The sequence below is a fragment of the Kribbella sp. NPDC020701 genome (genome assembly GCF_055562215.1).
Genome location: NZ_JBVHFT010000001.1, coordinates 170,178 through 227,848 on the forward strand (window position 1 = coordinate 170,178; position 57,671 = coordinate 227,848).

49 protein-coding genes and 1 pseudogene (2 of these 50 cut by a window edge) are annotated in these 57,671 nt (G+C 68.6%); 37 read left to right on the plus strand and 13 right to left on the minus strand.

All coding sequences use genetic code 11. The features are described 5' to 3' along the window. Together ACZ3HV_RS00785 and ACZ3HV_RS00790 are read right to left on the minus strand one after the other, a co-directional pair. Window positions 1-579: the 5' end (the start) of a DUF58 domain-containing protein gene (locus ACZ3HV_RS00785; protein WP_360365708.1), read on the minus strand. Its footprint begins 708 nt before the window's first position; the window shows 579 of its 1,287 coding nt (coding positions 1-579); the start codon lies at window positions 577-579; the stop codon falls past the left edge of the window. A gap of 3 nt (window positions 580-582) precedes the next feature. Continuing rightward, window positions 583-1,488, minus strand: coding sequence for an AAA family ATPase (locus tag ACZ3HV_RS00790; protein ID WP_465680419.1), 906 nt, complete (start codon window positions 1,486-1,488; stop codon window positions 583-585). Window positions 1,489-2,083: 595 nt separating this feature from the next. Between ACZ3HV_RS00790 and mraZ the strand changes: the two genes are divergently transcribed. From mraZ to ACZ3HV_RS00885, 19 genes and pseudogenes are all read left to right on the plus strand, one after another. Next, window positions 2,084-2,515: a division/cell wall cluster transcriptional repressor MraZ gene (gene mraZ, locus ACZ3HV_RS00795; RefSeq protein WP_131351384.1), complete on the plus strand. Its 432-nt coding sequence runs from the start codon at window positions 2,084-2,086 to the stop codon at window positions 2,513-2,515. 247 nt (window positions 2,516-2,762) lie between these two features. Then, window positions 2,763-3,728: a 16S rRNA (cytosine(1402)-N(4))-methyltransferase RsmH gene (gene rsmH / locus ACZ3HV_RS00800; RefSeq protein ID WP_465679623.1), complete on the plus strand. Its 966-nt coding sequence runs from the start codon at window positions 2,763-2,765 to the stop codon at window positions 3,726-3,728. Next, window positions 3,728-4,390 carry a cell division protein FtsL gene (gene ftsL / locus ACZ3HV_RS00805; RefSeq protein WP_465679625.1) on the plus strand — a complete coding sequence of 221 codons (663 nt, stop codon included), beginning with the start codon at window positions 3,728-3,730 and terminating at the stop codon, window positions 4,388-4,390. Before rsmH ends, ftsL begins: the two co-directional genes overlap by 1 nt. A gap of 376 nt (window positions 4,391-4,766) precedes the next feature. Continuing rightward, window positions 4,767-6,566 (plus strand): peptidoglycan D,D-transpeptidase FtsI family protein, encoded by a 1,800-nt coding sequence (locus ACZ3HV_RS00810; protein WP_465679626.1) that lies wholly within the window; start codon window positions 4,767-4,769, stop codon window positions 6,564-6,566. A gap of 50 nt (window positions 6,567-6,616) precedes the next feature. After that, a complete protein-coding gene (locus ACZ3HV_RS00815) occupies window positions 6,617-8,143 on the plus strand; it encodes a UDP-N-acetylmuramoyl-L-alanyl-D-glutamate--2,6-diaminopimelate ligase (RefSeq protein WP_465679627.1) in 1,527 nt (508 codons plus the stop codon). Beyond that, window positions 8,140-9,534 carry a UDP-N-acetylmuramoyl-tripeptide--D-alanyl-D-alanine ligase gene (locus ACZ3HV_RS00820; protein WP_465679628.1) on the plus strand — a complete coding sequence of 465 codons (1,395 nt, stop codon included), beginning with the start codon at window positions 8,140-8,142 and terminating at the stop codon, window positions 9,532-9,534. The genes ACZ3HV_RS00815 and ACZ3HV_RS00820 overlap by 4 nt, the downstream gene beginning before the upstream one ends. Next, window positions 9,531-10,607, plus strand: coding sequence for a phospho-N-acetylmuramoyl-pentapeptide-transferase (gene mraY, locus ACZ3HV_RS00825; RefSeq protein WP_360365696.1), 1,077 nt, complete (start codon window positions 9,531-9,533; stop codon window positions 10,605-10,607). The genes ACZ3HV_RS00820 and mraY overlap by 4 nt, the downstream gene beginning before the upstream one ends. After that, window positions 10,592-12,040, plus strand: a complete 1,449-nt coding sequence (gene murD / locus ACZ3HV_RS00830) for a UDP-N-acetylmuramoyl-L-alanine--D-glutamate ligase (RefSeq protein ID WP_465679629.1) — start codon at window positions 10,592-10,594, stop codon at window positions 12,038-12,040. Before mraY ends, murD begins: the two co-directional genes overlap by 16 nt. Window positions 12,041-12,054: 14 nt before the next feature. Next, on the plus strand, window positions 12,055-13,299 hold the full coding sequence (gene ftsW, locus ACZ3HV_RS00835) for a putative lipid II flippase FtsW (RefSeq protein ID WP_465679630.1): 1,245 nt from the start codon (window positions 12,055-12,057) through the stop codon (window positions 13,297-13,299). 26 nt (window positions 13,300-13,325) lie between these two features. After that, window positions 13,326-14,414, plus strand: a complete 1,089-nt coding sequence (murG, locus tag ACZ3HV_RS00840) for an undecaprenyldiphospho-muramoylpentapeptide beta-N-acetylglucosaminyltransferase (RefSeq protein WP_465679631.1) — start codon at window positions 13,326-13,328, stop codon at window positions 14,412-14,414. Then, window positions 14,411-15,871, plus strand: coding sequence for a UDP-N-acetylmuramate--L-alanine ligase (gene murC / locus ACZ3HV_RS00845; RefSeq protein WP_465679633.1), 1,461 nt, complete (start codon window positions 14,411-14,413; stop codon window positions 15,869-15,871). The genes murG and murC overlap by 4 nt, the downstream gene beginning before the upstream one ends. An 18-nt stretch (window positions 15,872-15,889) precedes the next feature. Continuing rightward, on the plus strand, window positions 15,890-16,630 hold the full coding sequence (locus ACZ3HV_RS00850) for a cell division protein FtsQ/DivIB (protein WP_360365687.1): 741 nt from the start codon (window positions 15,890-15,892) through the stop codon (window positions 16,628-16,630). Window positions 16,631-16,821: 191 nt separating this feature from the next. After that, window positions 16,822-18,114: pseudogene (gene ftsZ / locus ACZ3HV_RS00855) on the plus strand (cell division protein FtsZ); the annotation flags it as partial. 329 nt (window positions 18,115-18,443) lie between these two features. Beyond that, window positions 18,444-19,433, plus strand: coding sequence for a S41 family peptidase (locus tag ACZ3HV_RS00860; RefSeq protein ID WP_465679634.1), 990 nt, complete (start codon window positions 18,444-18,446; stop codon window positions 19,431-19,433). Window positions 19,434-19,475: 42 nt separating this feature from the next. Then, on the plus strand, window positions 19,476-20,207 hold the full coding sequence (locus tag ACZ3HV_RS00865; RefSeq protein WP_465679636.1) for a purine nucleoside phosphorylase YfiH/LACC1 family protein: 732 nt from the start codon (window positions 19,476-19,478) through the stop codon (window positions 20,205-20,207). Next, window positions 20,204-20,917 carry a YggS family pyridoxal phosphate-dependent enzyme gene (locus ACZ3HV_RS00870; RefSeq protein ID WP_465679637.1) on the plus strand — a complete coding sequence of 238 codons (714 nt, stop codon included), beginning with the start codon at window positions 20,204-20,206 and terminating at the stop codon, window positions 20,915-20,917. The genes ACZ3HV_RS00865 and ACZ3HV_RS00870 overlap by 4 nt, the downstream gene beginning before the upstream one ends. 71 nt (window positions 20,918-20,988) lie before the next feature. Next, window positions 20,989-21,555 (plus strand): cell division protein SepF, encoded by a 567-nt coding sequence (locus ACZ3HV_RS00875; RefSeq protein WP_360365680.1) that lies wholly within the window; start codon window positions 20,989-20,991, stop codon window positions 21,553-21,555. A gap of 39 nt (window positions 21,556-21,594) precedes the next feature. Continuing rightward, on the plus strand, window positions 21,595-21,900 hold the full coding sequence (locus ACZ3HV_RS00880) for a YggT family protein (RefSeq protein WP_360365678.1): 306 nt from the start codon (window positions 21,595-21,597) through the stop codon (window positions 21,898-21,900). A 173-nt stretch (window positions 21,901-22,073) separates the two neighbouring features. After that, window positions 22,074-22,832: a DivIVA domain-containing protein gene (locus ACZ3HV_RS00885; protein WP_328521776.1), complete on the plus strand. Its 759-nt coding sequence runs from the start codon at window positions 22,074-22,076 to the stop codon at window positions 22,830-22,832. Window positions 22,833-23,180: 348 nt separating this feature from the next. Here ACZ3HV_RS00885 and ileS read toward each other — a convergent pair whose 3' ends face one another. Then, window positions 23,181-26,333 (minus strand): isoleucine--tRNA ligase, encoded by a 3,153-nt coding sequence (gene ileS / locus ACZ3HV_RS00890; RefSeq protein ID WP_465679639.1) that lies wholly within the window; start codon window positions 26,331-26,333, stop codon window positions 23,181-23,183. A gap of 529 nt (window positions 26,334-26,862) precedes the next feature. Between ileS and ACZ3HV_RS00895 the strand changes: the two genes are divergently transcribed. From ACZ3HV_RS00895 to ACZ3HV_RS00905, 3 genes are read left to right on the plus strand one after another with little or no spacing between them, the layout of a single operon-like run. Continuing rightward, window positions 26,863-27,549, plus strand: coding sequence for a TraR/DksA family transcriptional regulator (locus ACZ3HV_RS00895; protein WP_465679640.1), 687 nt, complete (start codon window positions 26,863-26,865; stop codon window positions 27,547-27,549). Between the two features lie 23 nt (window positions 27,550-27,572). Then, window positions 27,573-28,154, plus strand: coding sequence for a signal peptidase II (gene lspA, locus ACZ3HV_RS00900; protein ID WP_465679641.1), 582 nt, complete (start codon window positions 27,573-27,575; stop codon window positions 28,152-28,154). Between the two features lie 14 nt (window positions 28,155-28,168). Continuing rightward, window positions 28,169-29,077 (plus strand): RluA family pseudouridine synthase, encoded by a 909-nt coding sequence (locus ACZ3HV_RS00905; protein ID WP_465680421.1) that lies wholly within the window; start codon window positions 28,169-28,171, stop codon window positions 29,075-29,077. Between the two features lie 12 nt (window positions 29,078-29,089). Here the strand turns inward: ACZ3HV_RS00905 and ACZ3HV_RS00910 are convergent, their stop codons facing one another. Then, window positions 29,090-29,893: an alpha/beta hydrolase gene (locus ACZ3HV_RS00910; protein WP_465679643.1), complete on the minus strand. Its 804-nt coding sequence runs from the start codon at window positions 29,891-29,893 to the stop codon at window positions 29,090-29,092. 59 nt (window positions 29,894-29,952) lie between these two features. Between ACZ3HV_RS00910 and ACZ3HV_RS00915 the strand changes: the two genes are divergently transcribed. The 6 genes from ACZ3HV_RS00915 to ACZ3HV_RS00940 all read left to right on the plus strand — a co-directional run bounded on the left by ACZ3HV_RS00915 (window position 29,953) and on the right by ACZ3HV_RS00940 (window position 40,912). Further along, complete coding sequence (locus ACZ3HV_RS00915; RefSeq protein ID WP_465679644.1) at window positions 29,953-32,283, plus strand: ATP-binding protein; 2,331 nt, start codon at window positions 29,953-29,955, stop codon at window positions 32,281-32,283. A 93-nt stretch (window positions 32,284-32,376) separates the two neighbouring features. Beyond that, window positions 32,377-34,065 (plus strand): glycoside hydrolase family 13 protein, encoded by a 1,689-nt coding sequence (locus tag ACZ3HV_RS00920; RefSeq protein WP_465679645.1) that lies wholly within the window; start codon window positions 32,377-32,379, stop codon window positions 34,063-34,065. Window positions 34,066-34,339: 274 nt separating this feature from the next. Next, window positions 34,340-37,888: a DNA polymerase III subunit alpha gene (gene dnaE, locus ACZ3HV_RS00925; protein ID WP_465679647.1), complete on the plus strand. Its 3,549-nt coding sequence runs from the start codon at window positions 34,340-34,342 to the stop codon at window positions 37,886-37,888. Window positions 37,889-37,921: 33 nt separating this feature from the next. Further along, window positions 37,922-38,542 carry a hypothetical protein gene (locus ACZ3HV_RS00930; RefSeq protein ID WP_465679648.1) on the plus strand — a complete coding sequence of 207 codons (621 nt, stop codon included), beginning with the start codon at window positions 37,922-37,924 and terminating at the stop codon, window positions 38,540-38,542. Window positions 38,543-38,590: 48 nt separating this feature from the next. Next, window positions 38,591-40,453 (plus strand): DUF3352 domain-containing protein, encoded by a 1,863-nt coding sequence (locus ACZ3HV_RS00935; RefSeq protein ID WP_465679650.1) that lies wholly within the window; start codon window positions 38,591-38,593, stop codon window positions 40,451-40,453. Between the two features lie 87 nt (window positions 40,454-40,540). Beyond that, window positions 40,541-40,912, plus strand: coding sequence for a VOC family protein (locus ACZ3HV_RS00940; protein ID WP_465679651.1), 372 nt, complete (start codon window positions 40,541-40,543; stop codon window positions 40,910-40,912). On the opposite strand, the gene ACZ3HV_RS00945 is transcribed toward ACZ3HV_RS00940, so the two are convergent. Together ACZ3HV_RS00945 and ACZ3HV_RS00950 are read right to left on the minus strand one after the other, a co-directional pair. Further along, window positions 40,903-41,646 (minus strand): SDR family oxidoreductase, encoded by a 744-nt coding sequence (locus ACZ3HV_RS00945; RefSeq protein ID WP_465680422.1) that lies wholly within the window; start codon window positions 41,644-41,646, stop codon window positions 40,903-40,905. The two genes, ACZ3HV_RS00940 and ACZ3HV_RS00945, sit on opposite strands and share 10 nt — an antisense overlap. A 40-nt stretch (window positions 41,647-41,686) precedes the next feature. Then, window positions 41,687-42,406: an SDR family oxidoreductase gene (locus ACZ3HV_RS00950; RefSeq protein WP_465679652.1), complete on the minus strand. Its 720-nt coding sequence runs from the start codon at window positions 42,404-42,406 to the stop codon at window positions 41,687-41,689. Between the two features lie 101 nt (window positions 42,407-42,507). Between ACZ3HV_RS00950 and ACZ3HV_RS00955 the strand changes: the two genes are divergently transcribed. Together ACZ3HV_RS00955 and ACZ3HV_RS00960 are read left to right on the plus strand one after the other, a co-directional pair. Continuing rightward, complete coding sequence (locus ACZ3HV_RS00955) at window positions 42,508-43,407, plus strand: LysR family transcriptional regulator (RefSeq protein WP_465679653.1); 900 nt, start codon at window positions 42,508-42,510, stop codon at window positions 43,405-43,407. Further along, on the plus strand, window positions 43,404-44,555 hold the full coding sequence (locus tag ACZ3HV_RS00960) for a serine hydrolase domain-containing protein (RefSeq protein WP_465679655.1): 1,152 nt from the start codon (window positions 43,404-43,406) through the stop codon (window positions 44,553-44,555). Before ACZ3HV_RS00955 ends, ACZ3HV_RS00960 begins: the two co-directional genes overlap by 4 nt. Before the next feature lies 1 nt (window position 44,556). Here ACZ3HV_RS00960 and ACZ3HV_RS00965 read toward each other — a convergent pair whose 3' ends face one another. From ACZ3HV_RS00965 to ACZ3HV_RS00980, 4 genes are all read right to left on the minus strand, one after another. Beyond that, on the minus strand, window positions 44,557-45,132 hold the full coding sequence (locus tag ACZ3HV_RS00965) for a dihydrofolate reductase family protein (protein WP_465679656.1): 576 nt from the start codon (window positions 45,130-45,132) through the stop codon (window positions 44,557-44,559). An 81-nt stretch (window positions 45,133-45,213) separates the two neighbouring features. Then, window positions 45,214-47,052, minus strand: a complete 1,839-nt coding sequence (gene recQ / locus ACZ3HV_RS00970) for a DNA helicase RecQ (protein ID WP_465679657.1) — start codon at window positions 47,050-47,052, stop codon at window positions 45,214-45,216. 58 nt (window positions 47,053-47,110) lie between these two features. Next, window positions 47,111-47,539, minus strand: a complete 429-nt coding sequence (locus ACZ3HV_RS00975; RefSeq protein ID WP_465679659.1) for a VOC family protein — start codon at window positions 47,537-47,539, stop codon at window positions 47,111-47,113. Next, window positions 47,536-48,375, minus strand: coding sequence for an AraC family transcriptional regulator (locus ACZ3HV_RS00980; protein WP_465679660.1), 840 nt, complete (start codon window positions 48,373-48,375; stop codon window positions 47,536-47,538). The genes ACZ3HV_RS00975 and ACZ3HV_RS00980 overlap by 4 nt, the downstream gene beginning before the upstream one ends. Window positions 48,376-48,495: 120 nt before the next feature. On the opposite strand from ACZ3HV_RS00980, the gene ilvD reads away from it, so the two are divergent. Then, a complete protein-coding gene (ilvD, locus tag ACZ3HV_RS00985; RefSeq protein ID WP_465679662.1) occupies window positions 48,496-50,346 on the plus strand; it encodes a dihydroxy-acid dehydratase in 1,851 nt (616 codons plus the stop codon). On the opposite strand, the gene ACZ3HV_RS00990 is transcribed toward ilvD, so the two are convergent. Genes ACZ3HV_RS00990 through ACZ3HV_RS01000 form a run of 3 tightly spaced genes read right to left on the minus strand, consistent with a single transcriptional unit; the run spans window position 50,343 to window position 51,594 of the window. Next, entirely contained in the window at window positions 50,343-50,645 is a 303-nt protein-coding gene (locus tag ACZ3HV_RS00990) for a type II toxin-antitoxin system PemK/MazF family toxin (RefSeq protein ID WP_360365635.1), read from the minus strand. The two genes, ilvD and ACZ3HV_RS00990, sit on opposite strands and share 4 nt — an antisense overlap. Then, a complete protein-coding gene (locus ACZ3HV_RS00995; RefSeq protein ID WP_465679663.1) occupies window positions 50,645-50,881 on the minus strand; it encodes a ribbon-helix-helix domain-containing protein in 237 nt (78 codons plus the stop codon). Before ACZ3HV_RS00995 ends, ACZ3HV_RS00990 begins: the two co-directional genes overlap by 1 nt. Window positions 50,882-50,922: 41 nt before the next feature. Further along, window positions 50,923-51,594, minus strand: coding sequence for an LON peptidase substrate-binding domain-containing protein (locus ACZ3HV_RS01000; protein ID WP_465679665.1), 672 nt, complete (start codon window positions 51,592-51,594; stop codon window positions 50,923-50,925). 112 nt (window positions 51,595-51,706) lie between these two features. Here ACZ3HV_RS01000 and hisD point away from each other — a divergent pair, with 112 nt between their 5' ends. From hisD to ACZ3HV_RS01030, 6 genes are all read left to right on the plus strand, one after another. Then, window positions 51,707-53,032: a histidinol dehydrogenase gene (gene hisD, locus ACZ3HV_RS01005; protein WP_465679666.1), complete on the plus strand. Its 1,326-nt coding sequence runs from the start codon at window positions 51,707-51,709 to the stop codon at window positions 53,030-53,032. After that, window positions 53,032-54,156, plus strand: a complete 1,125-nt coding sequence (locus ACZ3HV_RS01010) for a histidinol-phosphate transaminase (RefSeq protein WP_465679667.1) — start codon at window positions 53,032-53,034, stop codon at window positions 54,154-54,156. Before hisD ends, ACZ3HV_RS01010 begins: the two co-directional genes overlap by 1 nt. Before the next feature lie 72 nt (window positions 54,157-54,228). Further along, a complete protein-coding gene (gene hisB, locus ACZ3HV_RS01015) occupies window positions 54,229-54,828 on the plus strand; it encodes an imidazoleglycerol-phosphate dehydratase HisB (protein WP_360365625.1) in 600 nt (199 codons plus the stop codon). After that, window positions 54,825-55,466, plus strand: a complete 642-nt coding sequence (hisH, locus tag ACZ3HV_RS01020; RefSeq protein ID WP_465679669.1) for an imidazole glycerol phosphate synthase subunit HisH — start codon at window positions 54,825-54,827, stop codon at window positions 55,464-55,466. Before hisB ends, hisH begins: the two co-directional genes overlap by 4 nt. Before the next feature lie 88 nt (window positions 55,467-55,554). Next, complete coding sequence (locus tag ACZ3HV_RS01025; protein ID WP_465679670.1) at window positions 55,555-56,961, plus strand: glutamate decarboxylase; 1,407 nt, start codon at window positions 55,555-55,557, stop codon at window positions 56,959-56,961. Window positions 56,962-56,982: 21 nt separating this feature from the next. Further along, window positions 56,983-57,671, plus strand: the 5' portion of a protein-coding gene (locus tag ACZ3HV_RS01030; protein ID WP_465679671.1) for a DUF2254 domain-containing protein. 619 nt of this gene lie beyond the right edge of the window; only the first 689 of its 1,308 coding nucleotides appear in the window; it begins with the start codon at window positions 56,983-56,985; the stop codon falls past the right edge of the window.

Below are 57,671 nucleotides of genomic sequence, written 5' to 3' on the forward strand. Positions count from 1 at the left end.
GGACGCGATCGCCCGTGGCCGGTTCTCGCCCGAGCCGGCCCGGTCCGCACCCAGCCGGATCTCGGGCAGCCGGTAGACCCGCGGCGTGACCAGCAGGTGCTGGCTGCGGGTGAACGTCCGGCTGGTCTCCACCAGGCCGAACGGATCGGCCACGGTCAGCATCAGCGGCCCGACCTGGAAGAGTCCGCGAACATCGGACTTGACCGGGTAGGTGACGGTACGACGCCAGTTCGGGCTGACCCGATCCACCACGAACCGCGGCCGGTGTCCCAGGACATAAGGAATCCGGTCCTCGAGCAGCAGCAGCCCGGCCGGCATCCGGCCCTGGTTGCTCAGGGCAAGCTCTACGGTCGCCTGCGTCCCGACCGGGACCTGGTCCGGCGCGAGGCTACGGCGTACCTGCAGGCGCAGCCGGGTCCGGCCGACGACGAGTGCTGCGACGACCGGCAACGCCACCAGGAGAATGCCGACCCGCAACAGATCCTTCTGACCGAGCAGAAGCGCGCACAGCGAGGCAGTGATGCCGGCCGCGACGAACGCCCGCCCCCTGGTGGTCAGCCCGCGCAGTGCCTGCCGCATGTCTCAGTCCCGACGCGAGCGGGGCAGCGGCACGCTGGCCACCAGCCCGGAGACGATGTCGGCTGACCCGCGCCCACCGAGATGCGCCTCAGCCGCCGGGAGCACCCGGTGTGCCAGCACCGGCACCGCGAGCTCCTGGATGTCGTCCGGCAGGACGAACTCCCGGGAGTCGAGCGCCGCGGCCGCGCGGGCCGCCCGGACCAGGTGCAGTGTCGATCGCGGGCTGGCTCCGAGCCGGAGCTCCTGCGACCGGCGGGTCGCGCCGACCAGTGCGACGGCGTACTCCTTGACCGACTCCGACACGTGCACCGACTGCACTGTCTTCACCAGACGCAGGATCTGCTGACCGTCGGTGACGGGCTGCAACGTGAGCAGCGGATCGTCGGCGGCGTGCCCGTCGAGCATCCGCAGCTCGGCGGCCGGCTCCGGGTAGCCCATCGAGACGCGGGCCATGAAGCGGTCGCGCTGCGCCTCGGGCAGCGGGTAGGTGCCTTCCATCTCGATCGGGTTCTGGGTCGCGATGACCATGAACGGCGTCTCGAGCTGGTACGTCGTGGTGTCGACGGTGACCTGGCGTTCTTCCATCGACTCCAGCAGCGCGGCCTGGGTCTTCGGCGAGGCGCGGTTGATCTCGTCACCGACGACGATGTTCGCGAACACCGCGCCGGGCTTGAACTCGAAGTCGCGGATCTCCTGGTTGAAGACCGAGACGCCGGTGATGTCCGACGGCAGCAGGTCGGGCGTGAACTGGATCCGTCGCACTGTGCAGTCGATCGACTTCGCGAGCGCCTTGGCCAGCATCGTCTTGCCGACGCCGGGCACGTCCTCGATCAGCAAGTGCCCCTCGGCCAGCAGCACGGTGATGGCGACCTCGACTACGTCGGATTTGCCCTCGATCACCTGCTCCATCGCCCGGCGGACCCGGCCCGCCACCTCGGACAGCTCGTCGAAGTCCCCGGCTCCTGCCAGCGCCGAGCTGGTCGCGGTGCTGCTCACCCTGAGTCCTCCCCATTCATTGACGGCCGACACATTGTCACCCGCTGTAGGGGTCGGGCCTAGACCAGCGGGGGTTTCGTTACCTGGTGTTTCGGTGTTCATCGGCACACGCCCTCACGGCGGGGGTCGGTCTCTGTGGTCGAGATCTGGCGTCCCTCCAAGCGTACGGGCGGAAAAAGCAGTGCGCGGGGCATACGACGTACCTGCCGCCCAGAAGGTTCACGGACAGTCTGCCCGGAAGGTTCACCGGCATACCGCGTGGAGCGCAGTGGAGGAATCCGGGTGGAGGGAAGTGGAGGAGACCCGGTGGAGCGAAGTGGAGGAGATTCAAGCGGTTGACCCGGCAGCGACACGCGGGGGAGCCGCGCCGGAATCAGGCGGCGCGGGTAATGGATGGGGCGGAAGTTGGTTGACGGTGGTGGAAAGTGGAGTAAGGTGGAGCGCAGTGGAACGGAAGTGGTGGAAACAGCTCGCCTGAGACGGAGAGTCCGCAACGGGGAGGTGGAGCGTGTTCCTCGGAACTCACTTCCCCAAGCTCGACGACAAAGGACGGCTGTTCCTGCCGGCGAAGTTCCGGGACGAACTGGCTGACGGCCTGGTGATCACGCGTGGACAGGAGCGGTCGCTGTCCGTGTGGCCCGAGCGCGAGTTCGTCCAGCTGACCGAGCAGTTGAAGCAGGCGCCGATCACCAACAAGGGTGCGCGGGACTACCTGCGGATGCTGTTCGCCGGAGCCTCGAACGAGGTGCCGGACAAGCAGGGCCGGGTCACCATCCCACCGATGCTGCGCGATTACGCGGGACTTGATCGCGACTGTGTCGTCATCGGGGCGATGAACAGGGTGGAGATCTGGAACACGGAGAACTGGAACAGGTACTCCCAGGAGCAGGAGCAGGCGTTCGCCGACCTCTCCGAGGAGGTACTGCCCGGCATCTTCTGAACCTGAACAGTGAGCAAGCGGCTTCGCGAGCACACCGGCCGTCCGGTGAGATCACGGGTCCGACTTCCGACCTCACGGCTTGGCGCCACTTCCCCGGCGCCAAGACACCGAGGTACTTCCCCGGAAGGCGTACCCGCGATCTGACCGGACGGAGTCGTCTCCGGCCGCGGCACTGACAGGCAGCACCGCAACACCGAAGAACCTGCGGGGGCAGGGTCGCTCCCGTGGCGACGGGAAAGGGTCGAGGATGGACGCTGCGGAGCGGCATGTGCCGGTGATGCTGGAGCGCGTGGTCGCGCTGCTGGCGCCGGCGCTCGCGCATCCCGGTGCGGTCCTCGTCGACGCGACCCTCGGTCTGGGTGGTCACTCCGAGGCCTTCCTGCGCCAGTTCCCGCAGGCTCGCCTGATCGGGCTCGACCGTGACCCGGCCGCCCTGCGGCTGGCCGGTGAGCGGCTGGCGCCGTACGAGCAGCGGATCACGCTCGTGCACGCGGTGTACGACGAACTCCCGCGCGTGCTGGACGAGCTCGACGTCCCCGCGATCGACGGGATCCTGTTCGACCTGGGTGTCTCCTCGATGCAGCTGGACGAGGCCGAGCGTGGTTTCGCCTACGCGCAGGACGCGCCGCTGGACATGCGGATGGACAGCACCGGCCCGACCACCGCGGCCGACATCGTCAATACCTACAGCGCGGCCGACCTGGCCCGGATCCTGTTCCAGTACGGCGAGGAGAAGTTCGCCCGGCGGATCGCGGACCGGATCGTGCGCGAGCGTGAGATCGAGCCGTTCACGAACAGCGCGCGACTGTCCGAGCTGGTCCGCAACGCGATCCCGCAGGCGGCCCGCCGGACCGGCGGACACCCGGCGAAGCGGACCTTCCAGGCGCTGCGGATCGAGGTGAACGGAGAGCTCGACGTACTGCGTCGTGCGCTGCCGGCCGCGATCGAGGCGCTGGCCCTGCACGGCCGGATCGTGGTGATGAGCTACCACTCGCTCGAGGACCGGATCACCAAGCAGACGCTGGCGACCGGCACCAAGACCGACGTACCGGACGACCTGCCGGTGATTCCGGCCGGGCACGAGCCGTACCTGAAGTTGCTGACCCGGGGTGCCGAGCGGCCGACCGAGGAGGAGACCGCGGCGAACCCGCGCGCAGCCTCCGCACGCGTGCGGGCAGCGGAACGGATCCGGGAGAAAGGGCTGGTGGCCTGATGAGTACTGTCTTCAGCCCGCAGAAGGCGCGGGTCACGCCGGCCGCTCCGGCCAAGAAGTCGGAACCGAAGCTCAGGGTGGTCTACGGTGCGCCGTTCCGGCCGCCGCGGATGCCGTTCGTCATCTTCGTGGTGTCGCTGCTGGCGGCCGGCCTGGTCGGCCTGCTGCTGCTCAACACGGAGCTGCAGCGCGGGACGTTCGAGGTCACCAACCTGAGCAACCAGGCCGACCAGCTACGCGATCAGCAGGAAGGTCTGGAGAAGCAGGTCCGCACGCTCGAGTCGCCGCAGAACCTGGCGGACCGGGCGTTGCGGATGGGCATGGTGCCGAACCCGAACCCGGTGTTCCTGCGGCTGTCCGACGGGCGCGTGCTCGGCGTACCGGCCGAAGGCAAGGCCGGCACGGGTACGGCGATGTTCGGTCCCGGTACGCCGACCGGCACCGCGACCAAGCCGCCGTTGGTCAAGCCGCCGGTCGTGAAGCCGCCGGTCGTGAAGCCGCCGGTGGTGAAGCCGCCGGTGGTGAAGCCGCCCGCGGGCACGGTGAAGCCGGGGACGGCGACAGCACGCACAGGGACGACGGGCACCAAGCCGCCCGTGACGACGAACAAGCCGCGCGCCGGTACGACGGGGGCGCAGGGCACCACGACCACTGGGGGATGATCGAATGACGGACCGACGGGGAGACGAGCCGCCACGCAAGCGTGGCAGTGCACCACGCCGGGGCACCCCGCCCCGCAAGGCTCCGCCCCGTCCGTCCGCCACTACCGACAGCACCCGGAACACCCCGCAGCGTCCCGAGACCACCCGCGAGAGACTCCTCCGCCAGGCCCGCGAGGCTGAGCAGAACGCGGCCCCGCGTCGCCCCGTGAAGAAGGCTGCACCCAGCCAGCCCAGGAAGCGACCTGCTACTGGTACGGCGGCACCGCGCAAGCAAGCGCCTGCCAAGAAGACTGCCAAGCGGCCGGTCAAGAAGGGTGCGCCGCCGCGGAAGCGCCCCCCGCAGAACAGGCCGCAGCCACGGCCGAAGAAGCGGAAGGTGCGGAAGCCTCCGCGGATGTTGCGGTTGGGGCGGCCGGCGTTGCGGTTGCGGATGACGTTCGGGGTGATGGCGTTCGTGCTGTCGCTGTTCGCCGGGCGGCTGGTGCTGCTGCAGGGCGTGGACCCGGACAGCTACGCGCAGGCCGCGACCAAGGAGAACACCAAGCCGTTCATCCTGCACGCGTCCCGAGGCACGATCGAGGATCGGAACGGCGTCCAGCTGGCCGTGTCCGAGGACGCTGTGGCGATCACCGCCGACCCGACCCAGACCAAGCCGGTGGCCGAGCAGTTGGCGTCGATCCTCGCGCCGAAGGTGACGAGTACGACGTACAGCAGACTGCTCGCCGCGATGAGCGGAACCGGCCGCTTCGCCGTCCTCGCGCACCAGGTGAGCCCGCAGGCCTGGAACGAGATCGAGGCCGAGATCAAGACCCGCAACGCCGCGATCATCGAGGAGAACAAGAGCAAGCCGGAGGAGCAGGACGCCCCGCTGCTGGCCGGTCTCTACACCGAGGACGACCCGATCCGCAGCCACCCCAACGGCAGTGTCGCCTCGACCGTCGTCGGCGTGGTCGGTGCCGATGGCAAGGGCCTGTCCGGGCTCGAGTACGGCCTGAACGACAAGCTGTCCGGCCAGGACGGCAAGGCGATGTACGAGGTCGACGCCAAGGGCAACAAGATCCCGAACGCGAACCACACGGTCGAGGAGCCGAAGCCCGGCGTCAGCGTGCAGCTGACCCTGGACACCGACCTGCAGTTCTGCGCGGAGAAGCGGATCGAGGAGGCGGTCAAGCAGTACAAGGCCAGCGGCGGCACGGTGGTCGTGCAGGACGTGAAGTCCGGCGAGATCCTGGCGATGGCCAACTACCCGACCTTCGACCCGAACAAGAAGTACACGTCGGCCGACCTGAACAACCCGGCGCTGGAGCGTACCTACGAGCCGGGCAGTGTGCAGAAGGTGGTCACGATGGCCGCCCTCGCCGACGCCGGCCTGATCGACCTGAACACCAAGCTCCGGGTGCCGGGCAGCATCGAGGTGCAGCGGCGGACGATCAAGGACCACTGGGACCACGGCCCGCTGAACCTGACCATCGCCGGCGTGGTCGCGAAGTCGTCCAACGTCGGCACGATCATGGCCGCGCAGCAGATGCGGATCCCGCAGTTCGTGAAGTACCTGCACGACTTCGGCTTCGGCGAGCCGACCGGGCTGGGCTTCCCGGGTGAGAGCAAGGGCTTGATGCAGCCGGGTGACGAGTGGCCCGAGCTGACCCGGTCGAACGTCGCGTTCGGTCAGGGCCTGTCGGTGAACGCCGTCCAGATGACCGCCGCGGTGAACGCGGTCGCCAACGGCGGCATCTACGTCCCGCCGAAGCTGGTCCGCAACTACATCGACGCGAACGGGACGGTCATCCCGAACCAGACCGCGGCGCCGCACCGGGTGGTCAGCGAGAAGGCCGCCAAGGAGGTCGCCACGATGATGGAGGCGGTGACCGCGAAGAAGGGCACCGCGCCGCAGGCCGCGATCGAGGGCTACCTGGTGGCCGGCAAGACCGGGACCGCGCAGCAGGTCGACCCGAAGACCGGCAAGTACGGCAAGTGGGCGACTTCTTTCGCCGGATTTGCGCCGGCCGACAACCCACGGTTCGTTACGTACGTCGTACTGCACGACCCGACAGGTGCTCGGGGTGGTGGTTTCCAGGGAGGACCGGTGTTCCGGGACGTGATGAGCTACGCGCTGCAGAAGTACGTCGTACCGCCGACGGGAGCCAAGCAGCCCGACGTACCCGTCACCTGGTGACGCAGGGTCAGGTAGGAGTCACGGTGTCCGGAGCGGTAGCCTCAGGGCCCGTGTCCACCCCTACTGCCGCAGGCGGCGCCGTCGCAGCGATCAGGCCACGGCACGTCGTGCCGGTGAGCCTCTCCGACGTCGCCCGGATGGCCGCAGCAGCGGTCCCAGCGGGTCCGCGTGTCGACGTCACCGGCGTCTCACTCGACTCCCGCTCTGTCCTCCCTGGCGACCTGTACGCCGCTCTCCCCGGTGCCGTCACGCATGGCGCTGAGTACGCCGCGACTGCACACCAGTCCGGCGCGGTCGCCGTACTGACCGACCCGACCGGCCAGGAGCGGGCTGCGGCAACCGGTCTCCCGGTGCTCGTGGTCGACAAGCCGCGCGACGTGCTCGGTGCGGTCGCGGCCCGGATCTACGGCGAGCCGACCAGTGAGCTGCGGCTGCTCGGGATCACCGGCACCAACGGCAAGACCACGACCTGCTTCCTGCTGGACTCGGTGTTGCGGGAGGTCGGTCGGACGGCGTTGATCGGGACGATCGAGACCCGGATCGGCGACGAGGTCGTGAAGAGCGTCCGGACCACTCCGGAGGCCACCGACCTGCAGGCGCTGTTCGCGGTGATGCGCGAGCAGTCGGTCGCGTGGTGCGCGATGGAGGTGTCCAGTCACGCGCTGGCGATGGGCCGGGTCGACGGGGCCCGGTTCGCGGTGGCCGGGTTCACCAACCTGACGCAGGACCACCTGGACTTCCACCACACGTTCGAGGAGTACTTCGCGGCGAAGGCCTCACTGTTCACCCCGGAGCGGTGTGATGTCGCGGTGGTGATGATCGATGACGAGTACGGACGCCGCCTCGCCGCGCAGACCGTCGTACCGCTCGTCACCGCCTCCACCAAGGGTGACGCCGACTGGACGGTCGCGAACCGGCATGAGTCCGAGCACGGTACGACCGTGCTGGACATCCAGGGGCCGAACGAATGGCTGACCGTGGAGATCGCGTTGCCCGGTGACTTCAACGTGGCGAACGCGCTGCTCGCGACTGTGATGCTGCGGCAGCTCGACGTACCCGCCGAGGCGATCGCGACCGGGCTGCGGACCGCGACCGTACCGGGCCGGATGGAGACGTTCACCCGTCAGGACGGTCTGGCGGTGATCGTCGACTACGCGCACACCCCGGACGCGGTCGAGCTGGCGCTGCGGGCCGCTCGGGGTGCGACCAAGGGCAGGCTGTTCGCTATCGTCGGGTGCGGTGGTGACCGCGATCCCGGCAAGCGGCCGGCGATGGGTGCCGCGGCGGCCCGGACGGCGGACGTCGTGATCGTCACCGACGACAACCCGCGCAGCGAGGACCCGGCCACCATCCGCGCGGCCGCCCTCGAAGGCGCGCGGCAGGCGTTGCCCGGTGTCGACCTGCACGAGATCGGCGACCGCCGGCAGGCCATCGCGACCGCGATCGAGCTGGCCGGTCCGGGCGACACCGTCGTCGTACTCGGCAAGGGACATGAGACAGGCCAGGACGTCGGCGGTGTGATCCACCCGTTCGACGATCGCCAAACCGTGCGTGAGCTGTTGGAGGCAGACCGGTGATCCCTGTCAGTTGCGGCGAGATCGCCGACGCTGTGAACGGCGAGCTCACGGGGGTCGCCCCGTCGGCCGTCGTGGACGGCGCGGTGGTGATCGACTCGCGAGCCGCCGGCCCCGGTGGGCTGTTCGTCGCCCTGCCGGGCGAGAACGTCGACGGGCACGACTACGTCGGTACGGCGACCGCCGCGGGGGTCACGGTGTCACTGACGGCCCGGCCGGTCGAGGGCAGCCCGTGCATCGTCGTCGCGGACCCACAGGCCGCGCTCGGAGCGCTGGCCCGGTTGGTGGTCGGTCGCCTTCCCGACCTGACCGTGATCGCCCTGACCGGATCGTCCGGCAAGACCAGTACCAAGGACCTGATCGGGCAGCTGATCCGCTCTTACGGCGAGACCGTGGTGCCGGAGGGCTCGTTCAACAACGAGATCGGGCACCCCCTCACCGCGCTGCAGGCGACGGAGCGCACGAAGTACCTCGTCGCCGAGATGGGCGCGCGGCACCAGGGTGACATCACCTACCTGGCCGGGATCACGCCGCCGAAGATCGGGCTGGTGCTGAATATCGGTACGTCACACATCGGCGAGTTCGGGTCCCAGGACAACATCGCGGTCGCCAAGGGCGAGATGATCGAGGCTGTGACCGCCGGCGGCACCGCATTGCTCAACGCCGACGACCATCGCGTTGCCGCGATGCGGAGCCGGACGAAGGAACGGGTGCTGACCTTCGGCGAGGCTCCTGAGGCCGACATCCGGGCCGAGGGCGTGAAGCTCGACGCCGAAGGGCAGCCCGCCTTCACCCTGCGCATCGGTGACTTCAGCGGCGACATCCAGCTGCAGTTCATCGGCGAGCACTACGTGTCGAACGCGCTGGCCGCCGCTGCTGTCGGGGCGGCGATCGGTATGACTCCCGAGCAGCTCGCGGAAGGCCTCAACGCCGCCACGCGAGTGTCCGCGGCGCGGATGGAGCTGACCGAGCGCGCGGACGGCGTGACGATCATCAACGACGCCTTCAACGCCAACCCGGACTCGACGCGCGCCGCGCTGAAGGCACTGGTCGCGATCGGCCGGTCGCGCGGGGCGCGGACCTGGGCTGTGCTGGGCGAGATGCTCGAGCTGGGCGATGCGTCGGCCGACGAGCACGACGCGATCGGGCGGCTCGTGGTGCGACTCGACGTCAACCGGCTGCTCGTGGTCGGACCGGGAGCGAAACCCATTCATCTCGGTGCCTCGCTGGAGGGCTCCTGGGGCAACGAGTCGGCCTATGTCGGCAGCATCCCGGAAGCGCTCGAGCTGCTGCGCTCCGAGCTGCGCGCGGGTGACGTCGTACTGGTGAAGTCGTCGAAGGGGTCGAAGCTCCGTAGCCTTGCGGACGCGCTGATCGAGGAGGGCGTGCAGTGATCTCGATCCTGTTCGCCGGCGCCGTCTCGATGGTGCTGACCCTGATCGGCACCCGCTGGGCGATCACCCTGCTCGCCAAGCGTGGCTACGGCCAGGAGATCCGCGACGACGGCCCGACCTCGCACCACACCAAACGCGGTACGCCGACCATGGGCGGCACCGTGTTCATCATCGCGACCATCGTCGGCTACTTCGCGGCGAAGCTGTACACGACGAGCGCGCCGACCGCCTCGGCGCTGCTGGTGCTGTTCCTGTTCGCCGGGATGGGCGCGGTCGGCTTCCTGGACGACTTCATCAAGATCTTCCGGCAGCGCAGCCTCGGTCTGCGCAGCAAGGCGAAGCTGGCCGGGCAGACCATGGTCGCGGTGGTGTTCGCCGTACTGGCGCTGCAGTTCCCCGACGAACGTGGGCAGCGGCCGGCCTCGCCGTTCATCTCGTTCATCCGCGACATCGGCTGGCTGGAACTGCCGACGATCCTCGTGGTGATCTGGATCCTGCTGCTGATCGCCGGCATGTCGAACGGCGTCAACCTCGCCGACGGCCTGGACGGTCTGGCCACCGGCGCGTCGATGATGGTGTTCGGCGCCTACACCCTGATCTGCATCTGGCAGTTCAACCAGAGCTGCGCGACCGTTCCGACCGCCAAGTGTTACGAGGTCCGCGACCCGCACGATCTGGCCGTGGTGGCGGCCGCATTGACCGGTGCGTTGTTCGGCTTCCTGTGGTGGAACGCGTCGCCGGCCAAGATCTTCATGGGTGACACCGGTTCGCTGTCGCTGGGCGGCGCGCTGTCCGGCATGGCCGTGATGACCCGGACCGAGTTGCTGGTGCTGCTGCTGGGCGGCCTGTTCGTCATCATCACCGCCTCGGTCATCCTGCAGGTCAGCTACTTCAAGCTCACCAAGCGCACCACCGGGATCGGTAAACGGATCTTCCGGATGGCGCCGTTGCAGCACCACTTCGAGATGCTCGGCTGGGAACAGGTGAACGTGGTGATCCGCTTCTGGATCATCCAGGGCCTGTGCGTGGTGATCGGTCTCGGGATCTTCTATGCAGAGTGGGTGGCCGGATGAGTCTAGACACACGCACCTCGGACGGCTGGGCGACGACGCGGTTCGTCGTTCTGGGCTTCGGTACGGCGGGTTACGCGTGCGCCGACTCGCTGCTGCAGGCCGGTGCCGAGCACCTGATCGTCCTGGACGACCGGGACAACGAGGCGCTCCGCGAGAAGGCGCAGATCCTGGAGGTCCTCGGCGCCACCGTCACCCTTGGTCCGGGCAGCACGGCGGAACTCCCCAAGGAAGTCGATGTCGTCGTGACGTCGCCCGGCGTACCGCCGCATGCGCCGCTGCTGGCCCAGGCGGCCGAGCGGGACGTGCCGATCTGGAGTGAGATCGAGCTGGCCTGGCGGCTGCGCGACCCGGCCAACGCCGCGCCGTGGCTGTGCATCACCGGCACCAACGGCAAGACCACGACCGTGCAGATGCTGACCGCGATCCTGACCGCGGCCGGTCACCGGGCCGTTGCCGCAGGCAACGTCGGGTTGCCGTTGCTCGAAGTGGTGATGGACCCCGAGCCGTACGACGTGATCGCGGTCGAGCTGTCCAGCTACCAGCTGCACTTCACGCACTCGATGTCCGCGCACGCGGCCGCCGTACTGAACCTCGCACCGGACCATGTCGACTGGCACGGCTCGATGGAGGCGTACGCCAAGGACAAGGGCCGTATCTACGAGAACTGCCAGGTCGCCTGCGTCTACAACGTGGCCGACCCGGCGACCGAGCAACTGGTGCTGGACGCGGACGTGATCGAGGGCTGCCGCGCGATCGGCTTCACCCTCGGTACGCCGGGTCCGTCGATGGTCGGCCTGGTGGACGAGTTGCTGGTCGACCGGGCGTTCGTCGAGCAGCGCGCGACCTCCGCGCTGGAGCTCGCGACGATCGACGATGTCACGCCGCCGGCGCCGCACAACGTGGCGAACGCGTTGGCCGCGGCCGCGCTGGCCCGGGCGTTCGGCGTACCGGCGACGGCGGTCCGGGACGGGCTGCGCGGGTTCCGGCCGGACAAGCACCGGATCGCGCAGGTCGCGGAGGTTGCCGGGGTCAACTATGTCGACGACTCGAAGGCGACCAACCCGCATGCGGCGCAGGCTTCGCTGCTCGCGTACGAGCACGTGGTGTGGATCGCCGGCGGCCAGGCCAAGGGTGCGACGTTCGACGAGCTGGTGATCGCGGCGCGCGAACGGTTGCGGGCCGTCGTCCTGCTCGGTCAGGACAAGGCTGTCATCGCCGAAGCACTCGAGCGACACGCACCGGATGTCCCGAGGATCGTGATCGAGTCAACGGACACTGGAGCCATGGAGATCGTGGTGGGGGAGGCGGCGAAGTTGGCACAGGCAGGTGACACCGTGCTGCTCGCGCCCGGCTGCGCATCCTGGGACATGTTCGCCAACTACGGAGCCCGCGGGGACGCCTTCGCCGAAGCCGTGCAGCGGCTCGCGAACTGATCCGGGGTGATCGCGTGACGTCGATCGCTGACCAGCCGGACCAGAAGAAGGCCGATGACCGGGCCTGGCTCGTGGCCATCCGGGAGATCCTCGACCGGCCGTTGACGTCGTACCACATCTTGCTCGGGGCAACCGGTCTGCTGCTGGTGCTCGGGCTGCTGATGGTGCTGTCGGCGTCCAGCGTGCTGTCGCTGCGCGCGAACGGGAACAGCTACACGATCTTCATCCGCCAGCTGATCTGGGTCGGCGTCGGGCTGCCGATGGCCTACGTCGCGTCCCGGATGACACCGCGGCACTTCCGCATGCTGTCGTACGTCGCTCTGCTCGGCTCGGTGTTCCTGCTCGTGATGACGTACGTCCCGGGACTCGGCGTCGGCGTGAACGGCAACACCAACTGGCTGAACCTCGGTGGACCGCTGCAGATCCAGCCGAGTGAGTTCGCCAAGCTGGCGCTGGTGATGTGGTGCGCGGATCTGTACGCGCGCAAGGAGAAGCTGCTCACCCAGTGGAAGCACCTGCTGGTCCCGATGGTGCCGGTGTGCGGTCTGGTGATCGCCCTGGTGGTCGGCCAGCACGACCTCGGTACGGCGCTCGTCCTGATGGCCGTCATGATCGGCATGATCTGGATCGTCGGCGCACCGACGCGGCTGTTCATCGCGACCATCGGTGTGGTCGGTGCGATCGCGTCGTACTTCGTCAACGCGGAGAAGTACCGGATGGAGCGGGTGACGTCGTTCCTGGACCCGTTCCAGGACCCGACCGCGGTCGGCTGGCAGGCGTATCACTCGTTCTACGCACTGTCGACCGGCGGCTGGTGGGGCGTCGGGATCGGCAACAGCCGGCAGAAGTGGGGCAACCTGCCGGAGGCGCACACCGACTTCATCTTCTCCGTGATCGGTGAGGAGCTCGGCCTGGTCGGCTCGCTCACCGTGCTCGCCCTGTTCCTCACGCTGGCCTACGCCGGGGTGCGGATCGCGACGCGGAACACCGAGCCGTTCGTCCGCTACGCGGCGGCCGGGATCACGATCTGGATCATGGCGCAGACCCTGGTCAACCTGGGTGCCGTGATCGGACTGCTACCCATCGTGGGTATCCCGCTCCCGCTTTTGTCGTACGGTGGTTCCGCATTGCTGCCGACGCTGATCGCGATCGGCATGCTGCTGTCCTTCGCGAAGGCCGAACCCGGCGCGCGGGCCGCCTTGAAGGAGACCAGGCGGCCACGTTTCGGGTGGTTGCCGTCGCGGCGAACGAACGACTGAGACAACCCGCGGGAGCGTTGAAAGCTGTGCCCAGCATCGTCCTGGCCGGTGGCGGTAGCGCCGGCCACACCTCACCCCTGATCGCAACCGCCGACGCCTTGCGCCGGCTCGACCCGACCGTCGAGATCCTCGCGCTCGGCACCGAGCGCGGCCTCGAGACCCGGGTCGTCCCGGAGGCCGGTTACCGCCTCGAACTGATCCCGCCGGTGCCGCTGCCGCGCAAGCCCACGCCGGCGCTGTTCGCCGTACCGGGCAAGATGCTCGCCTCGGTGAGCGCGGCCCGCCGGGTCCTGGACGAGGCCAAGGCCGATGTCCTGGTCGGCTTCGGGGGCTACGTCTCGACCCCCGCGTACGTCGCCGCCTGGCGCAAGAAGACCCCGATCGTCGTGCACGAGGGCAACGCCGTGCCGGGGATCGCGAACAAGTTCGCCGCCCGCTACTGCACGCAGCACGTCAAGACGTCGTTCCCCGGCACGGAACTGCCGCACGCCGAGTACGTCGGCCTGCCGATCCGGCGCGCCATCTCCCAGCTGGACCGGGCCGCGCTGCGGGCCGAGGCGCGGCAGTTCTTCGGGCTGGACCCGAACGCGCCGACGCTGATGGTGACCGGCGGTTCGCAGGGTGCGCAGCGACTGAACGAGGCGATCGCGGGCTCGGCCGCCGACCTGCAGGCGGCCGGGATCCAGGTGCTGCACGTGATCGGGCCGAAGAACACCCTCGAGGTCCCGTCGACCGGCCCGCTGCCGTACGTGGTGCTGAACTACGTGGACCGGATGGACCTCGCGTACGCCGCCGCCGACCTCGTCGTGTGCCGGTCGGGTGCGAACACCGTGACCGAGGTGTCGGGCGTCGGCCTGCCGGCGATCTACGTTCCGCTGCCACACGGTAACGGTGAGCAAGCCCTGAACGCCAAGCCGGTGGTGGATGCGGGCGGCGGCCTGCTGGTGGACAACGCGACGGTGACCGCTGACTGGGTTCGGGCGAATGTTCCGCAACTTCTGCTCGACTCCGCGCGTCTGACAGCCATGTCCACAGCAGCGAAGGGCTTGATCCGGACCGACGCCGACGAGCGATTGGCGCGGATCATCCTGGATGTGGTGAGGTCTGCTTCGTGATCGTCACCGCTCCTGACACGACGCTGCCCGCGGAGAAGCTGGGCAAGGTCCACTTCGTCGGTATCGGCGGCGCCGGCATGTCCGGCATCGCCAGGATCATGGCGTCCCGTGGCATCGAGGTGTCCGGTTCCGACGCCAAGGACGGCAAGGTGCTGGCCGCGCTGCGCGCGCTCGGTGCCACTTGCTGGGTCGGTCACGCCGCAGAGCATGTCGCCGATGTCGACACCGTGGTGGTGTCGACCGCGATCCGCGAGACGAACCCCGAGGTGGTCGCTGCCCGGGCCGCCGGGATCCCGATCCTGCCGCGGGCCGCCGCGCTCGCCTCGGTGATGGTCGGCCGCCGCACGCTCGCGGTAGCCGGTACCCACGGCAAGACCACCACGACCTCGATGCTGACCGTGGCACTGCAGCACTGTGCGGTCGATCCGTCGTACGCGATCGGCGGCAACCTGAACGAGTCGGGCTCGAACGCCCACGACGGCACCGGTGACCTGTTCGTCGCCGAGGCGGACGAGTCGGACAAGTCGTTCCTGACCTACACGCCCGAGGTGTCGATCGTCACATCGGTCGAGCCGGATCACCTGGACAACTACGGCGACGAGGCCAGCTACCGGCTCGCCTTCGAGCAGTTCTGCGACCGGGTGATCCCGAACGGCTTCATGGTGATGTGCTTCGACGATGCCGGGGCGCGGAAGCTGGCCGAGTTCGCTCGCGCGCGCGGTATCGACGTACGGACGTACGGCGAGTCGGAGGACGCGGACCTGCGGGTCACCGAGATCACCGCGACCGGGGCGACGCAGTCGTTCGTACCGGTGTACCGCGGGCGCAAGCTGCCGATGGTGCAGCTGCAGCAGGCGGGTAAGCACAACGCGCTGAACGCGTCGGCGGCGTTGACCGTCGGGCTCGGGCTCGGGTTCTCGGCGGCCGATCTGGCCGAGGGGCTGGCGTCGTTCACCGGCACCGGGCGGCGGTTCGAGTTCAAGGGGCTCGAGGACGGCGTGCGGGTGTTCGACTCGTACGCCCACCACCCGACCGAGCTGGCCGTGGACCTGACGGCGGCGCGGCAGGTCGCGGGGGAGGGGCGCGTGATCGCGTGCTTCCAGCCGCACCTGTTCAGCCGGACCAGGATCTTCGCCACCCAGTTCTCCGATGCGCTCGCGCTGGCCGACGAGGTCGTCGTGATGGACGTGTTCGCCGCCCGGGAGGACCCCGAGCCGGGTGTGACCGGTGCCCTGATCGCCAACCACGTGCCGCTGAAGCCTGAGCAGGTGCGGTTCGAGCCGTCGTGGTCCGCCGTACCGCAACTGGTCGCGGACCTGGCCGAGTCGGGCGACCTGGTGGTGACGCTGGGCGCCGGTGACGTGACCCTGATCGGCCCGGAAGTCGTTGGTTTGCTGGCCGAACGCGCCGCCGCCCGCGAGTCTGCGCAAGAGGCCCTCGCTCCTGTGGTGGAGTAAAAGGGTGGGGTTGACTGAATGAGCCAGAGCGCTGATCTGGCTCGGGCACAGCAGCGGTTCGCGCGCCGGCAACGGCTGGTGCGCTGGCGGAGTTGGCTTCCGTGGGCGATCGGCGGCGCGCTGGCCGTGCTGGCCGGGCTGATCGTCTGGCTGTTCTACTACTCGTCCGCGTTCGCGGTGGCCGGGGTCCGGGTGAGCGGTGCGGATACGGTGCCGGTGGCAACGATCGAGCAGGAGGCGGCGGCGCCGGTGGGTACTCCGCTGGCGAAGGTCGACCTGCGTTCGATCGCGGACCGGGTCCGGACCATTCCGGCGGTCGCGGACGCGCAGGTGACCCGCGCCTGGCCGAACAAGATCGTGATCGTGGTTACCGAGCGGGTACCGGTGGTCGTGGTCACCGACGGCTCGCGGTTCGAGCTGGTGGACGCGACCGGTACGACGTTCAAGACGGTGCCCGACCGGCCGGCCGGGCTACCGGAGGCCAAGGTGTCCGGCACCCGGCGCGACGTCACGGTCCGGTCGCTGGTGACGGTTTCGGCGGCGCTGCCGGACACGTTGCGGGCGCAGGTGAGCTCGATCTCGGCACTGTCGCCGGACTCGATCACCCTCAACCTGTCGTCCGGGGTGAAGGTCGTTTGGGGCAGTTCCGATGACAGCGAGCGCAAGGCGGAGGTACTCAGCGTGCTGATGAAGCGCCAGGCGAAGGTGTACGACGTCTCGGCGCCCGATCTCCCTGTCACCAAAGGGGAAAAGCGATGACGGATCACATCACGGGAGTGTGCGGCGAGGCGCGTGGACATCGCCCGAACCGGTCCCGTAGCGTGCGGCGTAATCTAAAGTTGACATAACTCTAAGCATCCACTTGAGGTTCAGTCTTTTCGCTGGAACTTTTCGCTGGAACAGGGGCCAACCGGCCACAACGGGAACAGAACGAGGCGAGAGGCGCGGACGTGGCGGCACCGCAGAACTACCTGGCACTCATCAAGGTCGTCGGCATCGGCGGAGGCGGCGTGAACGCCGTCAACCGGATGATCGAGCACGGTCTGAAGGGCGTTGAGTTCATCGCCATCAACACCGACGCGCAGGCGCTGCTGATGAGCGACGCGGACGTCAAGCTCGACATCGGCCGGGAGGAGACCCGCGGCCTCGGCGCCGGCGCGAACCCGGCGATCGGGCAGAAGGCCGCCGAGGACCACGCGGAGGAGATCGAGGAGGCGCTCAAGGGCGCCGACATGGTCTTCGTCACCGCGGGCGAGGGTGGCGGCACCGGCACCGGTGGCGCGCCGGTGGTGTCGCGGATCGCGCGCTCGCTCGGTGCGCTGACCATCGGTGTGGTGACCCGGCCGTTCTCGTTCGAGGGCAAGCGCCGTGCGACCCAGGCGGAGGACGGTATCGCCGCCCTCCGTGAGGAAGTCGACACCCTGATCGTCATCCCGAATGACCGCCTGCTGACCATCTCCGACCGCGCGGTGTCCGTGCTGGACGCGTTCAAGCAGGCCGACCAGGTGCTGCTGCAAGGTGTGTCCGGTATCACCGACCTGATCACCACGCCGGGTCTGATCAACGTGGACTTCGCCGACGTCAAGGCGGTCATGTCGAACGCCGGCTCGGCGCTGATGGGCATCGGCTCGTCCCGCGGCGAGGACCGCGCCGTGGCGGCGGCCGAGGCGGCCATCTCGTCTCCGTTGCTTGAGGCAAGTATCGAGGGTGCGCACGGCGTGCTGCTGTCGATCGCGGGCGGTTCCGACCTGGGCCTGTTCGAGATCAACGAGGCGGCCCAGCTGGTCTCGGAGTCCGCGCACACCGACGCGAACATCATCTTCGGCGCGGTCATCGACGACGCCCTCGGCGACGAGGTGCGGGTCACCGTGATCGCGGCCGGCTTCGACGGCGGGATGCCGAAGCGGCGCGAGCAGGCGATGAACCAGGCCCGCCCGCAGACGTCCCGGCCGGCCCAGCAGTCGTACTCGGCGCCGGCGTCGACCGCCCCGGCGGGAACCCAGAACGGCCAGCAGGCCGGCCAGCCCGCGACCGGTCAGCCGCCCGTGGGTCAGCCTGCCGACGGCCAGTTCGCTGCCGGCGCAACCCAGTCCGCGAGTGGTCAGCCCGGCGCCGGCCAGGCCATCGGTAGTCAGCCGGGTGCCGCGGCCGGTCAGTCCTCGAACGGGCAGGCAGGGCCCGGACAGTTCACGAACCCGCCGACGCCGACCGACGACACCGTTCCGGTGCCGGCGTCGACGGAGGGCCGTCCGGGTGCGGGGACGACCAACTCGGCCCGGCCGCAGCCCGGCGACCCGGTCCGCACGGTCCAGTCGGGCCAGCAGTCGACGCAGCCGGCACCGCACACGCCGGCCTCACCGACCGCGCCGGCCACCCAGCACTCCTGGCCCACGAACGGCCCGAGCAGCGCGGGTTCGAACGGCGGCTCGGCCTCCGGGTCCAACCCGTCGACCGGCTCCACCCCGACCCGCCCGCCCCGCAAGCCCGAGCCCGAAGAAGACCTCGACATCCCCGACTTCCTCAAGTAGCTAATTCGGGCACGACGGGCCATGGCGGTGCTTCACTGACCGCCATGCGTAAAGACGAGATCGCTGCAGTCATCGACCAGGTCGCCTCGCTGGTCCGGACCCACTATGTGTTCCCCGAGGTCGGTGCGTCGGTCGCCGACCGGCTGACCGCGGCCGGGTCGGACGGCCGGTACGACGACGTGACCGAGCCGGTGGAGCTGGCCGAACGCATCACCGCCGATCTCCAGGTCGGCAACGAGGACAAGCACCTGCGGCTGCTGTACCACATTGACGAACTGTTCGACGAGGGCGCCGACCCGGTCGCCGAGGAGGCGGCCTGGGTCCGGCGGGTCGAGCTGAACGCGGCCGGGATGGCGCGAGCGGAGCGGCTGGCCGGCAATGTCGGCGTACTCGAGATCCGGCCGACGCTCTTCGAGCCGAAGCACGCGGGAGCCGCGGCGGCCGGGGCGATGGCGATGCTGTGGGCGACCGACGCGTTGCTGCTGGATCTGCGCGGTTGCCGAGGTGGTTCGCCGGACATGGTCGCGCTGCTGTGCAGCTACCTGTTCGAGGACGAGCCGGTCCACCTGAACGACCTTGTCACGCCGTCCGCCGGGACAGTCCGCCAGTACTGGACTGTGCCGCAGCTGGTCGGCCCCCGGTTCGGCGGCAGCAAACCGATCTGGGTGCTGACGTCGGCGACCACCTTCTCGGCGGCGGAGGAGCTGACCTACAACCTGCAGCAGCTCAAGCGCGCTGTCGTGGTCGGTGAACGCACGCGGGGTGGTGCCCATCCGCGCGAAGGATTCACAGTCCACCCGCACCTCGAAGCCACCGTTCCGATCCAACGGGCGGTCAATCCGGTGTCCGGGACGAACTGGGAGGGCACCGGGATCACGCCTGATCTGGAGGTGGCGGCCGAGGCCGCGTTCGCGGTGGCCTACGGTCACGCGCTGGATCACGTCGTCGGCCTGGGGGACGGCGACGGGCGCCGCGAAGTCGCCGAGGAGGCGCAGACGGCGCTCGCCGGGCTGCGCGCGACTCCCACCAGCTGAGCCGGTCCGGCCTGAGCTGACCCGGCTGGATAGCCTTCAGGTGTGTTCGGCTACGACGAGGTTCTCGAGGATGTCCGCTTCGCCTTCACCGATCGCTTCGGGGGGACGAGCAAGGCGCCGTACGGCGAACTGAACCTCGGCGGAGCCGGTGAGGATCCCGCGTTGATCGGCGAGAACTTCCGCCGCATCGGCGCCGCCTTCGGAGTCCCGCCCGAGGCCGTCGTCCGGGTCAGCCAGGTCCATGGCCGCGACGTTCATGTGGTCGCCCCCGGCGACGAGCTGCCGCTCGCTCCGACACCGACCGCGGACGCGATCGTCACCACCCGGTCCGACATCGTGCTGGCGGTTCGGGCCGCCGACTGCCTGCCCGTCCTGCTGGCCGACCCGGTGAACGGCGTCATCGGTGCCGCACACTCCGGACGGCCGGGGATGTACCTCGGTGTCGTGCCGGCAACCGTCGAAGCGATGCGTGACCTCGGCGCCACCCGGATCACCGCTGTCCTCGGGCCGTACGCCTGCGGCAAGTGCTACGAGGTGCCGGAGCAGATGCGGGCCGAGATCGTCGAGCGCGTGCCCGCGTCGTACTCCGAGACGAGTTGGGGGACGCCGGCGCTGGACGTGGCCGCCGGGGTGACGGCACAACTCGCCGAGCTGGGGGTCGAGGTGATCGATCGGACCGCCTGCACGATCGAGTCGGACAGCCTCTACTCCTATCGGCGCGAAGGCAAGGTCAGTGGCCGGCAGGCCGGGCTGATCAAGCTGGCCGCGGGATGAGCGCACGCGAGGAGGAGCTGCGGGCGAATCTGCGGCTGGTCCGGGAGCGGATCGAGAAGGCCTGTCAGGCGGCCGGGAGGGCTCCGGACGAGGTCACCCTTGTCGCGATCACCAAAACCTTCCCAGTCAGCGACGTACGGGCACTGGCGGCCCTCGGGGTTCACGACGTCGGCGAGAACCGTGAGCAGGAACTCAAGGCGAAGGCGCCGGACTGCCCGGAGCTCACCTGGCACTTCGTCGGTCAGCTGCAGTCGAAGAAGGCTCGCTCGGTGGTCCGCTCCGCGGCGGTCGTGCATTCGGTCGACCGGTCGTCACTGGTCGCCGCGCTGTCCAAGGCCGCGGTCGCGGAGGAGAAGACGCTTCGCTGCCTTCTCCAGGTGAGCCTCGCGTCGTATGGATCCACGGATGCCGCGACCGGCGCCGCACGCGGTGGTGTCGAGCCGGACGCCGTACTGGAGCTGGCCGCAGACGTTGCCGCGGCGGACGGGCTCGAGCTCGGCGGGGTGATGGCGGTGGCACCGCTCGGATCGGACCCCGGCGAAGCCTTCGCCGGCCTGCACGACGTAGCCTCCCGACTACGCTCCGAACACCCCGGCGCCGACTGGATCTCGGCCGGAATGACCGGTGATCTGGAGGCGGCGATCAGGCACGGGGCGACACACGTGCGGCTCGGGCGCGCCTTACTCGGTACGCGTCCTCCACTCGGTTAGTGTCGACATCGAGCGGGTTTTGCTTCCTGCTCACCGTTGTCGTCGAAACCGGATCGAGGGGTCGGAGGGCCATGAGCGGCGCGCTGCGCAAGATGGGTGTCTACCTCGGCTTGGTCGAGGACGGGGAGCGCTACAACGCGCGGTACGACGACGAGTACGACGACTACGAAGAGTTCGACGACGAAGCCGTCGACGGGGAGTCCCACGAGCCCGAGCCGGTGCCCGCCGGCCGGGAGAGTCGCGAGACCCGTGAATCGCGCACCGAGTCGTCGACGAACTCAGGTCGCGAGGAGCAGGGCGCGACGGTCAGCAAGTTTCCAGATCGACGTGGTGTCGCACCGTCACCGGAGGTTACCGAGTTGGCCCGCATCACCACCGTGCACCCGCGCAGCTACAACGAGGCGCGAGTCATCGGTGAGCACTTCCGCGACGGGACGCCCGTCATCATGAACCTGACCGAGATGGACCACGCCGACGCCAAGCGGCTGGTCGACTTCGCCGCCGGGCTGATCTTCTGCTGCCGTGGATCGATCGAACGGATCACCACCAAGGTCTTCCTGGTCTGCCCGCCGAACGTGACTGTCGCCGCCGAGGAGAAGGAGAAGATCGCCGCGGACGGGTTCTACAACCAGAGCTGATCGCTCTGCCTTCCGCTGTCTTCTACACTCTTTGACGACATGGTTGCTCTAGCGCTCGTCCTCAGTGTTCTCAGCTGGGTGCTGCTCGCCTTCTTCCTCGTGCTGGTGGCGCGGTTCGTGCTCAGTCTGATCGTCATGTTCGCGCCGCAGTGGCACCCGAAGGGGCCGTTGCTGCTCTTCTTCGAGATGATCTACTCGATCACCGATCCGTTCCTGCGGCCGCTGCGCCGCATCCTGCCCCCGATCGGGGCCGGCGGGGTGCGGATCGACCTGTCCATGCTGATGCTCTTCGTGATCGTGTCGGTGGCGATGTCCATCAACTCGACCGCTTTGCGCTCACTGTGAGGGTGAGGACGTCACGAACCGGGTAGGTAGAGTCAGTCTCGAAATGGGGAACTCCGGGCGTTGTCGCCCGCCCGGATTCCGTTCTAAGACAACGAAGCGATAACGTGATCTACTGAGTCGCCGAGGTGAAGGCCACGGGGACTCCGCCAAGACACAGACAAACGAGGTGAAAGATGCCGCTGACGCCGGATGACGTCCGCTCGAAGCAATTCACGCCCGTCCGACTACGGGAGGGCTACGACGTCACTGAGGTCGACTCCTTCCTCGACGAGGTCGAAGCCGAGCTCGAGCGACTTCTCGCCGAGAACGAGGAGCTGCGGGCCAAGCTCGCGGCGGCTCAGCGCGCGGGTGCCGGTCAGGAACGGCCGGTCGACCAGACCGCCGCGCTGCCGCCCGTCGTGCAGCAGCCGAAGCCCCCGGTCGTGGTCGAGAAGCCGGAAGAGAAGCCGCCCGTGGTGCCCGCTGTAGCGGCCGCGGGGGCTGCTGCGGCAGCAGGTACCGTCGGGGACGCTTCCAGCTCCGCCGTGCGGCTGCTGGAGATGGCCACCAAGCACTCCGACGACCTGGTCCAGGAGGCGAAGGACACCGCCGACAAGATCATCGGCGAGGCCCGCGCCAAGGCCGAGCGGCTGGAGAACGAGGCTCGCGGCAAGGCCGACCGGATGACCGGCGAGGCCCGTGCCCGCGCCGAGAAGCTGGACGGCGAGATCGCCGAGCGCCGCGCTCAGATGCTGGGCACGCTGGAGAAGCAGAAGGGCCAGCTGGAGCGCACGATCGACGACCTGCACGCCTACGAGCGCGAGTACCGCAGCCGGCTGAAGACGTACTTCACCGAGCAGCTCAAGGCGCTGGGCAACGGCGACGACACGCTCAGCCCGCGGAACGGGTTCCGTCCCGAGGCCCGCGCGCAGGCGCACGGTCACGGCGTCTAAACCTCTGACAAGAGGCGGTGCTTTCCGGCGGCACCGCCTCTTCGTCATGTCCGGACCCTTTTGACACACCGTCCGGATGTGGTGACACGGTGTCAAAGACAGGGGGGAGCGTCCCGGTACGGCTCCCACACTCGTTGCCGGGTCGCCGCATCGCCGACCCACTCCGCGTGCCAGTCCGCGACAGCGACCTCGTGACCGGCCTCGAAGTCGGTTGTCGATCTGGAGAAGCGCGGCTATCTCAGCCGCCGGCCGGATCCCGCCGATGCACGCGCCCGGCAGGTGGCGCTGACCGCCCGCTCGGCGCGAGCCCGGCATTGCGGGCTCGCGCCGTACGACCGCCGCGCTGACTCAGACTCGAGTCAGCCAGTAGGTCAGCTGCAGGTCCTCTTCGGTGCCGGTGGCAACGTCGGCGGACTCCGACGGCGCCGACTGGGTCAGCTCGACGGCCAGGACCTCGCGGGCGATCTCGTCGGCGTGCTTGCCCAGGGCATCGGTCAGTTCGGTATCGGTCGAGGTGAGCCAGACCTTGATCCGGTCCGACACCTCGAGGCCGGCATTCTTCCGGACCTCCTGCAGCGTCCGGACCACCTCGCGGGCCAGGCCGGCCTGCTTGAGCTCCGGCGTGACCTCGAGGTCGAGAGCAACGGTCTCGCCCTGCTCGTTCACCACCGACCAGCCTTCCTTCGGCCGCTCGGACAGCAGGACCTCCGCCTCACCGACCTCGACCTCCGAACCGTCGACGACGACCGTAGCCGTCCCCGACGCCTTCAGCGAGGCGGCCAGGGCTCCGGCGTCGGCCGCGGCGATGGCGGCGGCAACCACCGGGGTCTGCTTGGCGAACCGCTTGCCGAGCTCGCGGAAGTTGCCCTTCGCAGAGAACTCGACCAGATCCGCACCTGCCGAGGACAGCGGTTCCACCGAGCCCACGTTGAGTTCGTCGGCGATCTCCCGCAGCAGTTCCGGCGACAGGTCCGCGATCGCGGCCGACCCGACGAGTGCCCGGGACAGCGGCTGGCGGGTGCGCACCTTCGCCTCCGCGCGCGCCGACCGGCCGAGCTCGACGACACGCCGGGCCATCGACACGTGCTGCGCGAGTACGTCGTCGATCAGCGTCTCGTCGTACGTCGGGAACGCGCTGAGGTGAACCGACTCCGGCAGGCCGGGCGTGACCGGGCGGAACACGTCCTGCCAGACGCGCTCGGTGACGAACGGCATCAGCGGCGCCATCACCCGGGTCAGCACGTCGAGCGTCTCGTGCAGCGTCGCCAGCGCGCCGGCGTCACCGGACCAGAACCGGCGGCGGGACCGCCGTACGTACCAGTTCGAGAGCACGTCGACGAACGAGTTGACCAGCAGGCCGAGCCGCTGCGTGTCGTAGGCGGCGTACGCCTCGTCGGTGTCCCGGACCAGCCGGTGCGTCTCGCTGACCAGCCAGCGGTCCAGCACCGAGCGATCCGCGACCGCGGGGGCGTCGGTGGGTGACCAGTCGGCCAGCCGTGCGTACAGGACGTGGAACGCGACCGTGTTCCAGTAGGTGAGCAGCACCTTCCGGACGATCTCGTTCAGCACGTTCGGGCCGATGCCACGCGCCTTCCACGGTGAGCCCGACGCGGCCATGAACCAGCGCACCGCGTCCGCGCTGTGGTCGTCCATCAGCGGGATCGGCTCGAGGATGTTGCCCAGGTGCTTGGACATCTTCCGGCCGTCCTCGGCCAGGATGTGCCCGAGGCAGACGACGTTGCGGTACGACGACTCGTCGAAGACCAGCGTGCCGATCGCCATCAGCGTGTAGAACCAGCCACGGGTCTGGTCGATCGCCTCGGAGATGAAGTCGGCCGGGTACGTCTGCTCGAACTTCTCCTTCGACCCCTCCGCCCACGGGTAGCCCCACTGCGCGAACGGCATCGCGCCCGAGTCGTACCAGGCGTCGATGACCTCGGGCACGCGGCGAGCCTCGCCACCACAGGTCGGGCAGGCGAAGGTGATGTCGTCGACGTACGGCCGGTGCGGGTCGGTCTCGCTCAGGTCCCGTCCGGCCAGGTCACCGAGCTCGGCCAGCGAACCCACGCAGACCTGGTGGTCGTCCTCGCATCGCCAGATCGGCAGCGGCGTACCCCAGTAGCGCGAGCGCGAGACGGCCCAGTCGATGTTGTTGCGCAGCCAGTCGCCGTACCGGCCCCACTTGACCGAGTCCGGATACCAGTTGGTCTTCTCGTTCTCCCGGAGCAGGGCGTCCTTCACCTGCGTGGTGCGGATGTACCAGGACGGGAGGGCGTAGTACATGACCGGGGTGTGGCAGCGCCAGCAGTGCGGGTACGGGTGCTCGTACGGCACGTGCCGGAACAGGACGCCGCGGGCCTGGAGGTCCTTGACCAGGTCCTCGTCGGCCTTCTTGAAGAACTGCCCGCCGACCAGCGGCACGTCGGCGGCGAAGTGACCGTCTGAGTCCACCGGGTTCACCACCGGCAGGTTGTACGCGCGGCCCACCGCGAGGTCGTCCGCACCGAACGCGGGGGACTGGTGCACCAGACCGGTGCCGTCCTCGGTGGTGACGTAGTCCGCGAGTACGACGTAGTGCGCCGGCTCGGTGAACTCCACCAGCTCGAACGGCCGCTGGTAGGTCCACCGCTCCATCTCGCGACCGCCGTACTGACCGGTCACCGTCCAGCCCTCGCCGAGCCTGTCCAGTAGCGGCTCCGCCACCACCAGGGACTCGTTGCCGTCGGTGGCGACGACGTACTGGACATCCGGGTGCACTGCGACCGCGGTGTTTGAAACGAGTGTCCAAGGAGTCGTGGTCCAGACCAGGAGCGACGCCTGACCGGCCAACGGGCCTGACGTCAGCGGGAAGCGCACGTACACCGAGGGGTCGACGACCGTCTCGTAGCCCTGGGCGAGCTCGTGGTCGGACAGTCCGGTGCCACAGCGCGGGCAGTACGGCGTGATGCGGTAGTCCTCGACCAGCAGTCCCTTGTCGTGGACCTGCTTGAGCGACCACCAGACGGACTGGACGTACTCCGGGTCCATGGTCCGGTACGGGCGCTCGAGGTCCACCCAGTAGCCCATCCGGACCGTGAGCTCGTTGAACGCGTCCACGTGCCGCAGCACCGACGCACGGCACTTGGCGTTGAACTCGGCGATGCCGTACGCCTCGATGTCGTTCTTGCCGTTGAAGCCGAGCTCCTTCTCCACCGCGACCTCGACGGGCAGGCCATGGCAGTCCCAGCCGGCCTTGCGCTCGACCCAGAAGCCCTTCATGGTCCGGTAGCGCGGGAAGACGTCCTTGAAGACGCGCGCCTCGATGTGGTGGGTGCCGGGCATGCCGTTCGCGGTCGGCGGGCCCTCGAAGAACGTCCACGGCTGCCCGCCGGCGGACTGCTCGAGGCTCTTGGTGAACGTGTCGTGCTCGTCCCAGAGGGTGAGCACCTCCCGCTCGAGCGCAGGGAAGTCGACCTGGGCAGGAACCTGCCGCCAGGGAGTGTTCGGGCTCTGTGCCGCCATCTTCCGTCGTCCTTCGTCGCCAGTGACCTGCTGACGAGGGACGAAGCACCGGACACATTTGCCCGTTACCGCGCGGTACCACCCTCCTTGGTGACCCTGAGTACGGTCACCCACTTCCTTCTCGCGTCGCTGCCGGTTCTAATAGGTCCTTGCGGACTGTTCTTCCGGCGGCTCCGGGGTGATGGCCCCATCAAAGCCTTGCGGATCGCGGTTGTCAGTGTACGGCGTCGTACCAGGCAACTACGAATCGTTAATCGCTGGTCAGCCGGGACAGCCAGGGACGAGAATCTGCCGGAACACGCGGTTGCCGGCGAAGGGGGAGGAAAGATGGCTGGTCGACTGAAACGTTGGGGTGACTCAACGTAGCCACTGAGACGTGGCTGTGACGCGCGGAACATCGAGTGGCCTTGAAGAACCGACTACCGTATGTCCACGGTCTGCGCGTCGGACTGGCACGTGGGAACCACGTGGCCTACTGTCTTGCGACCAGTCCGCTTCAGTCTCCGACTAAGGCAGGGGGTAGCTGACCATGGCTTCATCGGCTCCCAAGAAGACCGCCCCCCAACGCACCACCGCGGCCAAGAAGAGTGCCGCGAAGAAGACGACCGAGCCGGCCGCGACCACGGCCCGCAAGAAGGCTCCGGCGAAGACCTCGCCGGCCACCAAGACTCCCGCGGCGAAGAAGACTTCGAAGACCACCGCGGCGAAGGCTCCGGCCAAGAAGACCCCTGCCAAGCAAGCGACAACGAAGAGGGTGGCCATGAAGACGAACGAGAACAGGACCTCGGCAACGGCGCCGGCCAAGTCCGCAGCACACAAGGCAGAGACCCTCACGGTGAAGTCCGGCGAGACCCCGTGGACGGCGGCCGAGCTGGCCGAGCTCCGCGGCGAGCTCGAAGCCGACGTGGTGCACCTGAAGAAGGAGATCCACGACGCCGAGCAGGAGATCGTCGGCCTGCTCCGCGACGGCGGTGACGGCGCGGGGAACGACCAGGCCGACGTCGGCTCCACCACGCTCGAGCGCGACCACGAGATGTCGCTGGCGAACAACGCCCGGGACATGCTCGAACAGATCGAGCGCGCGCTGGCCAAGATCGAGGACGGTACCTACGGCGTCTGCGAGAGCTGCGGCAACGCGATCGGCAAGGGTCGGTTGCAGGCGTTCCCGCGTGCGACACTGTGCGTGTCATGCAAAGAACGCGAAGAACGCCGCTGAACGGTCCAGCTTCGTCCCGTCAGGTGGGGGACGCGGAGTCACCGGAACCGGCCGACCTCGAGTCGGCCGGTTCTCCGTCGTCTCCGGACCCCGGCGGCGGTGCGCCGACGACGAGGTCCTGGAAGTGGATGCTGCTGTTCGGCGGCGTCGGGTTGCTGATCCTGTTCCTCGATCAGCTGACCAAGGCGCTGGCGCTGCAGCATCTGACGCCGGGTGAGCCGGTGAACGTGATCGGGAGCCTGCTGAAGTTCAACCTGATCCGGAACTCGGGCGCCGCGTTCAGCCTGGGGAGTGGGTACACGCCCTACATCAGCGCGGTGCAGATCACCGTCGCGATCGGCGTCATCTACCTGTCTCGCAAGCTCGGGTCGGCCGGGTGGGCGGTCGCGTTCGGGCTCCTGTTCGGCGGCGCGGTCGGCAACATCATCGACCGGGTCTTCCGCGAGCCGTCGCCGTTCCACGGGCACGTGGTCGACTTCCTGCAGACCCCGCACTGGGCGATCTTCAACATCGCGGACATGGCGGTCACGTCGGCCGCGATCCTGCTGGTGATCCAGACGCTGCGCGGAATCAAGCTCGACGGGACCCGGGAGCAGCGCAAGTGAGCTCGCGGACCGTGATGGTGCCGGACGGGCTGGCCGGCGAGCGGCTGGACGCGGCGCTGTCCCGCCTGTTCGGCGTGTCCCGGACCAAGGCCGCCGAGCTGATCGAGTCCGGCCTGGTCCAGGTCGACGGTGCCCCGGCACCCAAGTCGTCCCGGGTCGCGGCCGGCGTCCTGCTCGACGTCGAGCTACCACCTCCGCCAGGCGAAGTGACCGTCGTACCGGAGACGGTGGACAACCTGCGGATCGTGTACGACGACGACGAGATCATCGTGGTCGACAAACCGGTCGGCGTGGCCGCGCACCCGTCTCCCGGGTGGACCGGCCCGACCGTGATCGGCCACCTGGCCGGCGCGGGCTTCACCATCTCCACCAGTGGCGCCGCCGAGCGCAAGGGCATCGTGCACCGGCTCGACGTCGGCACCTCCGGGCTGATGGTGGTCGCGAAGACGGAGTACGCGTACACGGTGCTCAAGCGCGCCTTCAAGGAGCGCACGGTCAAGAAGATCTACCACGCGCTGGTGCAGGGTCACCCCGACCCGTTCACCGGCACCGTGGACGCCCCGATCGACCGGCACCCGCATCACGACTACAAGTTCGGCGTCGTCGCGGGCGGCAAGCCGAGCGTGACGCACTACGAGACGCTCGAGGCGTTCAGGTACGCCACCCTGCTCGAGATCACCCTCGAGACCGGAAGGACGCACCAGATCCGCGTCCACATGTCCGCGATCGGGCACCCGTGCTGCGGCGACCTCACGTACGGCGCCGACCCGGTCCTCGCCGAGCGGCTCCAGCTCACCCGCCAGTGGCTCCACGCCATGCGTCTGGGCTTCACCCACCCCGGCACGGGCGAGTACGTCGAGTTCACCTCGGAGTACCCCGACGACCTCGACCACGCATTGGACCTCCTCGTCGACGCCCAATGAACGCGAATTGGGTCAGAGCTGATCGGCAAGCCTGACGACAGCCGCAACCACCTGCGCGCCGTCTACCAGCACCGGATCGTTGTGGTCGGCTCCTGGGATCTCGACAAGGTCCTTCAGCGTGGTGGCTGACTGGGCGACGTCGCGACTCTGGTCGGGTGGTACGACGGAGTCGGCGCTGCCGTAGATCACGGTGACTGGCGCCTTCACGTTGGCCAGCTGCTTGGTGAGTGGGAACTCGTCGCGAAGGAGCAGCCGGACCGGGAGGAACGGGTAGTGGGCTTGTCCCACTGACGCCAGGTCGACGAACGGTGACCGCAGTACCAGCCCACCCGGTGCGATCTCGGTCGCCAGTTTGGTGACGACCGCCGCGCCGAGGCTCTCGCCGAAGTACACGATGCGCTCCGCCGGTACACCGACCTCCTCGACCAGATAGCGCTGTGCCGCGCGCACGTCCCGAGCCAGCCCTTCCTCGCTAGGACTGCCCTCGTTGCCGCCGTAGCCGCGGTAGTCGAACAGCAACACCATCAGCCCCTCAGCAGCCAGCGCGTGCGCGAGAGGTGCCCGTCCCTCGCGGTTGCCTCCGTTGCCATTGGCGACCAGTACGGCGATGCCGCGATCGGAACCCCGAGCCGGCACCAGCCATCCGCCCAGCTGAAGGCTGTCACTCGTCTGCAGCACCACGTCCTTGCCGCCGACCGTGGCAGCAGACGCCACAGCTGCTGTCTCGGGCAGGTAAATCAGCTGCCGCTGGAAACCCCAAAGGGCCGTCAGCAACAGCAGAGCCACGGCTGCCACGATCATCGCGATGCGCACCACTCCATCAGTGTGGCGCCTCGAGCCGGTCTCAAGCAGGCGGATCGGGCCTAGGCTGAGGCATGGCTGAGTCGAAGCCTGCGGCGACGACTCGTGGGCGGCTTCCAGCTGAGCTGACGAGTTTCGTGGGGCGGCGTCGTGCGCTGGCGGACACGAGGCGGTTGCTGTCGAGCAGCCGTCTGCTGACGCTGACCGGCGTCGGGGGAGTCGGCAAGACCCGGCTGGTGCTGCGGATGGCGACAGAGGTACGCCGGACGTTCCCCGACGGAGTCTGGTTCGTAGAACTCGGCGCCTTGCAGGAACCCGCTTTGCTCGGGCACACGCTGGCCGGAGCGCTCGAGCTGAGCCAGGTGTCGGCCAACCCGACGGCCGACCTCGCCGAGTACCTGGAGGACAAGCACCTGCTCCTGGTGCTCGACAACTGTGAGCAGCTGGCAGAGGCGTGCGCCGTACTGGTGAGCAAGCTGCTGGCGGCGGCACCCCAGCTCCGGATCCTGGTCACGAGCCGGCATGTGCTCGGCGTCGAGGGCGAGCAGGTCCTGTCGGTTCCACCGTTGTCAACGCCGCCGGTGGAGGTGCTGGCCGCCGATGCCGATCAGTACGAGTCGTTGGTTCTCTTCGCGGACCGGGTCCGTGCGGTGGTGCCGGAGTTCGTGATCGACGAGACCAACCGGGCCCAGGTGATCGAGGTGTGCCGGCGGCTGGACGGCATACCGCTGGCCCTCGAGTTGGCGGCGGTCTGGATGCGGACGTTGTCGTTGGCGCAGATCATCGACCGGCTTGAGGATCGCTTCAAGTTGCTGACCGGCGGAAGGCCGGCGCGTCCGGCCAGGCAGCAGGCGCTGGATACCGCGATCGGCTGGAGCTACGACCTGTGCTCGCCGGCCGAGCGGTTGCTGTGGGAGCGGTTGTCGGTCTTCGCCGGCGGGTTCGACCTGGAGGGAGTGGAGGAGGTCTGCTCGGGCGACGGTGTCGAGCGGGAGGATGTGCTCGGCCTCGTCGCCGGCTTGGTGAACAAGTCGATCATCAGCCGCACGATGGCCACCACCCACACGGTCGCCTGGTACGACATGCTTGGGACCATCTGTCACTACGGCGGCCGGCAGCTCGCCGAGGACGGCCGGACCCGTGAGTTCCGCCTCCGGCACCGCGACTATTACCGGACGCTCGTGGCCCGCTGGGAGGCGGACTCCTTCAGCCCGCGGCAGGCCGACTGGTACATCCGGCTGCGGCGCGAGCACGAGAACCTCCGGGTCGCCCTCGACTTCTGTCTGGCCGAGCCGGGCGAAGGCGCCGCCGCGCTGGAGATCGCGGCGCCGATCTGGAACTTCTGGTTCGCCGGATTCCTCCGCGAGGGGCTTCGCTACCTCAGCCGGGCGATCGACGCCGCGCCGGAGCAGACCCCGACCAGGGCGAAGGGAATCTGGGCCGGTGCCTATCTCGCCATGTTCCTGGGGGAGGCCGAGCAGTCGACCCGGCTGCTGGCCGAGTGCGCGGAACTCGCCGAGCGGTACGACGACGAGCGGCTGCGGTCCCGGATCGCCGAGGTTCAGGGGCAGGCGCTGATCTATCAAGGTGAGCTCGCCAGTGCCGTCGCCCGGCTGGAGAGTGGCCTGGCCGGCTACCGCGCGGTCCAGGACCGGTTGGGCGAGTTCGACATGCTGATCTTGTTGTCCGCGGCAACCTTCTTCCTCGGCGATCCGCGGGTGGACGACTTCAGCCGGGCGGCGTACGAACTGGCCGACGGTCAGGGTGCGGCGTCGTCCAAGGCGTATGCGCTGTGGGGGCGCGCCCTCGTGCTGTGGCGCGATCACGACCAGTTCGAGGACGCGACCCGCTCGTTCCGTACGGCGATCCGGCTGTGGCAACCGCTGAACGACCGAACCGGCATCGGGTTCTGCGTCCAGGGCCTGTCCTGGTGTGCCGGCTCGGCGACGCCCGACGAGGGTGCGGCCCGGCTGATGGGTGCGTCGCGGGCGGTGTGGCGGTCAAGCGGTGCACATGTCGACGAGACGACGCCGTACAGCCAGTTCGACGACCAGGCCGAGCAGCGCATCCGGGCTGTGATCGGCGACGCGACGTTCGACCAGGCGTTCGCGCAGGGAGCGGCGTACTCGTTCGAGCAGGCGGTCTCGCTCGCTCTGGGGGAGGAGACCGAACGTGACGGGGCTCCGAAGCCGGGAATGGCCGGGCGGCTGACGCGGCGTGAGCACGAGATCGCGGGGCTGATCGGCGAGGGCCTGAGCAACCGGGAGATCGCCGCCCGCCTGGTCATTTCGCAGCGCACCGCCGAGACCCACGTCGAGCACATCCTCAGCAAACTCGGCTTCAGTTCTCGCGCTCAGGTGGCCCGCTGGGTCGCCGAGCACCCCGATCGCCAGGTACCTAGGTAGCCAAATCCGTAAGTGTCCCGATGTCTGCGGGCCGCCGGAGCGGGATCGTTGCTGACAACGTTGTCCCCCTCCTACGTTGCCGAGGTACCCCTCATGCCCGCCGAACCGAGCTGCCCTCCCCTGCCCGGCAGCACCAGCGACTGGTGGCGGAACGCAGTCATCTACCAGGTCTATGTCCGCAGCTTCGCCGACTCCGACGGTGACGGCATCGGCGACCTCGACGGCGTCCGGGCCCGGTTGCCCTACCTGCGCAGCCTCGGCGTCGACGGCCTGTGGCTGAACCCGTTCTACCCGTCACCGCAGCACGATCACGGGTACGACGTGTCCGACTACCGCGGTGTCCATCCGGAGTACGGGACGCTCGAGTCCTTCGACCGGCTGATCCGGGACGCCCACTGGCTCGACCTCAAGGTGATCATCGACGTCGTACCGAACCACTGCTCGATCGAGCACCCCTGGTTCGTCGAGGCGCTCGCGGCCGGCCCGGGCAGTCCGGAGCGGGCCCGCTTCCACTTCGCCGACGGGCAGGGCGAGTACGGCGAGTTGCCGCCGAACAACTGGCGGTCGATCTTCGGTGGGTCCGCCTGGCAGCGGGTCCCGGCCCGACCGGGTGGTGGGGAAGGGACCGAGCGCAGCCAGTGGTACCTGCACACGTTCGCCGCCGAGCAGCCGGACTTCAACTGGCGGCACCCGGACGTCTCGTCGTACTTCGAGGACGTCCTGCGCTTCTGGCTCGACCGCGGCGTGGACGGGCTGCGGATCGACGTCGCGCACGGGCTGCACAAGGCCGACGGCCTGCCGGATCACGAGCACGCCGACCACGACGAGCTCACCGGCGACCCGGTCAACCCGCACGCGTGGAACCAGCCCGAGGTGCACGAGGTGTGGCGCAGTTGGCGAGCGATCGCGGAGGAGTACACGCGGCGGACCGGCCGCGAGCGGGTCCTGGTCGGCGAGGTCGGCCTGCTGGACACCGAGCAGCTCGCGCAGTATCAGCGTCCGGACGAACTGCACCAGACCTTCTACTTCGAGTTCCTCCGCGCCGAGTGGGACGACGAGGCGCTGTACGACGTGATCGACCGGGGGCTCGGGACGATCGCCGGGTCCGGATCATCGGTCGCCTGGGTGCTGAACAACCACGACATGCCGAGGTCCGTCACCCGGTATGCCGGCGGAGCACCGGGCGCCGGACCCGGCGATCTCGACCTCGGCCTCGCCCGGGCACGTGCCGCGGCGCTGCTGATGCTCGCGCTGCCGGGATCGTCGTACCTCTATCAAGGTGAGGAGCTGGGGCTTCCGGAGGTGACCGATCTGCCCGAGCATCTGCTGACCGATCCGATGTTCCACCGCAGTGGCGGCGTCCGACGCGGGCGGGACGGTTGTCGGGTACCGCTACCTTGGAGAGCAGCACACGACACCTTCGGGTTCTCACCGAGCGGCACACCGGGTACGACGTGGCTACCGCAACCGGACTGGTTCGCGGAGCACGCGGCGGACCAGTTGCTGGTCAGTGGAGACTCGATGCTGCATCTCTATCGCGAGGCGCTGGCACTGCGGCACCGGATACCGGCGCTCACCTCCGGCGACCTCCGATGGCTGCCGACAGAGCCCGGCGTACTCGCGTTCACGCGAGGCGACGGATTCGTCTGCGTCGTCAACTGCTTGCCGCGACCGGTGTGCAATCCGGTCGATGGCGCCCTGCTGATCGCCAGCGACCCGGAAGCCGGCGACAAACTACCCCCGAACAGTGCCGTCTGGATCCTCCCGCCAGACGGTACGTAAGCCGGCTGGCCTGGCGTCTCTGAGACCCCTGCTCGGCGCCAGGCCGGCCGCTCCATCCTCCCGAATTCCTCCGGCTGGGAAGGATGGAGCGCCTGCCCCGCCGGCCAACTGCCGCGGTCGGCGGGGCAGTGCCAACTGGTGTGGATCTGGTGTGGTCCACGCCCGCATATCGGGCAGCCGACGGCGTACCCGGTGAGCCGGTGAAGAACTGTCGGCGGGCCCGATTAAGCTGCTGCAGTCCACCTCACTCACGCCCCGGGAGGTCTGCGCAGACATGGCGTCCAGCGACAGTTTCGTGCACCTGCACGTGCACACCGAGTACTCCATGCTGGACGGCGCCGCGCGGATCGACGAGTTGTTCAAAACCGCCCAGGAGATGGGCATGCCGGCCATCGCCACCACCGACCACGGCTACGTGTTCGGGGCGTACGAGTTCTGGAAGACCGCGAAGAAGTACGACGTCAAGCCGATCATCGGCGTGGAGGCGTACCTCACCCCGCACACCCACCGCAGCGAGCGGAAGCGGGTCAAGTGGGGCGACGCGAACTCGGGCCGCGACGACGTCTCCGGCTCGGGTGCCTACACCCACATGACGCTGCTGGCGAAGAACACCTCCGGCATGCACAACCTGTTCAAGATGAGCTCGCTGGCCAGCCTCGAGGGCTACTACTTCAAGCCCCGGATGGACCGCGACCTGCTGAACACCTACGGCCAGGGCCTGATCGCGACCACCGGCTGCCCGTCCGGCGAGGTGCAGACCCGGCTCCGCCTCGGGCAGTACAAGGAGGCCGTCGAGGCCGCCGCGGAGTTCCGCGACATCTTCGGCAAGGAGAACTTCTACTGCGAGCTGATGGACCACGGCCTCGGCATCGAGCGGGACATCCAGAAGGACCTGCTGAAGCTGGCGCGTGAGCTCGACCTCCCGCTGGTCGCGACCAACGACCTGCACTACACCAGGCCCGAGGACTCGACCGCGCACGCCGCGCTGCTGTGCGTCCAGTCCGGCTCGACCCTGTCCGACCCGAACCGGTTCAAGTTCGACGCGAACGAGTTCTACGTCAAGACCGCGGCCGAGATGCGCGAGGTGTGGAAGGAACTGCCGGAGGCGTGTGACAACACGCTGCTGATCGCCGAGCAGTGCGACGTCAGCTTCACCGAGGGCGAGGGCCGGTTCATGCCGCGCTTCCCCTGCCCCGACGGTCACAACGAGGAATCCTGGTTCGTCGCCGAGGTCGAGACCGGTCTGCACAAGCGGTATCCCGACGGCGTCCCGGACCAGGTCCGCAAGCAGGCGGAGTACGAGATCGAGGTCATCACCTCGAAGGGGTACGCCGGCTACTTCCTGGTCGTCGCGGACTTCATCAACTGGGCCAAGGAGCACGGCATCCGGGTCGGTCCGGGCCGTGGTTCCGGTGCCGGTTCGATGTGTGCGTACGCGATGCGGATCACCGACCTGGACCCGCTCCAGCACGGCCTGATCTTCGAGCGCTTCCTGAACCCGGAGCGGATGTCGATGCCCGACTTCGACATCGACTTCGACGACCGCCGCCGCCCCGAGGTGATCCGGTACGTCACCGAGAAGTACGGCGACGACCGGGTCGCGATGATCGTCACCTACGGCACCATCAAGGCCAAGCAGGCGATCAAGGACGCCGGCCGGGTGCTGGACTACCCGTTCGCGATGGGGGACCGGATCACCAAGGCGATGCCGCCCGCGGTGATGGGCAAGGACGTGCCGCTGTCCGGGATCTTCGACCCGCAGCACAAGCGGTACTCCGAGGCCGGCGAGTTCCGCCAGCTGTACGAGTCGGACCAGGACGTGCGCAAGATCGTCGACACCGCCCGCGGCCTGGAGAACCTGAAGCGCCAGTGGGGTGTGCACGCGGCCGGCGTGATCATGTCCTCGGAGCCGCTGATCGAGCTGATCCCGATCATGCGCCGCGAGCAGGACGGCCAGGTCATCACCCAGTTCGACTACCCGAGCTGCGAGACGCTCGGCCTGGTCAAGATGGACTTCCTGGGCCTGCGCAACCTGACGATCATGGACGACGCGGTCAAGAACGTCGAGGCCAGCCGCGGCATCTCGCTGGACCTGGACGAGCTGGCCAAGAGCCTGGACGACGGCCCGACCTTCGAGCTGCTCGGGCGAGGCGACACGCTCGGCGTGTTCCAGTTCGACGGCGGCCCGATGCGGGCGCTGCTGCGGCTGATGAAGCCGGACAACTTCGAGGACATCTCCGCGGTCGGCGCGCTGTACCGGCCCGGTCCGATGGGTGCGAACAGCCACACCAACTACGCCCTGCGCAAGAACAAGCAGCAGGAGATCAGCTACCCGCACGACGAGCTCGCCGTCGCGCTCGAGCCGATCCTGGGGACGACCTACGGTCTGATCGTCTACCAGGAGCAGGTGATGGCGATCGCCCAGCAGCTGGGCGGCTACACGCTCGGCAAAGCGGATCTGCTCCGCCGGGCGATGGGCAAGAAGAAGCGCGAGGTGCTCGACGCGGAGTATGTCGGCTTCTCCGAGGGGATGAAGGAGAACGGCTTCTCCGCCCAGTCGATCAAGGCGCTCTGGGACGTCCTGGTCCCGTTCTCCGACTACGCGTTCAACAAGGCACACTCCGCGGCGTACGGGCTGGTCTCGTACTGGACGGCGTACCTGAAGGCCAACTTCCCGGCGGAGTACATGGCCGCCGTCCTCACGTCCGTCAAGGACGACAAGGACAAGATGGCGATCTACCTGAACGAGTGCCGCCGGATGGGCATCAAGGTGCTCCCGCCGGACGTGAACGAGTCGGACTCGAACTTCACCCCGGTCGGCACCGACATCCGCTTCGGCCTGTCCGCGATCCGCAACGTCGGCGTGAACGTGGTCGCCGAGATCGTCGTGGCCCGCGAGGAGAAGGGCCGGTTCACCGACTTCGTCGACTTCATCGACAAGGTGTCGCTGCCGGTCTGCAACAAGCGCGTCATCGAGTCGCTGGCCAAGGCCGGCTCGTTCGACTCGATGAACCACGCCCGGCGTGCGGTCGTCGCGGTGCACGAGCAGGCCGTCGACGAAGCCATCGACCTGAAGCGGAACGAGGCGCACGGCCAGTTCGACCTGTTCTCGATGGGCGACGACGACGCCGACGAGGGCGAGGGCAACAGCCGGCTGACCGTCACCGTTCCCGAGATCGAGGAGTGGGACAAGGCGACCAAGCTCGCGCACGAGCGCGACATGCTGGGGCTTTACGTGTCCGACCACCCGCTGTTCGGCGTCGAGCACGTGCTCACCAACGGCAGTGACTGCACCATCGGTCAGCTGCTCGCCGACGAGGACCGGCCGGACGGCTCCCAGGTGACGATCGGCGGCCTGGTCACCGCGGTCCAGCGGAAGGTGAACAAACGCGGCGACATCTACGCGATCGTCACCATCGAGGACCTCGAAGGTTCGATCGAGGTGATGATGTTCTCCTCGGCGTACCAGCTGCACGCGCACCTGCTGACCAACGACGCGATCATCCTGATGAAGGGCCGGGTCCGCCGGCGCGAGGACCGGCTCGAGCTGAGCGGCTCGGAAGTGATCGTGCCGGATCTGACCGAAGGCCCCAGCGGGCCGGTGGTGATCACGATGCCGGTGAACCGCTGTACGCCGCCGCTGGTCGAGCAACTGCGGGACGTGCTGCAGTCGCATCCCGGGATGACCGAGGTGCAGTTGCGGCTGCAGGCCCGGCAGAAGACGACGGTGATGCGGATCGGCGACCGGTTCCGGGTGACTCCGACGTCGTCGCTGATGGCGGACCTCAAGGCACTGCTCGGTCCGTCCTGCCTGGCCAGCTGATTGGGGCTGGATTCGATGCGTCACACTGTCGACGTGACTCAACCGCAGCCCACGCAGCCGTCTCCCTACGTTCCGCCCCCGGCCGGTGCACCCTTCGGTACGCCGACCCAGCCGGAGCCGCGGATGCCGTGGGCGAAGGCGATCGTGGTGACCGTGGTCGTGTTCCTGGTCGCCGGTGTGGTGGCCGGGTGGGCGTGGCAGCAGTTCTCGCCGCTGGCGCAGTACACCGTGGACGAGAACGGTGGAGCGCTGGGGGAGGAGCAGATGACCCGGATCTTCGGTCCGGACGGCACCTTCACCTCGATCGGCTTCTTGGCCGCGCTCGTCCTCGGTGGTGCACTGTTCTGGTGGCTGCGGAACTACGGTCCGTGGTCGGTCGCGATCGTGACGCTCGGCGCATGCCTCGGCTCCGGCATCGCCTGGGGAGTGGGCATGCTGCTCGGCCACGACCCGATCCAGCCGCGCCTGCAGGCGGCCAAGCCCGGTGACCTGGTCTCCGCGCCCCTCGAGCTGCACACCTGGACCCCAGCGGTCTCCTGGCTGATCGGTGCCGCCCTCGCGTGCGCCATCCTGGCCGCCACCACCTGGCGCAGCGAACCGGTTGCAACCACATCGCAACCTGCCGCGTCAGACCCTGCACCACCGGTGCAGTAGCGTTTGCGGGTCCGGTGGGTGAGGCCACTGGAACACGCGAGGGAGCATATGTCCGACCAGAACACCCCGCCGTACCCCGGTGCCGGCGGCCAGCAGAACCCCCAGAACCCCTACGGCCAAGGCCAGTACGGCGGACCGCAGCAGGGCCAGCGCCCGCCGGCCGGACCGCCGCAGCAGGGCCAAGGCCAGAACCTGTGGCCGCAGCCCGGACAGCAGCAGTACCAGCCTGGCCAGCCGCAGCAGGGTGCACCGCAGCCTGGTTACCCGCAGGGCGCGCCGCAGCAGGGCGCTCCGCAGCAGGGCGCTCCGCAGTACGCCGGTGGGCCGCACTACGGTCAGCCCGGTCCGCAGTACGGGCAGCCGGGTCAGGCGCCGTACGGGCAGGCCGGTGAGCAGGCGTCGTACGAGCAGATGCATGTCGGTGGGCAGCCGCCGCAGGGGCCGCCCGGGTACGGGCAGCCGCAGTGGCAGCCGGAGCCCAAGAAGAAGCGCGGCAAGGTCATCCCGCTGATCGCGGCGCTGGCCATGGTGCTCGTCGTCGCCGGTGGCGGAATCTTTGCCTACGGCAAGCTCAAGGGCGGCGACCAGCCGGCCGCCGTGCTGCCGGGCACCGCCGTCGCCTACGCCCGGGTCGACCTGAACCCGTCGGCCGGCCAGAAGGTCGCGGCGATCCGGTTCCTGATGAAGTTCCCGTCGGTCAAGGACAAGTTCGGCCTGACCGGCGAGAAGGACGACCTGCGGCAGAAGCTGTTCGAGCAGATCAAGAAGTACGCCGGTGACGACCTGGCCGACGTCGACTACGACAAGGACGTCAAGCCGTGGCTCGGCGAGCGCGCCGGGATCGCCGCGCTGCCGCCCGCCGACGGCAAGGACGACCCGGTCGTCGTGGTCGCGGTGCAGGTGAAGAACGAGGGCGAGGCCACCAAGGGCCTGGACAAGCTGATGGCCGGCGAGGACAAGAAGCCGGGCCGCGCGTTCAGCAACGGGTACGTGCTGCTCGCTGACGACCAGGCCACCGTCGACGCGGCCGTCGCCACCGCCAAGGACAACCCGTTGGACAAGAACGCCAAGTTCAGCGCGGACATGGACAAGCTCGGCGAGCAGGGCTTCGCCTCGGTCTGGGCCGACATGAAGGGGATCGCCTCGATCTCCGGCAAGGTCGACTCCGAGGCGCTGGCCGGCGTCGGCGACGCGAGTATGGCCGCCTCGCTGCGGTTCGACTCGTCGTACGTCGAGCTGAAGGGCATCGCCCAGGGCGACCAGAGCATCAAGGTCAACTCGGCCGACGCTGCCGATGTGGTCACCAAGCTGCCGGACACCACGGCCGGGGCGATCGCGGTGTCGGGCGGCGAGAACCTGGTCGACACGATGTGGAAGCAGATCGACAAGGCTGCCAACGGCAACATCAAGGAGCTGACCGAGCAGATCACCAAGGAGACCGGCCTGAACCTGCCGGACGACCTGAAGAGCCTGCTGGGCAAGAACCTTGCGGTCGCGATCGACAAGGACGCGGCGAACGGCCCGAAGATCGCGGCCCGGATGGAGACCGACCCGGCGAAGGCCGAGCCGGTGGTGGAGAAGCTGACCACGCTGCTGCACGAGCGCAGCTCGGCCAACATCCCGATCGAGAGCGCGAAGGACAACGACACCCTCGTCCTCGCCACCGACAAGGACTACGCCGAGCAGGTGCTGAAGGGTGGCAACCTCGGCCAGACCGAGAACTTCAAGCAGGCCCTGCCCGACACCAAGGGTGCGGTGACGATCGGGTACGTCGACTTCGAGTCGGTGGGCTCGCTCAGCCCGAAGTTCGGCTCGGACAAGGATCTGGCCGCACTCCGCTCCGGCGGGTTCGTGGCTCGCTCCACCGGCGATGGCCAGGCGGAGTTCACTCTGCGGGTCGTCGCGAAGTAGGAATTTCTCCGGCCGGTGATGTCGAAATCGGCCGGACGGCTTCTACCTCCTGGGTGAAGGCACCTTTCACCCAGGAGGAGAACCAAGATGAACCACTTCACCGGCATTCGGACCGTCGGCGTACCGGTCACCGATCAGGATCGGGCGGTCACGTTCTACACCGGGACGCTGGGCTTCGAGCTGTTGATGGACGCACCGCTGCCGCAGTTCGGCGGCCGGTGGATCGTGGTCGCGCCGGCCGGTGCCGCTGCGAGCATCGCCCTGGTGCCGGCCTCGGAGGAGAATCCGGCCGGCGTCGACACCGGCATCCGGCTGTCGAGCCCGGACGCGCCGGCGGCGCACAAGCACTTCCTCGCCGAAGGGATCGACACCGGCGAACTGCTCGAATGGCCGGGTGTTCCGCCGATGTTCAGCCTCCGCGACCAGGACGGGAACAGGCTGTACGTGTCTCAGGAATGACCCGGCATCGTGATCCCGGTGAGCGAGGCGCAGGCGTCCAGGAAGGCCGCCTGCACCTCGGGATCAGACGCGGCCGGGTGCGTCCGGTGGGGCTGCAGGTGGTAGTAGTACCCGCCGCTCGGTGCACTCGGCGCGGTGGCCAGCCAGACCTGCGTCAGATGACCTTGGCTCAGGTCACCGGGCGCACCCCGGCCACCCATCTTGGTCGGGACCCAGCCCGGATCCACAGCATTCGATCGGACATCGGGCCACAGCCGGGCTACCGCGAAGGCCAGGATCACGTCGTACAGCTTCGAGTCCGAGTACGCCTGCGCTCCACGCCATCGCCGTCGGGTCCACTGCAGATCATCGAGGACGACGTCGCCGCCCTCGTGCATGCCGGAGCTCAGATAGACCAGCCGGTCCGGCCGATCGATCAGGGCGGTCATCAGGTACGGCGCCAAGGCGTTGACCGCGAACACGTGCTCGAGCCCGTCGACCGTCTCGATCCGCGGTTCCTGGTAGCCGACGGCCGCGTTGTGGATCACCACGTCGAACCGCCCCGACTCGTTCGCCTGCCGGGCCAGTTCGCGCGTCTCCGCGATACTCGCGAGGTCGCCGATCAGCACGCCCGAGGCCTTGGGCAGTGCGGCCGTGGCGTCGGCGGCGCGGGCCTGGTTGCGGGCGTGGAGTACGACGTCGTGCCCTTGATCGATGAGCTCGGAGGCGGCCAGGTGCCCCAGGCCGTCGCGGATCCGGTGACGAGAATGCGTGCCATGTCTTCAGTCTGCCGTGTCAGACGAGGACGTGGCCGCCGTCGACCGTGAGGATCGTGCCCGTCGCGTAGCCCTGGTTCATCAGGTAGACGTAGGCCTCGGCGATGTCCGTGACCTCGCCGACCCGGCCGACCGGCAGCAGCCGCGACGTCTCGTCGTACAGCGTCTGCTGGTCCTCGACGGACAGGTTCGACCACAGTGGCGAGCGGACCACGCCGGGCTTGACCGCGTTGACGCGCAGTGGTGCCAGCTCCACGGCGAGCGCGCGGACGAGGGAGTCGACCGCCCCACAGATGCTGGCCGCCACCGACCAGCCCGGGTTCGGACGGTCGCCTGCGGCACCGGTCGTCAGTACGACGGAACCACCCGGGCGGATCTTCGACGCGGCGGCGCTGACCGCACCCAGCGCACCGAAGTAGCGGAGCTCGAACGCCTTTCGGGCCTGGGCCAGGTCCATCGCTGCGATGTCGAGGAGAGTGAGCGACTCACCCGCGGTGTAGACGAGGTGGTCGAACGCGTCGAGGCCGTCGAAGAAGGCCTTGACCGCCACGGGATCCGTGAGGTCGACGGCCTGGCCGGTTGCGGTCGCGGGGAGGGTGTCCAGCGCGCGCTTCACGGACTCGTGGTTGCTGGAGGCAACGATCACGGTCGCACCCTGGGCGGCGGCGAGGCCGGCGGTCGCGAGGCCGATCCCCGACGTACCGCCGAGGAGGACGACGCGCTGGTCCTGCACAGTCATGGAACTGCCTTTCGTGGTTGGGGGATTCCCTTCCACGATGCGGGCGGTGAGCGGCCGCAGTCCAAGACCTGTTCCGGCGGCTGTAATACCCTGAAGGTATTATGGACGTTGATCTCCGCAAGCTCAGGTACTTCGTCGCCGTGGCAGACGAACTGCACTTCGGCCGGGCGGCGGAGCGGTTGCACATCGCCCAGCCGGTGCTGTCCCGGCAGATCCGTGCACTGGAGGACGAGCTTCGTGCCCAGCTGTTCGTCCGGACCAAGCGCGCGACCGAGCTGACGCCGGCCGGGCGTCAGTTGCTCGACGATGCCCGGCCGCTGCTGGCCGCGGCGGAGGCAACCCGACGCCGGGTGGCGCAGGCGGCACGTGGTTCGAAGACGTTCACGATCGGTTTCATGCCCGGGCTCACAGTGACCGAGGCGGTCCGGGCCTTCGGTGCGGCCCATCCGGACGTCGAGGTCGAGTTGATCCGCACGACGTGGGACGACCAGGTCGACGTACTTCACGACGGCCGGGTCGACGTCAGCATCGTGCGCCTGCCGATCGACCAGGCCGGGCTGAGTCTCCGGCCGCTGTTCGAGGAGCCCAGGGTCGCGATGGTCCCGGCCGATCACCGGCTGGCCGGCAAGCCGCTGATCGACATCAGCGATCTCGCGGACGAACATTTGCTTCAGGACCCGGAGGCCGTACCCGAGTGGCGTGACATCGCCGTCGAACTCCGCCTCGGCCACCCGAAGCCGGTCCCCACCTACCGCAGCGTCGAAGAGAAACTCGAGCATGTCGCGGCCGGCCGGGGCGTCTCGATCATCCCGTTATCGGTAGCGACCTACTACCAGCGCTCCGACGTCTCCGTCGTACCCGTGAACGACCTCACCACCAACAAGGTCGCCCTGGCCTGGATAGCCACCCGCCGCTCTCGCCTCCTCCACGACTTCGCCGACGTCGCGACCGCGGTCGAGTGGGCGCCATCCGGCCCGAACAGTGGCATCATCGAAGAATGAGGTGGAGCGCAACCGCCCTCCTGGTGTTTGCGCTGGTGGTGGGATGTTCTGGTGGGGGAGAGAGTCCGGCGCCAACGCCGACCACGCCTGCGTCGGCGCAGGCCTTCCCGGAGCCGGGGACCGGGACACTCGACCCGGCGAAGGCGAAGGCCTTACAGAACGTGGTCGACATGGTGATCGCATCCCCCGACGCTCAAACAGGCTCGCGAGGTGCGACCGCTGCGGTCGTTACCGATCGCTGGACCTGGGCGGGCGCGGCCGGGACCGACATCCGCGGCACGCCGTTGCGTCCGGAGACGGCCATGGCTGCCGGGGACATCACGATGACGTTCGTCGCGGCCGAGGTGATGCTGCTCGCCAAGGCGGGCAAGGTCGACCTGGACAAGCCGATCTCGACGTACGTGCCGCACAAGCTGACCGCGAACAACGCGACAGTCCGGCAGCATCTGTCGATGACCTCCGGTGTTCCGGACTTCGGCGGCGACGACTTCCTCAAGCTGGACAGGGCAGTCGCAGCGGCGCCGAGCAAGCATTGGACCATCGAAGAGACTCTCGCGTACAACAGCGCACAGATCGGAGCGCCAGGTAGCCCCTTCGCTTACAGCGCAACCAGCTATGCGCTGCTGGGCCTGCTGATCGAGAAGGTGACCGGTGAGCCGTACGCAGGCGTGCTCCGTAGCGACCTCGCCACGCCCGCCGGGCTGAAGCACGTCGCCTTCCAGGACGGGGAGAAGCCGCGGCCTCCGGCGGCTGTGGACGACAATTACTCGTGTGGTGCGCCCGACGGCTACCTTCCGTGCCGCGGGTGGGCGAGCGCGGCTGGGCCAGTGGCCGGACTTGCCGCCGACGCGCCGACCCTCGCGCGCTGGGGGTACCAGCTCTACGGCGCTCGCGTGTTGCCGACCGAGTTGGTCAGCGAGATGACCAGAGGCGACGGGGAGTATGGGCTGGGTACGGCGTTGTTCCCGGACGACGTCGGCATCGGCCGGACCTACGGCCACGGCGGCGGTACCCCTGACCACAGCAGCCTGCTCATGGTGCTCCCCGGGAAGAAGGTCTCCGCCGCCCTGCTCTTCGCCGACGGCGACAGAAATGTCGGCAAGGCGATGACCGACCTGATGCAAGCCCTTCAGCCTCTGCTCGGGTGAGTCACCGGCGGACGCGGTAGCGGATGTGGGTGGCCTTGGGGGTGTCGATCACGCGGGCGATCTCGAGTTCGATCCGGTGCGAGAGTAGGTCGAACAACCGCATCCCGCTCCCGAACAGCACGGGGACCTGGTCGATCTGCAGCTCGTCCAGTACGCCGGCCTCGAGCGCAGCCCGTGCCGTGACAGCGCCGTGGACCAGTACGTCCTTGTCCCCGGCCGCCGCCTTCGCCTGCGCCATCGCGGTCACGATGTCGTCGACGAAGGTCACCGTCTCGTACTGCGCGGCCGCGGGCGGCGCCGGGTCGTGACTGAGCACAAAGATCGGCACGCCGTGGTGATCGCCACCGTAGTAGTCGACCTGTTCCGCCGTCCGGCGTCCGACGAGCACTGCACCGGTGGCGTTGAGCTCGTCCCAGATCACGCCGGCCTCACCCTCCGGCCGGCCGACCTCGTCGTCAGTCAGGTACCACTCGTGCAGCCGCATGAAGTCGTCGCCGCCCGGCTTCCCCGGCCGATCGTCCGGCCCCGCGATGTAACCGTCGGCAGACATCGACATCAACAACACCGATGAGGACATGAACGTTTCTCCTTGGCTTCGGCGGTGCGGTCGTTCCGCACCCTCTGCCTTCGCGTCGAAGACCCCGACCCGGATTCGACATCACTCTGGGTCGGCCAGTGCTTCCAGGACGCCTTCGCCGTACTTGGCGAGTTTGTTTTCGCCTACGCCGCTGATGCGGCCGAGCTCGGCCAAGGTGGTGGGCAGGTCGGTGGCGATCTGGCGTAGCGTCGCGTCGTGGAAGATCACGTAGGCGGGGACGCCCTGCTCCTTGGCCACCGACGCACGCCACGTGCGTAGCCGTTCGAACACCTCCGTAGCCTCGGGGGACAGGTCGGCAGCCGCCTTCTTGCTACCCGACGAGGACCTGGATTTCACCCGGACCCGCTCGGGCTCGCGCCGCATCATCACCTCGCGACGCCGGCCGAGGACCTCGCCGCTCTCCTCGGTGAGCACGAGCGTGCCGTAGTCGCCCTCCACCGTGAGCAGTCGCAGCGCCAGCAGCTGCCGGATCACGCCGCGCCACTCGGTGTCCTTGAGCTCGGTCCCGATCCCGAACACGGACAGCTGATCGTGCCGGAACTGCTTGACCTTCTCGGTCTCCTTGCCGAGCAGGATGTCGATCAGCTGACCGGCACCGAACTTCTGGCCGCGCTCGTGCTGCAACCGATACACCGTGGACAGCAGCTTCTGCGCCGCGATCGTCCCGTCCCACGACTCCGGTGGCGTCAGGCAGGTGTCGCAGTTCCCACACGTGTCGCCGTGCTGACCGAAGTACGCGAGCAGTTGGGATCGCCGGCACTGCACGGTCTCGCACAACGCGAGCATCGCGTCGAGGTGCGCGCTAAGCCGGCGCCGATGCGCGAGATCACCTTCGGACGTATCGATCATCTTCCGTTGCTGTACGACGTCCTGCAGTCCGTAGGCGAGCCACGCCGTCGACGGCAGCCCGTCCCGCCCGGCACGGCCGGTCTCCTGGTAGTAGCCCTCGACCGACTTCGGCAGATCGAGATGCGCGACGAACCGTACGTCGGGCTTGTCGATCCCCATCCCGAACGCGATCGTCGCGACCACCACCAGGCCGTCCTCACGCAGGAACCTGGCCTGGTTGGCCGCACGCGTCCGGCTGTCCAGACCGGCGTGGTACGGCAGGGCCTCGATCCCGTTCTGCGTAAGGAAAGCCGCGGTCTTCTCGACGCTGTTACGGGACAGGCGGTAAACGATGCCCGCGTCCCCGGCATGCTCGGTCCGCAGCAAGTCGAGCAACTGCCGCTGCGGGTTGTCCTTCGGGACGATCCGGTACTGGATGTTCGGCCGGTCGAAGCTCGCGACGAAGTGTTTCGCGTCGCCCAGCTTCAGCCGGGTCGCGATCTCCTGGTGCGTCGCCTCGGTCGCCGTCGCGGTCAGCGCGATCCGCGGTACGTCGGGCCACCGCTCGTGCAGCTCGGACAGCATCAGGTAGTCGGGCCGGAAGTCGTGGCCCCACTGCGACACACAATGCGCCTCGTCGATCGCGAACAGGGCGATCTTGCCCTGGTCGAGCAGCCGCACCGTCGCTTCGACCCGGAGGCGCTCGGGCGCGAGGTAGAGCAGATCCAGCTCGCCGGCCAGGAACGCCTGCTCGACCTCGCGCCGCTGCTCGAAGTCCTGAGTGGAGTTCAGGAATCCGGCCCGGACGCCGAGCGCCGTCAGCGCGTCGACCTGGTCCTGCATCAACGCGATCAGTGGCGAGATCACCACGCCCACACCGGATCGGACCAGCGCCGGGATCTGGTAGCACAGTGACTTCCCGCCGCCGGTCGGCATCAGCACCAGCGCGTCGCCACCAGCCACGACCGTGTCGATGATCTCCGCCTGCTCGCCGCGGAAGGCGTCGTACCCGAAGACCCGGCGCAGCACATCGACAGCTTCTGAAACGGGCAGCCCGGTTGTCTCGGTCACCCCGCGAGTCTAGTGAGATCGCCCCGGCGATGCTGGGCGCCGAAGCGAAACCTGTGGATTACTGCGCGACTTCGCCGCGATAGGTCCCGACGCTCCACAGATTGCCCTCGTGGTCCTTGACGGTGAAGCCGCGCGAACCGTAGTCCTCATCCTTGAGCCCGCGGACGACGACCGCACCGGCGCCGATCACGCGGCCGATCAAGCTGTCCGGGTCGTCGTGGACGAGGTAGATCGACTGCGTCCGGTCCGCCAGCGCGGTGAACTCGTCCGGCTCGGACTTGGCGTCCGCCGAACCCATCATGATGCCGCCGCCGAACGGCCACGTCAGCTCGGAGTGCGCGATCGAACCCTCGGCCACACCGGGGTACGACGCGACCAAGGTGAAGCCGAGACCCTCGGTGAGGAACTTCAGCGCGGCCTGTCCGTCCCGGTAGTGGAGGCCAGGCCAGACCCCGATCACTGCTTTCTGCTCAGTCATGCTGTTCATGCCTCCGACTCTGCGGCCCAGGCCGGGACGAAGTCTTGAACGTTTGGGAGTTCCTCGGCCATCCACTGCCGCGGTGAGCAGCCGGCGATCGCCCGGAACTCCCGGGTCAGATGGGCTTGATCGGCGTACCCGAAGTGGGCCGACAAGTCGGCGAGCCGGGTGTCGGGCCGTCTTCGCAACCGACCGACCGTGCGCTCGAACCGCAGTACGCGCGCGGCCACCTTGGGCGCCAGCCCGAACTCCGCGGTGAAGCGATCCGTCAGATGCCGCCGGCTCCAGCCAACCTCCGTCGCAAGCTCTTGGACGCCGATCCGACCGCCGCGTTCGCACAGTCGCTGCCAGGCCCGGCCGAGCTCCGGGCGCACCTCGGGGGCGTCGCCGGACCAGCGCTCGAGGAACAACCCCTCGAGCAGATCGAAGCGCGCATCCCAGCTCGGCGCCTCTCGCAGTTGGTCGATGAGTACGCGAGCCGGTAGCCCGAGTACGTCGTCGAGCCCGACCACTGTGGACGCGAGCTCGACCGGCGGCAGGCCAAGCAGTACACGGGCGGCGGCCGGAGTGAGTGACAGCTGCACACCGGCCCGGCTGGGCGTCGCGCCGACATGCACAGCGGTCGAGTGCAGACCCCCGACGAGCGCATCGAACTTCTCGACGGGGGAGCCGGGCCAGGCGACGCCGAGCGGCTCGTCCAGGGTGATCACGAGCGTCAGGTGCCGCGACGGGAGTCCGCGATGGAGGGCCGGCGGATCACCGTCGTACGCGTAGCCGCTGAGGTCGCCGACGTACGGGCGCAGGACGGGGTGCACCGCTCGCGTGTGATGCTCGAAGCCCGCCATGTCCTCAGGCTAGATCCACCCTCGGACAGAATCATCGCCTCCAGAATCCGGGACCCGCGTACCGCCATCCGGACGGCCGTGGCACCATCGGGGAAGTCATCCACGTAGCAAGGAGATGTCGTGCCCGCTCTGAGGTCCCGTACTGTCACCCACGGCCGCAACATGGCGGGCGCCCGTGCGCTCATGCAGGCCTCCGGGGTAGCCCGCGAGGACTTCGGCAAGCCGATCATCGCGGTGGCGAACAGCTTCACCGAGTTCGTCCCCGGCCACACCCACCTCGCGCCGGTCGGCCGGATCGTGTCCGAGGCCATCCACGCGGCCGGCGGGATCGCGCGCGAGTTCAACACGATCGCCGTCGACGACGGGATCGCGATGGGTCACGGCGGCATGCTCTACAGCCTGCCGTCCCGGGACCTGATCGCCGACTCGGTCGAGTACATGGTCGAGGCGCACTGCGCCGACGCGCTGGTGTGCATCTCGAACTGTGACAAGATCACCCCGGGCATGCTGAACGCCGCACTCCGGCTGAACATCCCGACCGTGTTCGTCTCCGGCGGCCCGATGGAGGCCGGCCGGGCCACGCTGGTCGACGGCACGGTCCGCAAGCTCGACCTGATCGACGCGATGTCCGAGGCCGTGAACGAGAACGTCTCCGACGCCGACATCCTGCGGATCGAGGAGAACGCCTGCCCGACCTGCGGATCGTGTTCGGGCATGTTCACCGCGAACTCGATGAACTGCCTGACCGAGGCGATCGGCCTGTCGCTGCCGGGCAACGGCTCGGTGCTGGCCACCCACACCGCGCGCAAGGCGCTGTACGAGAAGGCCGGCGAAACCGTCGTACGGATCACCAAGCGGTACTACGACAACGACGACGCGACCGTGCTCCCGCGGAACATCGCGTCTCGCGAGGCGTTCGGGAACGCCATGGCGCTGGACATCGCGATGGGCGGGTCGACCAACACGATCCTGCACCTGCTGGCTGCGGCCCAGGAGGCCGAGGTCGGCTTCGACCTGGACGACATCAACGCGGTGTCGCGCCGGGTGCCGTGCCTGGCCAAGGTCGCGCCGAACGTCGCGCCGGGCGGCACGTACTACATGGAGGACGTGCACCGGGCCGGCGGCATCCCGGCGATCCTCGGTGAGCTGCACCGGGCCGGACTGCTGAACGAGAACATCCACACCGTGCACAGCGACTCGATCGACGAGTGGCTGAAGACGTGGGACCTGCGCGGCGGATCGCCGTCGCCGGAGGCCATCGAACTGTGGCACGCGGCGCCGGGCTGCAAGCGGTCGGCGACCGCGTTCTCGCAGTCGGAGCGGTGGGACACCCTCGATGACGACGCGGCGAACGGCTGCATCCGGGACCGCGAGCACGCGTACTCCAAGGACGGCGGACTCGCGGTTCTGAAGGGCAACCTGGCCGTCGACGGCTGCGTCGTGAAGACGGCCGGCGTGGACGAGTCGATCTGGACCTTCCAGGGTCCCGCGGTGGTGTGCGAGTCGCAGGAGGAAGCGGTCGAGAAGATCCTGGCCAAGCAGGTCCAGCCGGGTGACGTGGTGGTGATCCGGTACGAGGGTCCGAAGGGCGGGCCGGGTATGCAGGAGATGCTCTACCCGACGTCGTTCCTCAAGGGCCGTGGCCTGGGCAAGGTGTGCGCGCTGGTCACCGACGGCCGCTTCTCCGGCGGTACGTCGGGACTCTCGATCGGTCACGCGTCACCTGAGGCCGCGTCCGGTGGGACGATCGCGCTGGTCCAGGACGGCGACCAGATCCGGATCGACATCCCGGGCCGCTCGATCGAGCTGCTGGTGTCCGAGGGGGAGCTGGATGCTCGCCGCGAGGCACTTGGTGGTGTCTACGCGCCGCGTGCCCGCGAACGCAAGGTCTCTCAGGCACTGCGCGCGTACGCCGCGATGGCGACCAGCGCCGACAAGGGCGCCGTCCGCGACGTCAGCAAGCTGGGCTAGATCTCCAAGTCGAAGGCGAGGCTGATGGCCTCGGCCAGGGCTGGTTCCTGGTCGGGGTGGAGGTAGCCGATCAGGCGGCCGAGCTGGACCTTCGGGATGGTCTGGATGTTGTCGCAGGAGATGGCGCTGGCATGGTCGAGGCCGTTGTCCTGGCCGACCAGGACCTCGGTGGACAGGCCGCGGATGGTGCTGGTGATCGGGGCGACGGTGACGTTGGTCAGGCGCGGCCTGATCAGTTCACGGGTGAGGACCACGACCGGCCGCGGCTTGTCCAGCCGGGCGATGTGGATCGGCCGCATCAGTCGAGGTCGGTGAGCACGGTGCCGGCGGCGGTCGGAGCCAGGCCCTCCAGGTCCGGGTAGTCGCCGTGCTCGGTCAGGATGGCGAGGTCGCGGGCGGCCAGCTCCCGGCGGCGCTCACGCTCCATCGCCCGGGCGACCACGGACGCCCGGCTCGTCGCCTTGTCGGTCGCCACCAACTGGTCCATGAACTCGACCAGCTCATCCGGCAACCGCACAGTGATCTGCTTACTCATACCAACACCATACCGCTGTGGGATTCATTTCGGTAGCAGCTTCAGTTCGGGGACATCGTGGACCAGTTGATGAGGTCGGTGGCGGGGAGGGAGGGGAGGGCCGCGATAGCGGCGAGTTCGCTGTCGATGAGGCCGACCAACTGGACCAGACGGGACGTGGTGTCGGTGGCCTCGAGGAGTTTCTGGCGGTCGGGGGTGAGCAGGGTCATCGCGGCCGACATCAGGAACGAGAGTGTGCTCGGGTCGTCGGGCAGCTCGCCGATGTGCAGGCCGGGGCGGCTGACCTCGCTGACGGCCTCGGCGTACTTCCGGAAGCGGGCGAGCGCGATCGTCGCCGTACCGAGCGGGTCGTCACCGAGCTCCTCGTCGAGCCACTCGACGTCCCCGACCAGGTAGTCGCCGCTGCCGTCCAGCTCGGCGACCTTGAACCGGCGGTTGCCGGTCAGGGTGACCTCGACCGGCCCGTCGTCGTCCTGATCCAGCGTGATCTCCGAGATCGTCGCCGCGCAGCCGGTCCCGTACAGCGACCGGAACACCCGCTCACCCAGCTCGTACCCGTCCCGGACGGCCAGCGCGCCGCAGACCAGCTCGCCACCGTTCTCGACCAGGTCGCGGATCACCGCGCGACCCTGGACATCGGTCACCGGAACGGGGAGCACCAGCCCGGGAAAGATCACTGTGTCGACAGTGAGCAGCGGCAGGCGGGAGTCCATATCGACGAGCCTAGGGCATGTTCGCCCCCGATCACGCCTGGTGACAGCGCCGGTCCGGCCGTCCTGTGGATATGCGGTCCGGCCGGGAGTCCGTCACCACTAGACTGACGCCATGATTCGCCGCGTCGACCTGCGGGGCCGAGTGGCGGCCGGAGAGGTGCCTGACCTCCCCGCCGAAGTGAACGCCCTCGTCCCCCGAGCCGTGTTCGACGTCGAGAAGGCTCTCGACGTCGTCCGACCGATCTGCCTGGATGTCCGCCATCGCGGACTCGAGGCGATCAGGGAGTACGGCGAGAGGTTCGACCATGTGCGCGTCGAGGACATCCGGGTCCCGGCCGACGCCTTGAAGACCGCGCTGGAGGAGCTCGACCCGGAGGTGCGGTCCGCGTTCGAGGAGTCGATCCGCCGGGTCCGTGAGGTCAGCCAGGACGAGCTCAGCGCCGACATCGTCTCCGAGCCCGCGCCCGGCGGCCGGGTCACGCAGCGGTTCGTCCCGGTCCAGCGCGTCGGTCTCTACGTCCCCGGTGGCCGTGCGCCGCTGGCCTCCAGCGTCGTGATGAACGTCGTACCGGCGCAGGTGGCCGGCGTCCCGTCCCTTGCTGTCGCGTCCCCACCCCAGCGGGAGTTCGGCGGCTTGCCGCACCCGACTGTGCTGGCGGTGTGCGCGCTGCTGGGGATCGAAGAGGTCTATGCGATGGGCGGCGCGCAGGCGATCGCCGGCTTCGCGTACGGCTTTGACGGCTGCAAGAAGGTCAACCTGATCACGGGTCCCGGCAACATCTACGTGGTCGCCGCGAAGCGGTTCCTGCTCGGTGAGGTGGGGATCGACTCCGAGGCCGGCCCGACCGAGATCGCGATCCTCGCCGACGACACCGCGGACCCGCAGCACGTCGCCGCCGACCTGATCAGCCAGGCCGAGCACGACCCGATGGCCGCCAGCGTGCTGGTGACACCGTCCGAAAGCCTGGCCGCGAAGGTCGAGGCCGAACTGCCGTTGCAGGTCGCGAAGACCAAGCACCAGGACCGCGTGATCGAAGCGCTCGGCGGTCAGCAGTCGGCCGTCGTGCTGGTCGACGACCTCGAGCAGGGCACCGCTGTCGTCGATGCGTACGCCGCTGAGCACCTGGAGATCCAGACCGTGGACGCGGAGGAACGGGCCGGCCTGATCACCAATGCCGGCGCGATCTTCGTCGGCGGCTGGTCGCCGGTCTCCCTCGGCGACTACTGCGCAGGCTCCAACCACGTGCTCCCGACAGCGGGATGCGCCTGCCACTCGTCCGGACTGTCCGTGCGGAGCTTCCTCAAGGCGGTGCACGTCATCAACTACTCACGCGACGCGTTGCAGGACGTCGCCGGTCACGTGGTCGCGCTCGCGCACGCCGAGGACCTGCCGGCTCACGGTGCCGCGGTGTCGGTGCGATTCCCGGAGGAGAACTGATGGGCCGGTTCGACGGGCTGCCGCTCCGCGACGAGCTGAAGAGCTTCGAGCCGTACGGCGCCCCGCAGCTCGACGTCCCGATCCTGCTCAACGTCAACGAGAACCCGTATCCGCCGAGTGAGGAGACGGTCGCCGACATCGCGGCCGCGGTCTCCGTCGCGGCGAGCGGGATGAACCGTTACCCGGACCGCGAGTTCCTCGACCTCCGCGCGGATCTCGCGGCCTACCTGGGCCGGGAGTCCGGTGCGCAGCTGACCGCCGAGCAGGTCTGGGCGGCCAACGGTTCCAACGAAGTGATGCTGCACATCCTGCAGGCCTTCGGCGGCCCCGGGCGTACGGCGCTCTCGTTCGCGCCGACGTACTCGATGTATCCGGAGTACGCCCGGGACACGAACACGGGCTGGGTCACGGGTCGCCGGGCCGAGGACTTCACCCTCGACCAGAGCAAGGCACTGGCCGCGATCTCCCGGCACCACCCGTCGGTCGTGCTGCTCGCCTCGCCGAACAACCCGACCGGTACGGCGCTGCCGATCGAGGTGGTCGAGGCGATCGCCGCCCGGACCGCCGCGATGGGATCCGTCCTGGTCGTCGACGAGGCATACGCCGAGTTCCGCCGGGCCGGGACTCCGAGTGCGGTCACGTTGTTGCCGTCGTACCCGAATCTCGCGGTCGCGCGGACGATGTCGAAGGCGTTCGCGATGGCCGGCGGCCGGGTCGGATACCTTGCCGCGAGCAAGCAATTGGTGGACGCGCTGCGGATCGTCCGGCTGCCGTACCACCTGTCCGCGGTGACCCAGGCGGTCGCGCGGGCGGCGTTGCGGCACTCCGACGAGCTGCTCGGCCGGGTCGAGCAGTTGCGGGTCGAGCGGGACGAGACCGTCGACTGGCTGCGGTCGCTAGGCCTGCGCGCGGTCGACTCGGACGCGAACTTCGTGCTGTTCGGTACGTTCGCCGACCGGCACGCGGTCTGGCAGTCGCTGCTGGACGACGGCGTACTGATCCGCGAGACCGGGCCGGACGGCTGGCTGCGGGTCTCGATCGGCACCAGCGAAGAGATGGCCGCATTCCGCGCTTCACTGGAGCGCGTCCTCAAGACAGACACGGGAAGGCTGACACATGAGTGAGCGGAGCGAGCTCATCAAACAGCACAGCCGCAAATGCGGGGCATGTGCGCCCGGAGCGAAGCGAGGACGTGCATGACCCGCACAGCGCGGATCGATCGGGAGACCAGCGAGTCGAAGGTCCTGGTCGAGCTGAACATCGACGGCGAGGGCCGGGCCGACATCTCCACCGGCGTCGGGTTCTACGACCACATGCTCAACGCGCTGGCCAAGCACGCGCTGCTCGACCTGCACGTGAACACGGTCGGCGATCTCGAGATCGACGCGCACCACACGGTCGAGGACACCGCGATCGGCATCGGCCAGGCCCTGAAGGAGGCCCTCGGCGACAAGCGGGGGATCCGGCGGTTCGGCGATGCGACGGTTCCGCTGGACGAGGCGCTCGTGCACTGCACGGTCGACCTGTCCGGACGCCCGTACTGCGTGCACACCGGTGAGCCGGACGGCCAGGTGTACGCGATCATCGGTGGCGACTACGCCGGGTCGCTGACCCAGCACGTGTTCGAGACGCTCGCGTTCAACGCCGCGATCTGTGTCCACATCCGGGTACTGTCCGGTCGCGACCCGCACCACATCGTCGAGGCGCAGTTCAAGGCGTTCGCCCGGGCGCTGCGGGCAGCCGCCGAGCTCGACCCGCGGCAGACCGGTATCCCCTCCACCAAGGGCGCTCTGTGACGAAGAAGGTCGTCCTCTTCGACTACGGCTCCGGCAACATCAGGTCGGGGGAGCGGGCCTTGCAACGCGTCGGCGCGGACGTCACGGTCACGTCGGACTTCGATGAGGCGCTGAACGCCGACGGCCTCCTGGTCCCCGGTGTCGGCGCCTTCGAGGCGTGCATGACCGGCCTGAAGGCGGTCCGTGGTGACGTGATCGTCGACCGGCGGCTGAGCGGCGGCCGTCCGGTCCTCGGCATCTGCGTCGGCATGCAGATCCTGTTCGCTCGCGGTATCGAGCACGGGGTGGAGACCGAGGGCTGCGACCAGTGGCCCGGCGTGGTCGAGCGCCTGCAGCCCGCGACCGGCGAGCCGGTCCCGCACATGGGCTGGAACACCGTCGACGTCCCGGCCGGCACCGGCCTCTTCGAGGGCATCGACAAGGAACGCTTCTACTTCGTCCACTCGTACGGCGTCCGCAGCTGGCATCTGACCGACACCCGCGAGTCGGTGACCCCGCTCGTCACCTGGACGACGTACGGCGGTGATCGTTTCGTCGCCGCGGTCGAGAACGGACCGCTGACCGCCACCCAGTTCCACCCCGAGAAATCCGGCGACGCGGGCGCGAGCCTGCTGGCCAACTGGGTCCGCTCACTCTGACGCTGGAGCGGCAGCCTCATGCGGAGCGGGTGAGGACGGCTCCCGGCGCGCGGGTATGGGATGGGTTGCGGCGGCAACTCGTGTCGCCGTGATCGAGGGGGCGGCGATGGGCGGGATCAGCAGCACCACGGAACGGGCGATCGGGATGGAAGCCATTCCGCGCTTCACCAGAGACACCGTTCAGGCGGTGCCGAAGGACCGGATGCCGGATCAGGAGATGCTGCCGCAGTCGGCGTACCAGCTCGTCCGGGACGAGATGATGCTGGACGGCAATGCCCGGTTCAACCTGGCCACGTTCGTGACCACGTGGATGAACGACGAGGCGAACCGGCTGTACGCGGAGACGGTCGACAAGAACATGGTCGACAAGGACGAGTACCCGCAGACGGCGGAGATCGAGAGCCGGTGCGTGCTGATGCTCGCCGACCTGTGGAACGCGCCGGACACCGCCGACGCGATCGGGACGTCGACGACGGGCAGTTCCGAGGGCTGCATGCTGGGCGGCCTGGCGCTCAAACGGCGCTGGCAGCACGCCCGGCGCGCCGCGGGGAAGCCCTTCGACCGGCCTAACCTCGTGATGGGCCAGAACGTGCAGGTCGTGTGGGAGAAGTTCGCCGAGTACTGGGACGTGGAGCCGCGGTACGTGCCGCTCGAGGGCGACGACCTCTACCTGACGGCCGACCGGGCCCTGCGGTTCGTCGACGAGAACACCATCGGCGTGGTCGCGATCCTCGGCTCGACGATGGAAGGCAGTTACGAACCGGTCGCCGAGATCTGCGCCGCGCTCGACGACCTGGAGGAGCGGACCGGACTGTCCGTGCCGGTGCACGTCGACGCCGCGTCAGGTGGCTTCGTGGCGCCCTTCCTGCAGCCCGACCTGGTGTGGGACTTCCGGCTGCCGCGGGTGGCGTCGATCCAGGCTTCCGGCCACAAGTACGGGCTCGTCTATCCGGGCGTCGGCTGGGTGCTGTGGCGGCACACCGAGAACCTGCCCGAGGAACTCGTCTTCAAGGTGAACTACCTGGGAGGGGACATGCCGACGTTCGCGCTGAACTTCTCCCGGCCCGGCGCCCAGGTCCTGCTGCAGTACTTCCAGTTCCTCCGGCTCGGCCGGGACGGCTACCGGCGCATCCAGCAGACCTGCCAGGACGTCGCCGTACACCTCAGCGACGCGATCAACAAGATGCCCGCGTTCGAGCTGGTCTCGGACGGCCGGGACCTGCCTGTGTTCGCGTTCCGGATGGCCGACGGCATCACGAAGTACACGGTGTACGACGTATCCCGGAAGCTGCGCGAGCGGGGCTGGCTGGTGCCGGCGTACACGATGCCGCCGAACCGGGAGGATCTGGCCGTACTGCGCGTGGTCGTGCGCAACGGGTTCAGTCACGACATGGCCGAGTTGTTCCTGCGCGATCTGCGGGTGGCGGTCGAATGGCTCGACGGCCTGACCGCTCCGATGCCGCAGGAGACGACGCCGGCCGGCTTCCATCACTGACCGAATGAGCGGCAGCGACCGATGATGTCCTGGGCCGCCGGCTTCCGGGCTCGCCAGTACGTCCGGCAGAGCCTGTGGGTGGTCCCGCTGCTCGGTGGCGTGATCGGTGCGCTGCTGTCCGACATCGACCTGTGGGTCGAGAACCGGATCACCGTGCCACCGAGGTGGTCGTACTCCGCGAGCACCGCGAACAGCGTGTTGTCGGCCGCCTCGGCCGCGATGATCGGGCTGATCGGCTTCGTGGTCACGATCGGCGTCCTGGTCGTGCAGATGGCGACCGGCACACTGTCGCCCCGCTTCATGCGGTTGTGGTACCGGGACCGGCTGCAGAAGTTCGTGCTCGCGGCGTTCACGGCCACCTTCACCTTCGCCTTCGCCCTGCTGCGCCAGGTGGAGACCGAGTCCGTACCCGATCTGGGCATCACCCTGGTCGGGCTGGCCGTCGCCGCCGATCTGATCCTCCTGCTGCTGTACTTCGACCGCTTCGTGCACGCGCTCCGGCCGGTCGCCGTCGCGGCGGCGATGACCCGTGCCGGTCTGGCGATCGAAGCCGCGGATGACGGCCTCACCATCGCTGCCGATCCCGGGGACGGGCGGCGCGGTGCGCCGGACGCACAGGTGCCGGCGTCCCGGTCGGGCGCCATCCAGGACATCGACATCGCGGGCCTGGTCCGGTTCGCGGCGGCCCGCGGCCAGGTCTGCGTCGTACC

Coding starts and splice junctions, on each gene's coding strand:
- hisB (WP_360365625.1), top strand. CDS start 54,229: ATGACCCGCACAGCGCGGATCGATCGGGAGACCAGCGAGTCGAAGGTC.
- ACZ3HV_RS00875 (WP_360365680.1), top strand. CDS start 20,989: ATGAGCGGCGCGCTGCGCAAGATGGGTGTCTACCTCGGCTTGGTCGAG.
- ACZ3HV_RS00975 (WP_465679659.1), bottom strand. CDS start 47,539: ATGAACAGCATGACTGAGCAGAAAGCAGTGATCGGGGTCTGGCCTGGC.
- ACZ3HV_RS00905 (WP_465680421.1), top strand. CDS start 28,169: ATGGTGCCGGACGGGCTGGCCGGCGAGCGGCTGGACGCGGCGCTGTCC.
- ACZ3HV_RS00990 (WP_360365635.1), bottom strand. CDS start 50,645: ATGCGGCCGATCCACATCGCCCGGCTGGACAAGCCGCGGCCGGTCGTG.
- ACZ3HV_RS01010 (WP_465679667.1), top strand. CDS start 53,032: ATGGGCCGGTTCGACGGGCTGCCGCTCCGCGACGAGCTGAAGAGCTTC.
- ACZ3HV_RS00885 (WP_328521776.1), top strand. CDS start 22,074: ATGCCGCTGACGCCGGATGACGTCCGCTCGAAGCAATTCACGCCCGTC.
- ACZ3HV_RS00860 (WP_465679634.1), top strand. CDS start 18,444: ATGCGTAAAGACGAGATCGCTGCAGTCATCGACCAGGTCGCCTCGCTG.
- ACZ3HV_RS00935 (WP_465679650.1), top strand. CDS start 38,591: ATGTCCGACCAGAACACCCCGCCGTACCCCGGTGCCGGCGGCCAGCAG.
- ACZ3HV_RS00920 (WP_465679645.1), top strand. CDS start 32,377: ATGCCCGCCGAACCGAGCTGCCCTCCCCTGCCCGGCAGCACCAGCGAC.
- ACZ3HV_RS00880 (WP_360365678.1), top strand. CDS start 21,595: ATGGTTGCTCTAGCGCTCGTCCTCAGTGTTCTCAGCTGGGTGCTGCTC.
- ACZ3HV_RS00965 (WP_465679656.1), bottom strand. CDS start 45,132: ATGTCCTCATCGGTGTTGTTGATGTCGATGTCTGCCGACGGTTACATC.
- ACZ3HV_RS00870 (WP_465679637.1), top strand. CDS start 20,204: ATGAGCGCACGCGAGGAGGAGCTGCGGGCGAATCTGCGGCTGGTCCGG.
- dnaE (WP_465679647.1), top strand. CDS start 34,340: ATGGCGTCCAGCGACAGTTTCGTGCACCTGCACGTGCACACCGAGTAC.
- ACZ3HV_RS01000 (WP_465679665.1), bottom strand. CDS start 51,594: ATGGACTCCCGCCTGCCGCTGCTCACTGTCGACACAGTGATCTTTCCC.
- hisD (WP_465679666.1), top strand. CDS start 51,707: ATGATTCGCCGCGTCGACCTGCGGGGCCGAGTGGCGGCCGGAGAGGTG.
- rsmH (WP_465679623.1), top strand. CDS start 2,763: ATGGACGCTGCGGAGCGGCATGTGCCGGTGATGCTGGAGCGCGTGGTC.
- ACZ3HV_RS00980 (WP_465679660.1), bottom strand. CDS start 48,375: ATGGCGGGCTTCGAGCATCACACGCGAGCGGTGCACCCCGTCCTGCGC.
- ACZ3HV_RS00955 (WP_465679653.1), top strand. CDS start 42,508: ATGGACGTTGATCTCCGCAAGCTCAGGTACTTCGTCGCCGTGGCAGAC.
- ileS (WP_465679639.1), bottom strand. CDS start 26,333: ATGGCGGCACAGAGCCCGAACACTCCCTGGCGGCAGGTTCCTGCCCAG.
- ACZ3HV_RS00940 (WP_465679651.1), top strand. CDS start 40,541: ATGAACCACTTCACCGGCATTCGGACCGTCGGCGTACCGGTCACCGAT.
- ACZ3HV_RS00995 (WP_465679663.1), bottom strand. CDS start 50,881: ATGAGTAAGCAGATCACTGTGCGGTTGCCGGATGAGCTGGTCGAGTTC.
- ACZ3HV_RS00960 (WP_465679655.1), top strand. CDS start 43,404: ATGAGGTGGAGCGCAACCGCCCTCCTGGTGTTTGCGCTGGTGGTGGGA.
- ACZ3HV_RS00895 (WP_465679640.1), top strand. CDS start 26,863: ATGGCTTCATCGGCTCCCAAGAAGACCGCCCCCCAACGCACCACCGCG.
- ACZ3HV_RS00915 (WP_465679644.1), top strand. CDS start 29,953: ATGGCTGAGTCGAAGCCTGCGGCGACGACTCGTGGGCGGCTTCCAGCT.
- ACZ3HV_RS00790 (WP_465680419.1), bottom strand. CDS start 1,488: ATGGAGCAGGTGATCGAGGGCAAATCCGACGTAGTCGAGGTCGCCATC.
- ACZ3HV_RS00850 (WP_360365687.1), top strand. CDS start 15,890: ATGAGCCAGAGCGCTGATCTGGCTCGGGCACAGCAGCGGTTCGCGCGC.
- ACZ3HV_RS00950 (WP_465679652.1), bottom strand. CDS start 42,406: ATGACTGTGCAGGACCAGCGCGTCGTCCTCCTCGGCGGTACGTCGGGG.
- ftsL (WP_465679625.1), top strand. CDS start 3,728: ATGAGTACTGTCTTCAGCCCGCAGAAGGCGCGGGTCACGCCGGCCGCT.